The following is a 57,112-nucleotide window of genomic DNA, read 5'->3' as shown; positions in this document are numbered from 1 at the left end:
TCGGCAACACGTTGTAGACCGAACTGCCGGTGCCTTCACGCATGACCCGCTGCATGGCGCTCTGGATCAGGTAAATAGAAGCCGGATCGAAACGCTGCTGAATCTGGAACGGATAACGCTTGAGCGGCTCGCCTTCGGCCGTCAGTACGCTACGAATCCCACGCATCGGCGTATTAAACCCACCGTTGGCGAGTGTCTGGTACATGGTCGCCACTTCGATCGGGGTCATACCGCCCGCACCCAGCAGCATCGACGGGAATGCCGGGAACTCGCGACTCACACCCAGGCGAGCGAGAGTCTTCAAGACATTCGGCACGCCTACCGCCAACCCGAGACGTGCAGTCGACAGGTTGTAGGAATGCGCCAGGCCTTGATAAAGGAAAACCGTGCCATGGGAACGACGATCATAGTTCTGCGGTTTCCAGACCTGCCCGTCCGCGCCTTTCACCGAGAAGGATTCGTCCGACAGCCAACTGGTCAACGTGTACTGGCTCGGCTTCTCAAGGGCTGTCAGATAAACCGCCGGTTTGATCAACGAGCCGATCGGTCGCACAGCATCCAGCGCCCGGTTGAAGCCGGCGAAGCTCGCCTGACGACTGCCGATCATGGCCTGGACTTCACCGGTTTCCGGGTTGGTCACGACCATTGCCGCTTCAACATCATCGGAACCTTTGCGTCCGGACAAACGCTTGAACGTATCGTTGACCGACGCTTCCGCTTTCATTTGCAGAATCGGGTCGAAGCTGGTGAAAATCCGCAGGCCTTCTTCGGTCAAGTCTTCATCGCGATAGTCTTCGCGCAACTGACGTTTAACCAGGTCGAGAAAACCAGGGAACGAGCTGTCGGCCAACTTGCCGCGCGTCGTCACGCCCAGCGGCATTTTCTTCGCAGCCGCGACCTGCTCGGCGGTAGCGACGCCTTGTTGCTCAAGCACATCGAGCACCAGGTTGCGCCGCTCGAGCGCCCGCTCCGGGTTGCGACGCGGGTTGTAATAGGACGGCCCCTTGACCATGCCCACCAGCATGGCGACTTGATGCAGTTTCAACTCGGACAACGGCTGCCCGAAGAAGAACTGGCTGGCCAGACCGAAACCGTGCACCGCCCGCTGGCCATCCTGACCGACGAACACTTCATTGAGGTAAGCCTCAAGAATTTCCCGTTTGTCGTAATGCAGCTCCAGCAACATCGCCATCATGGCTTCGGTGAGTTTGCGGGTCAGGCTGCGTTCGCTGGTCAGGTAGAAATTCTTGACCAACTGTTGGGTCAGCGTACTACCGCCCTGGGTCATCTTGCCGCCAGAGGTGTTAACCCAGATGGCGCGGGCAATCGACTTGGGCGACACGCCCCAATGGCTATAGAAGTCCCGGTCTTCCACTGCGACCAGGGTTTCCAGCAGATACGGTGGCACCTGATCAATTTTGATCAGAATGCGGTCTTCGAGATTCTTCGGGTAAATCCCGCCGATCAGCAGTGGCTCCAGTCGAACCACAGACAGCTGCGAACCGTTGGTCGCCGACAGCTCAGCCACGTAGTCGCCGGAGAACCGCACGCGCACGGGCTGGGCTTTCTCCAGGCCTTCATAGAACTGGAAGCCACGGGTATTCAAGTCGACGGTGCTGCCGTTGACCGCCGCCGCGCCGGGGCCGTTGCTCACACTTTCGCGACGATAGCCCAAGGCATCGAGCTCGGTGAGGAAGTCATCCTTGCTCAGCTTCTGGCCGGTGAACAGCTCCAGAGGGCGCGCATACACCTTGGCCGGGATGGTCCAGCGCTTGCCGGAGAACTTCTCCTGGACGATGGCGTCGAGGTACACCGCGAATCCGGCGAGCACCACGAGGCCGACCAGACTGAGTTTAAGGGCCCAGCCCAGCCAGGGGCTCAGGCCTCTGGAAGGTGGTTTTTTAGGGGTGCGAGGGGATCGAGTACGAGTCATGGCGCCGGATTATACGCACTTTATTCATACTCAACAGGAGCCCGCCGAGGTTTGCGTCAGGCGGACTTGCGGCCATAATGACGGCCGTGAATTTTCCCAGACTCTGAAGGAATACCTGTGAGCCAGCCCCTGATCGCCGCCCTGCAAAACCCGGCCCTCTACCCGCATCCGGTAGACGGGTTCCAGGTCATCGAAACCCACATTTCCTGGGTCATTCTCACAGGCCGGTTTGCTTATAAAGTGAAGAAACCGGTTAATTTCGGCTTCCTCGACTTCACCAGTCTTGATGCTCGCGAGCATTTCTGTGGCGAAGAGCTGCGCCTGAACCAGCGCCTGACCAATGATTTGTATCTCGAAGTGTTGCCAATCACCGGCAGCGCTGAAGCCCCGCAACTGGGTGGCGCCGGCCCGGTCGTCGATTACGCGCTGAAAATGCGTCAATTCCCACAAAGCCAGTTGCTCAGCACGCTGCAGGCCAACGGCGAATTGACCACCGCGCACATCGACGAGATGGCCGTACAAATTGCTCAATTCCACCTCACCGCGCCAAAAGTGCCTGCGGAACACGAAGCCGGCACCCCGGACAGCGTGATGGCGCCAGTACGCCAGAACTTCGAACAAATCCGCCCGTTCCTCAGCGACAAGGCCGATCTGCTGCAACTTGATGCTTTGGAAGCCTGGGCCGAAAGCAGCTTCGAACGCCTCAAGCCGCTGTTTGCCCAGCGCAAGGCGGAAGGCTTTATCCGCGAATGCCACGGTGACATCCACCTGGGCAACGTCACCGTGATCGATGGCAAGGTCGTGATCTTCGACTGCATCGAGTTCAACGAACCGTTCCGCTTCACCGACGTCTATGCCGACACCGGTTTCCTGGCGATGGACCTTGAAGACCGCGGCCTGAAAAGCCTGGCCCGTCGCTTCATCAGCCAATACCTGGAGTTGACCGGCGATTACCAGGGCCTGGAACTGCTGAACTTCTATAAAGCCTATCGTGCGCTGGTTCGCGCCAAGGTCAGCCTGTTCAGCATGCCGGCCGAAGCCGACCCGGTGCAGCGCGCCACCACCTTGCGCCAGTACCGCAACTACGCCAACCTGGCGGAAAGCTACAGCACCATTCCTTCGCGTTTCATGGCCATCACCCACGGCGTTTCCGCTGTTGGCAAAAGTCATGTGGCCATGCGTCTGGTGGAAGCGTTGGGCGCGATTCGCCTGCGCTCCGATGTCGAACGCAAACGCCTGTTCGGCGAGCAAACCGTCGCGAACGATCCGCAGGCCGGCATTTATAGCGCCGACGCCAGCGCCGCGACCTACACCCGCCTGCATGAAATCGCCGCCGTGATCCTGCGTGCCGGCTTCCCGGTGGTGGTCGATGCCACTTACCTCAAGCGCGAACAGCGCGACGGCGCGGCAAAAATCGCCGAAGCCACCGGCGCGCCGTTCCTGATCCTTGATTGCGACGCGCCACAAGCCGTGATCGAAAGCTGGCTGGCCCTGCGTCAGGCAGACAAAAAGGATCCGTCCGACGCCAACCTGGCCGTTATCGCCGCTCAGCAAGCGAATCGTGAAGCCCTGACGCCAGAGGAAATTTTGTGCAGCAAGCGCGTTCAGACCAATGAAAGCGGAACCCTCGACACCGTCGTTGCGCAAATTCGCCAACGCCTGCCGGGCCTGTAAGAAGTATTTCAGCCGTGAAGCCTTCGACGGCTTCACGGCTGTCAAATAGTGGCACTATACTGGCGTCATAAAACCAACAGGTGATGTGACATGAGCCAGCCGAAACTTCTCGACACCCCGCTTTATGCCTTGCTGCACAAAGACGACATCACAGGTTTCAACAACGAACGTCCAAAAGACGGACCTATCGACATGGTCGGTGGTGACTTCCGAGGCCTGGACCTGCGTGAGCTGAATGCTGACGGCGTCGACTTTACCAATGCCTATTTCCGTTCTGCCGACTTGCGCGGTATCGACTTCACTCGTTCCAATCTTGAAGGGGCAAGCCTGGCCCACGCACAGATCTCCGGCGCCTACTTTCCGCCAGAACTGAGTGCCGACGAAATCCTGATGTCGATGAATTTCGGTACACGCCTGCGTTATCGCACCCGCTAACGTCGCATCGCTCTCCCTGACACGACGCGCTCCCACATTAGTTATTTGCGTTGCCTTCCTCTACTGCATTGCCTCTTAGAAGCATTTACTCCGAAACCGACCAAACAATCACGCTTTTCCTACTGATGGCTACACTTCTCAGAAGCTTGCCCACGCACCGTTCGCCCGTCGCAAGGAGGCTTGATGAATGATGAACTGCAGCACCTGAAGAATCTTGGCAAGACGTCGGCGCAGTGGCTGCATGCCGTGGGCATCCACAACGCCTCGGACTTGCGTCGCCTGGGGGCGGTGGATGCTTATCGGGCCGTGCGCACACGTGGGTTCCGGGCATCCAAAGTGTTGTTGTATGCGATCGAAGGCGCTTTGATGGACGTGCACTGGAACGACATTCCTGCCGAGCGCAAGGAAGCTTTGAATAAACAGCTGGAAGCTATCTCGTCACGCCACAAGAATTGAACGGGTATAGCCGTCATGTACTTACTTGGGGAACAACCGGCCTACGCCGACGCATTGATCAACCGATTGCAGAATATTCCCGCCCGACTGTTGGAGCATTTGTCGCCTTGCGGCCCGGCGCTGGAATTGGCAGCGGTCGACAACCTGACCGCCTTATTGCCCGGCAATCAACTGTTTGCGCTGAAAAGCGGCCTGCTGCATGGCTGTATCGACGAACGCCCACTGTTTTATCTGCATGAAGGTGATCTGGTCGGCTTGCGCCAAGACGCCGATTTGCCGCGCTGTCGCTTGTGCTCGGATAGCCCACTGGCACTGACGCCCTATCTGCGATCCGAAGTTTTCCAGCACATCTACGCCGACCCGGAACGCTCGGAGTTGTTCCTGCAATACCTGGCCGGCCAGACCGCGCTGTTGACTGACGCAATCGCTCGCCTCCAACAACCCGAGTTTCTCAGCACCAACGGCTTTCAGCGCGTGGCGCGAGGCGACCTGCTGGTCCATCAGGGCGATGAGGCCGATCATGTGTTCGTCATCATCGAAGGGCACGCCGAAGCCTTTGTCGACGGACATAAAGTCGGTGATGTCCCAAGAAACGAGATCTTCGGCGCCATGGCGGTGTTCACTGGCGAAAAGCGAAACGCCAGTGTGATCGCCAGCGAACCGAGCACCGTCATGCTGATTCCGAAAGACCAGTTTCTCAGCCTGACCCGAAGCAATCCGAAGATCGCCCACAGCCTGATCGAGAGCATGGCACAACGCATTGACCTGCTGAACAAGCAGATCATGCAGCTGAGTTCGCTCAAGCGAACACACTGAAACCCAATGAATACGGGGCTTTCCGGCAACCGGCAGGTGACTTTCAAATAAATGAAGAATCTGCGGTTGACTTGGTAATGAGAATCGCTATGATTATCACAACTGGTCGCGAGACTGGTCGATATTTGAAAAGCCCTTGGTTCGGACTCTCAGATATCTCCTCATCAGGCTAATCACGGTTATTTGACCCGGCTCTTGCCGGGTCTTTTTTTGCCTGTGGAAAAGTCTTTTGTCATTTGCCGAACTGCTTTCGCATCTCTGCACAGTAGTCCGGCGCCGGTGTGGCCGGGGTGTACCAGACGTAATCGGCCATCGCCTCCGTGACCTCATTGCCCTGCTGCGCCAGCATCAACACCGTGGGTGCTTCGGGCGCCCCCAGATCAAGTACGTGAATCGGCACACCCACATCCTTGCGCGCGTGATAAGCACCGGCAAACAGCAGCGACGGAGTCGGTGCCGCCAGCAGCCGCTCGGCCATGCGTCGATCGCGTTGTTGCTGCACCGCGAGCATCGCCGGCATTTGCGAGGCGGGCAGCAGGCCGCAATGGGAATCGCTGATCTGGGCCAGCAACTCAGCCTTGACCGGTGCGGCATTGGCGCGAGCGCCGCTCAATGTCGGCGGTCTGGTGTAGAAAGCACGCACCTCGACGGTGTCCAGATTGGCGGCCAGCAGTGGATACGGTTGGGACAGGGCGAAACGGACAACCGGGCCGTAGAGATTCCAGTCCCAGCCTGGCTCCCAGGCCAATGCACCGGACAGATCGGCGGGCAGCGTCGAGGTGTGGCGAACGTCATCGACGCGCAATTGTTGATCCGGCGTGAGCATTTCCAGCAGCAGACTGCCTTGCGGGCGCTGCTCTCCCAGCACCCGCAATAACCAGCGTTGCAGTTCATGGTGATCGCGATTGTCATCCTGCTCACCCACGATCAATCGCGAAGGCTTGGCCAGTCGCTGCACCAACTCCTGCGCCGTCAATGTCTGACCGCTGCGCACGTCGCGAATCTCGCCGACGACCGGTGGCGGCGTCGAAATATGCTGGCAAGCACTGAGCATCAGCACAGCCAGAATCAGCATGACGCGCATGCACTCACTCCCCTTCAAAACTCAGCGGGCGATGATCAGCGGATGCCCGCGCTCCGGGTGCTGTTGCACCAGCACTTCCAGCCCGAATACTGCCTTGAGCGGTTCCGGGCGCAACACCTGCTCGGGTGTGTCGAGCGCAACCGGGCGCCCGCCTTCAAGCAGTAACAGGCGATCACAATAGCGCGCCGCCAGGTTCAGATCATGCAGGATCACCAGCACCGCCGCGCCGCGATCAGCGAATTCGCGCACCGCTTGCAGGGTGGTGTGCTGGTGCAGCGGGTCGAGCATCGAGGTCGGCTCATCGAGCAACAGCGTTTGCCCCGCTTCGCCCGGCCAGAGCTGCGCCAGCACCCGCGCCAGATGCACCCGCTGCCGTTCGCCACCGGACAACGCCAGATAGCTGCGACCACTCAGATGCCCGGCATCGGCGGCCTGCAATGCGGCGGCGACGATTTCATCATCCCGGACCCGGCCGGTCTGATGCGGCAAGCGTCCCATGCCTACAACTTCTTCGACGCGAAAAGCGAAGTCCAGGGTCGAGACTTGCGGCAATACCGCCAGACGCTGGGCTCGCTGCGCACCGGTCCAGTCACGCAACTCGCGGTCATCGAGCCATACGCTGGCGTGATCAGCGTGCAACTCGCCGCACAAGGCACCCAGCAGCGTGCTTTTTCCCGCACCGTTAGGTCCCAGCACGCCGAGGACTTCCCCCGGTTTGAGTTCAAGCGTGACATCCATCAAGACGATCTTGCGGCCCCGGCGGATGTGCAGATTTTGCGTTCGCAACATCAGGCACGCCCTCGCAGCAGTAGATAAAGAAAGACCGGCGCACCGATCATCGCGGTGACGATTCCGATCGGCAGTTCCGCCGGCGCCAAGGCCAGTCGCGCGACCAGATCGGCGAACAACAGGAGACTGGCGCCCGCCAGCACCGACGCCGGCAGCAGCACCCGATGATCCGGACCGGCCAACAGACGCACCAGATGCGGCACCACCAGGCCGACAAAACCGATCATCCCCGCTGCCGCCACTGCCGCGCCGACGCCCAACGCCGTGCAAAACACCAGTTCGCGCTTGAGCTTTTCGACGTCGATGCCCAAGTGACCCGCCTCCGACTCTCCCAACAACAACGCATTCAAGGCCTTGGCCCGACGCGGTAACCACAGCGCCACGCCGGCACTGATCAACAGCAACGGCCAGAGTCGCGAATAACTGGCACCGTTCAGACTGCCCAGGTTCCAGAAGGTCAGCGTTCGCAGAGTCGTGTCATCTGCCAGGTAGGTAAACAGCCCCACCACCGAGCCGGCCAGCGCCGTCAATGCGAGACCCGCCAATAGCATGGTCGCGACATCGGTTTGCCCATTACGCCGACCCAGTCGATAGACCAATGCTGTCACACCGAGACCACCCAGAAACGCGCACAGCGATAACAGATACGGACCGAGGGATTCAGGAAGTCCACCGAACACCGAACCGCCGACAATCGCAATCGCCGCGCCTAATGCCGCCCCACCGGAAACGCCCACCAGCCCCGGATCGGCCAGCGGGTTGCGGAACAACCCCTGCATCGCCACGCCCGACAGCGCCAGCACACCGCCCACCGCCAACCCCAGCAAGGTACGCGGCAGGCGAATTTGTCCGAGGATCAGTTCGGCCTGCTCCAGCCCGTCAGGCCCAATGGGCAAGCCGATCATGCGTAGCGCCGCACGCAAGGTATCGAGCAACGGCAGGTTCACCGGCCCCAACGCCAATGACAGCCAGATCGCCAACAAACACAGGAGGCCCAGACCTATGAACAATACGCGGGGTTTTACCAGGATTGTCATTGGGCGGCAGTGCCGGGGTAGAAACCGTCGCTGATTTTTTTCAACGCATCGGGCAACCGCGGGCCGAGCCCGCCCACCAGCAGCGTCGGATCAAGCTCCATGACGCGCCCGTCCCTGGCGGCGCGGGTCGAGGACAGAATCGGGTTTTCCTTGAACAACGCCGCGCGCGCCGCTTCGCCGGTCAGTGCGCGGTCGGCAAACACCAGCACTTCAGGGTCCAGACTGATCAAGGATTCATTGGAAAAAGGTTTGTAACCGGTGTGTGTCGCCAGATTGTGCCCGCCGGCTCTCTGGATCAGCCAATCGGCAGCGGTGTCCTTCCCGGCGATGAGCGGCTTGCCGCCCGCGTGACCCAACAGCACTAACACGCCCGGTGATTGTTGCGTCAGTTGTGCCTTGGTGACCCGAACCTTTTGCTGATCGAGTTGCTGTTGATAAGCCTGGAACAATTGCGCAGCCCGGTCCTCAGCGCCGAGCAACTTGCCCAAATGCTGCAAGTTACCCTGCAACGTCGGCAGATTCGGCTGGGCCGAGAACAGTTCGACTTGCACGCCCGCCGTGCGAATCTGCGACAGCACCGGTGGCGGCCCCATTTCTTCGGTGCCGACCAGAATTTGCGGGCGTAAGCTCAGGATGCCTTCTGCCGACAGTTGCCGTTGATAGCCGATGCTGGGCAACGCCTTGAGGGATTCAGGATGCTGGCTGGTGGTATCGACACCCACGAGTTTCGATTCACCGCCCAGCGCACTGACCCACTCCGACAAGGCGCCACCGGCGCTGACCCAGCGTTGTGGCAACTCGGTCGCCGCGGCGTGGTGGCTGACGAAGAGTCCGACACACAGCGCGGCAACGCGGTTACTCAGGCGCATAAACAGCTTCCTTTAAAGTTTTCCCAGGCATTGAAGTGACAGGCCAAGTATCCTCGGCGTCCGGCACCTGCACCCGACGGGCAAGGTGGCCATTTGATAATTGTTTGCATTTGCACGTCAAGCTCGGACATATCCGGTCACGAGCTACCGGATTGAGGATAGACATGAAGTTTCTTTGCGCAGGCTCTGAGCTGGCCGAATCCGGCAGTCGCGGTTTCGACCTCGACGGCCAGAAGCTCTTTGCCGTGCGCCGGGCCGGTCAGGTCTACGTCTACATCAACCGCTGCCCGCACCGTGGCGTCGGGCTGGAATGGACACCCGACCAGTTTCTCGACCCCAGCAACAGCCTGATCCAGTGCGCCACTCACGGCGCATTGTTCTTGATCGAAGACGGCGAGTGCGTCGCCGGCCCATGCGCCGGGCAATCCCTGACCACCGTCGAAAGTCGCGAAGACGATCAAGGAATCTGGATCAGCCTTTAACCGCCGAGCACCACCTCCAGACGCCGGTCGACCACCATTTCCTCATGGGTCAACCGCACGCCGTAAGCCAACACCTCGACCCCGCACGCCACCGCTTCTCGCAAAGCGGCCGTGTAGGCCGAATCGATTTCCTCTGCAGGACGCACGGCATCGATGCCGGTGAGATTCACGCAATACAACTGCACCGCGCGAATCCCGTCCCGGGCCAGATGAGCCAATTCCCGTAAATGCTTGGCGCCACGCTGGGTGACCGCATCGGGAAACGCCGCGACTGCTGAGCCATCGAATCCCAGCGTGACGCTTTTGACTTCCACATACGCCGGCCCGCTCGGGTAATCGAGACGAAAGTCGATGCGGCTGCTTTCCTGACCGTAGGCCACTTCACGCTTCAGCTCGGTGAAGCCGTTGAGTTCGGTGATGACGCCAGCCCTGAGCGCTTCTTCGATCAAACCGTTCGCTCGGTCGGTGTTCACGCAAAACAGCCGGCCCTGAGGGGTTTCGCCGACTTCCCAGGTGCCCGGCAACTTGCGCTTGGGATCATTGGAGCGACTGAACCAGACCTGCCCGCCCTCAACCTGACAATTGAGCATCGAGCCGGTGTTCGGGCAGTGAATGGTCAACAACTCGCCGCGAACGGTTTCGATATCGGCGAGAAAACGCTTGTAACGTCGAATCAGGCGACCTTCTTCAAGGGGAGGATGAAAGCGCATCAGCCTTGCCAGCTCTTCAAGCCGCGAGCAATGCGCTCAACCGCTTCCTGCAGGCGCGGAAGACTTTGGGTGTAGGCAAACCGAACGTGATGGCCGGCCTGGTAACGCCCGAAGTCGAGCCCCGGCGTGATCGCCACATGCTCGGTTTCGAGGAAGTGTCGGCAGAACGCGAAGGCATCGCCGCCGAACTGGCTGATATCGGCGTACAAGTAGAACGCACCTTCCGGCTCCACGGCGATGCCGAAGCCCAACTCTCGCAAGGCGGGCAAGAGGAAATCGCGGCGACGGCCGAATTCGGCGCGACGCTCTTCCAGAATGGCGATGGTCGCGGGTTCGAAGCAGGCCAGCGCCGCGTGCTGGGCCATGCTCGGAGCACTGATGTAGAGGTTCTGCGCGAGCTTTTCCAGCTCACCGACCGCCGCTTCCGGCGCCACCAGCCAGCCGAGTCGCCAGCCGGTCATGCCGAAATATTTTGAAAAACTATTCAGCACGAAGGCGTTGTCATCGACTTCCAGCACGCTGGCGGCATCGGTGCCGTAGGTCAGGCCGTGATAGATCTCGTCCACCACCAGATGACCGTGGCGTGCCTTGATCGCGGTCGACAGCCCCGCCAGCTCGTCGCGGGTCAGGATGGTCCCGGTCGGGTTGGCCGGCGATGCCACCAGCGCGCCAACGCTGTCCTGATCCCAGTGACGGTCGATCAAGTCCGGTGTCAGCTGATAACGCACGTCCGGCCCCACAGGAACAAGCTGCGCCGCACCTTCCACCAACCGCAGGAAATGTCGGTTGCACGGGTAACCCGGGTCCGCCAGCAGCCAGTGTTTGCCCGGATCCACCAGCAAGGCGCTGGCCAGCAGCAACGCGCCGGAACCGCCGGGCGTGATGAGGATTCGCTGTGGGTCGATGCTCAAACCGTAACGTTGTTGATAGAAGTTTGAAATCGCCTCTCGCAGCTCGGGGATGCCGCGGGCGGCGGTATAACGGGTCTTCCCCGCCGTCAATGCGGCTTGGCCGGCCCGGATGATCGGCTCGGCGGTGGTGAAGTCCGGCTCGCCGATTTCCAGGTGGATCACGTCGTGGCCGGCGGCTTGCAGTTCATTGGCCCGCGCCAGCAGCGCCATGACATGGAACGGTTCGATCGCGCGACTGCGGGCACTGTAGGACTGAGCCATTAGCCTTCCTTCAACAGGGTAAAAAAACCGATTCTACCCAAGCGCAGGAACGAGCGAGAACCTAAAGCGGTCAGACGCGTTATGACCCTGGCCACAAACGACTCATGCGAGTGCGCAAGGTTTGACTAAAATCATTAATTGATCAGGTCTCCAGCACCACCAGACAAGGCTTTGCAATCATTTGCAAGCCCAGCGGGCCACTACCTCGACATCCAGGAGTAGCGCGGTCCGATTTGATCTGGTAAGTTCGCCCGCTTGCAGCCGCAGGGCCGGCAGGTGTCGGTGATGGAGCAATCCTGCGCAATGGATTACAAGAGTAGAGGCGGTCTATTTCATGTCCACCCAAGCAAAGCAGCAAAACCAGTCGATCAGCGGCTTCGAACCCTACAAAGAAGTTAAGGGCGAGGAGTACATGGGCAAACCCATGCGCGCTCACTTCACCAAGATCCTGAACAAGTGGAAACAGGACTTGATGCAGGAGGTCGACCGCACGGTTGATCACATGAAGGACGAAGCGGCCAACTTCCCTGACCCGGCAGACCGTGCCAGCCAGGAAGAAGAATTCAGCCTTGAATTGCGTGCCCGCGACCGTGAGCGCAAGTTGATCAAGAAGATCGACAAGACGCTGCAACTGATCGAAGACGAAGAATATGGCTGGTGCGAGTCCTGCGGCGTCGAAATCGGCGTCAAGCGACTGGAAGCCCGTCCTACCGCCGACATGTGCGTTGACTGCAAGACCCTGGCGGAAATCAAGGAAAAGCAAGTCGGCAAGTAATCTCGACTTGAACGAAGAACGGAGCGTGCGAACGCTCCGTTTTTGTTTCCGCAATTCCCCCCCGACACAAAACCTGTGGGAGCGGCGGTGCGACGATTCGACTTGCTCGCGAAGGGGCCGGCAGTTTCAACATTAGTGTTGGCTGACACACCGCTTTCGCGAGCAAGCCCGCTCCCACAGGGTGGCCGCCGCACGACCCGACAAAGTAGCATCGCCCTTATGACCGTCACCGCCACCCCCACCTACATCGGACGCTTCGCCCCCACGCCCAGCGGCCATCTGCATTTCGGTTCACTGGTCGCAGCGCTGGCCTCGTACCTCGACGCGCGCGCGGTGGGCGGTCGCTGGCTGATGCGCATGGAAGACCTCGATCCGCCACGGGAAGAACCCGGTGCGCAAGCGGCCATTCTCAAGGCACTGGAAAGCTACGGTTTCGAGTGGGACGGCGAAATGGTCCGACAGAGCGACCGGCACGATGCCTACGCCGAAGTGCTCAATCGCCTGTTCAACCACGGCCTGGCCTACGCCTGCACCTGTTCGCGAAAACAGCTTGAGCCCTGGCACGGCATTTATCCGGGCCTGTGCCGCAATGCCGGCCATGGCACTGAAGACGCCGCGATTCGCCTGCGCGTCCCCGAGCTGGAATACCACTTCATCGACCGGGTGCAAGGTGAGTACCGGCAACACCTGGGTCGTGATGTTGGCGATTTCGTCATCCGCCGCCGCGACGGGCTCTACGCCTATCAACTGGCCGTGGTGCTCGATGACGCCTGGCAGGGCATTACCGACATCGTCCGTGGCGCGGACTTGCTCGACTCCACGCCACGTCAGCTCTATCTGCAAGAACTGCTGGGTTTCTCGCAACCGCGTTACCTGCACATCCCGCTGATTACCCAGCCTGACGGCAACAAGCTTGGCAAAACCTACCGTTCTCCGCCGCTGACCGCAGATCAGGCCACGCCTTTGTTACTGCGTGCATTGCGCGCACTCGGGCAGAATCCGGGCGCCGAACTGGCGTATGCCACCCCACGTGAAGTGCTGAACTGGGGAATCGTCCACTGGGATGCACTCAAGATCCCGCGCACACTCAACCTGCCCGAAGCGCAACTACAGTGATCACACTTGCAGTGGCGCGCCCATCCGTTACCATCGCCGCACGTTTTCGGGCACGCGCATAAAAAAGAGAGGCCGGGATGTACATCTATCGCTTGGTCCTGCTCCTGGTAGTGGGGATTTATCTGTTCTCCCCGGCCATCATGGATTGGTGGATCGACGCCACTGGCGCCTGGTATCGCCCTTATCTGCTCTGGCTGATTCTGATCGTCGTGACCTTCATCCTGCAGAGCCAAAAAGATGCCGATGAGCTTTAGCCTGACCCAGATGATCCTGATCAGCGCCGCCTACCTGGCGGTACTGTTCGGCGTGGCCTGGATCAGCGAACGGGGCATGATCCCCCGGGCGATCATTCGCCACCCGCTGACGTACACCCTGTCGCTGGGTGTTTACGCCAGTGCTTGGGCGTTTTATGGCACCGTGGGTCTGGCCTATCAGTACGGCTATGGTTTTCTCTCCAGCTACCTCGGGGTTTCCGGCGCATTCCTGCTGGCGCCGGTGTTGCTGTACCCGATCCTGAAAATCACCCGCACGTATCAATTGTCGTCGCTGGCCGACCTGTTCGCGTTCCGTTTCCGCAGCACCTGGGCTGGCGCACTGACCACGATTTTCATGCTGATCGGCGTACTGCCGTTGCTGGCGTTGCAGATTCAGGCGGTGGCCGACTCCATCGGCATCCTCACCCGCGAGCCCGTGCAACATCGTGTAGCCCTGAGCTTCTGTGCCCTGATTACGTTGTTCACCATTTTCTTCGGCTCGCGCCACATCGCCACCCGCGAGAAACATGAAGGCCTGGTATTCGCGATTGCGTTTGAGTCGGTGATCAAGCTGATCGCGCTTGGCGGCGTTGGCCTCTATGCGTTGTATGGCGTATTCGACGGTCCGCAACATCTGGAACTGTGGCTGCTGCAAAACCAGACCGCCCTCGCCGCTTTGCACACGCCATTGCAAGAAGGCCCGTGGCGCACGCTGTTGCTGGTGTTCTTCGCGTCGGCGATCGTGATGCCGCACATGTATCACATGACGTTTACCGAAAACCTCAACCCGCGCTCGCTGGTCAGCGCGAGCTGGGGCTTGCCGCTGTTCCTGCTGCTGATGAGTCTGGCCGTACCGCTGATTCTCTGGGCCGGGCTGAAACTCGGCGCCACCACCAACCCGGAATACTTCACGCTGGGCATCGGCATTGCCGCCAACAGCAAGGCGTTGGCGCTACTGGCCTATGTCGGTGGATTATCGGCAGCCAGCGGGCTGATTATCGTCACCACCCTCGCACTGTCCGGGATGGCGCTGAACCACCTGGTGCTGCCGCTTTATCAGCCGCCAGCCGAAGGCAACATCTATCGCTGGCTGAAATGGACGCGCCGGGCGCTGATCGTCGCGATCATCATGGCCGGTTACGGTTTCTACTTGCTGCTGGGCACCGAACAGGACCTGGCCAACCTCGGCATCGTCGCGTTTGTGGCGACATTGCAGTTCCTGCCGGGTGTGCTGTCCGTTCTTTATTGGCCGACCGCCAACCGTCGCGGCTTCATCGCCGGTTTGCTGGCGGGGATTCTGGTGTGGCTGGTGACCATGCTGTTGCCGCTGGTCGGCAATCTGCAGGGGTTCTACATTCCGCTGCTGAACATGATCTACGTGCTGGACGACACCAGTTGGCACATGGCCGCGATCGCTTCGCTGGCCGCCAACGTGCTGATGTTCACCCTGATCTCGCTGTTTACCAACGCCAGTCCCGAAGAGGCCAGCGCCGCCGAAGCCTGCGCCGTGGACAACGTGCGCCGTCCGCAACGCCGCGAACTGCACGCCGCTTCGCCGCAGGAATTCGCCACGCAACTGGCCAAACCCTTGGGCGCCAAGGCTGCGCAGAAAGAAGTCGAACAAGCGCTACGCGATCTCTATCTGCCGTTTGACGAGCGCCGGCCTTATGCCTTGCGCCGTCTGCGTGACCGGATCGAAGCCAACCTCTCCGGCCTGATGGGGCCTAGCGTGGCGCAGGACATGGTTGAAACCTTCCTGCCTTACAAGGCCGGCGGCGAAAACTACGTCACCGAGGACATTCACTTCATCGAAAGCCGCCTCGAGGATTACCACTCGCGCCTGACCGGCCTGGCCGCTGAACTCGATGCCCTGCGCCGCTACCATCGCCAGACTCTGCAGGAATTGCCCATGGGCGTCTGCTCGCTGGCCAAGGATCAGGAAATCCTCATGTGGAACAAAGCCATGGAGGAGCTGACCGGGATTGCCGCGCAGCGCGTGGTCGGTTCGCGCCTGAGCACCATCGCCGATCCGTGGAAAGAACTGCTGCGAGGCTTCATCAATCTGCCGGACGAGCATTTGCACAAGCAGCATCTGGCCCTCGATGGTCAGACTCGCTGGCTGAACCTGCACAAAGCGGCGATCGACGAACCGCTCGCACCGGGCAACAGTGGCCTGGTATTGCTGGTGGAAGACCTGACCGAAACCCAGATGCTCGAAGACAAGCTGGTGCACTCCGAGCGCTTGGCCAGCATTGGTCGACTGGCCGCCGGCGTGGCCCATGAAATCGGCAACCCGATTACCGGCATCGCGTGTCTGGCGCAGAACCTGCGCGAAGAACGTGAAGACGATGGCGAGCTGAAGGAGATCAGCGGGCAGATCCTGGAGCAGACCAAACGCGTGTCGCGCATCGTTCAGTCGTTGATGAGTTTTGCCCATGCCGGCAGTCATCAGCACAGCGACGAGCCCGTCTGTCTGGCCGAAGTGGCCCAGGATGCCATCGGTTTGCTGGCCCTGAACCGGCGCAATTTCGAAGTGCAGTTCTACAACCTGTGCGACCCCGAGCACTGGGTCGAAGGCGATCCGCAGCGCCTTGCCCAGGTACTGATCAATCTGCTCTCAAACGCCCGTGACGCCTCGCCTCCCGGCAGCGCGGTGCGGGTCAAAAGCGAAGCCGGCGAACACACGGTCGACCTGATCGTGGAAGACGAAGGCAGCGGTATTCCGAAGAACATCATGGATAGATTGTTCGAACCTTTCTTCACCACCAAGGATCCTGGCGAAGGCACCGGTCTGGGCCTTGCACTGGTCTATTCCATCGTTGAAGAGCATTATGGACAAATCACCATCGACAGCCCGGCTGATGTTCAAAGCCAACGCGGCACCCGTATCCGGGTGACCTTGCCGCGTCATGTCGAAGCGACGTCCGCTGTGAACTGAGACCGTCGAGAGTATCGAATCAATGCCGCACATTTTGATCGTCGAAGACGAAACAATTATCCGCTCCGCCTTGCGCCGCCTGCTGGAACGTAACCAGTACCAGGTCAGCGAAGCCGGTTCAGTGCAGGAAGCACAAGAACGCTTCACCATTCCCACGTTCGACCTGATCGTCAGTGACCTGCGCCTGCCTGGCGCGCCGGGCACCGAGTTGATCAAACTCGGCCAGGGCACGCCGGTGCTGATCATGACCAGCTACGCCAGCCTGCGTTCGGCGGTCGACTCGATGAAGATGGGCGCGGTGGATTACATCGCCAAACCTTTCGACCACGACGAAATGCTGCAGGCCGTCGCGCGCATCCTGCGTGACCGGCAATCGGTGCAGGCCAGCGGTGAACCTGCCGTCGGCAAAGCCGCCAATGGCGCGGCGAAACCGGGTATCGACAACAGCAACGGCGAAATCGGCATCATCGGCTCCTGCCCGCCGATGCAGGATCTGTACAGCAAGATCCGCAAAGTCGCGCCGACCGATTCCAATGTCCTGATCCAGGGCGAATCCGGCACCGGCAAAGAACTGGTGGCCCGCGCTCTGCACAACCTGTCCAGACGCGCCAAGGCACCGATGATTTCGGTGAACTGCGCGGCGATTCCGGAAAGCCTGATCGAGTCCGAACTGTTCGGCCATGAAAAAGGTGCGTTCACTGGCGCCAGCGCCGGCCGTGCCGGTCTGGTGGAAGCGGCGGACGGCGGCACCTTGTTCCTCGACGAGATCGGCGAACTGCCGCTGGAAGCCCAGGCTCGCTTGCTGCGCGTGTTGCAGGAAGGCGAAATTCGCCGGGTGGGTTCGGTCCAGTCGCAGAAGGTCGATGTGCGTTTGATCGCCGCGACTCACCGGGACCTCAAGAGCCTGGCGAAGATCGGCCAGTTCCGTGAAGACTTGTATTACCGCCTCCACGTAATCGCCCTGAAACTGCCGGCCCTGCGCGAACGCGGTGCCGACGTCAACGAAATCGCCAATGCCTTCCTGGCGCGGCAGAGCGCGCGGGTCAACCGCACCGACCTGAAGTTCGCCCCGGACGCCGAGCAAGCGATTCGTCACTACTCCTGGCCGGGCAACGTGCGCGAACTGGAAAACGCAGTCGAGCGTGCAGTCATCCTGTGCGAAAGCCCGGAGATTTCCGCCGAGCTGCTCGGCATCGACATCGAGCTGAGCGACCTTCAAGACGACGAGTTCATCGGCCTGCCTCCGCAACAGGGCAACGGCGCCGGCAACAACAATCATGAGCCGACCGAGGACCTGTCACTGGAAGACTACTTCCAGCACTTCGTTCTCGAGCATCAGGACCACATGACCGAAACCGAGCTGGCACGCAAACTCGGGGTCAGCCGTAAATGCCTGTGGGAGCGCCGGCAGCGCCTGGGTATCCCGCGACGCAAGACCGGGGTGGCCAGCGAAAGCTGAACGTCACCTGTACGGTGCGCGGGTAACACATGACTTTATGAAAAAACTGTTACCTGATTTTTTGTACGTAACAGAAGCCGGGGCTTACGGTAACGAAGCCCCGGTTTTTTTTGGCCTCGAACAACCCCATCAGACGGCGAAACCCCTTGTTTTGCTGGGCATCGCAAAAGTTGGCACGCACCCTGCTATATGTTTGGTACAAGAACAATAACAAGCAATGCACAAGACAATAAAAATAAGACGAATCGACTCACGCACAATAAAAACAAGACGGCGAGAGGCGCAGCTAACTGATTCTTTTGGAGAGGCGTTGTATTTGGGGTTCGCCCCACGACCAGGCCGAGAACAACAAAAACTGTCTTGAGACAGAGCCTGAACTGGTTGGATCGCAAGATCACTGCAGCACAGCGACCAAAGCAATCCGTTTGCTCTTGGCTCCCGATTGGGAGGGTCATGAAGGAAAACTTCATGACGCGGGCACTCAACAAAAACAAGAAGCCCGAAACCAATAACAAAAATAGAACATGCAACTACTTCTTGGGGAGCTTCGGCTCCCCTTGTAGTTTCTGCGATTTGGATTGCTCGCTGTAGGCTGTAGGAGCGAGCTCGCTCGCGAAAAACGCAAGGACACCGCTGTGTACCTGGTTTGACGCGTTATCGTTAACGACCTTCGTCGGAACGCCGCCCGGAGCAAGCTCGCTCCTACAGTTTCCCGCCTACAGCTCAAATTTGCTGCGTCCTACACCATCCCCCGACTAAATGCTAGAATCCCCGCCCATCATGCGGTCATTCTTCGTTATGGCCGAACATTCCTTCATACAGTGCATCCCATGCTGAAGAAGCTGTTCCAGTCATTCCGTTCTCCCAAGCGTCATACGCAACACATCCGCAGCACGCCTGAAGTGCTTAACAGCGGCCAACATTCGCTGCAAAAGGCACAATTCAGCCGTTACGCGGTGAATATCGTCGAACGCCTGCAGAACGCCGGCTACCAGGCATATCTGGTCGGCGGTTGTGTGCGTGACATGATGCTCGGCATCACGCCAAAAGATTTCGACGTTGCCACCAGCGCCACCCCTGAACAGGTTCGCGCCGAATTCCGCAATGCGCGGATCATCGGTCGTCGTTTCAAACTGGTGCATATCCACTTTGGCCGCGAAATCATCGAAGTCGCGACGTTCCGCGCCAATCACCCGCAAAACGACGAAGAGGAAGACAGCAACCAGTCTTCCCGCAACGAGAGCGGGCGCATTCTGCGCGATAACGTTTACGGCACGCTGGAAGAAGACGCGCAACGTCGCGACTTCACCATCAATGCCTTGTATTACGATCCGGTCAGCGAACGCATTCTCGATTACGCCAACGGCGTCCACGACATTCGCAATCACCTGATCCGCCTGATTGGCGACCCGAAGCAACGCTACCAGGAAGACCCGGTGCGGATGCTGCGGGCCGTGCGTTTCGCCGCCAAGCTGAATTTCGGCATCGAAAAACACAGCGCCCTGCCGATCCGCGACCTGGCACCGATGCTGCGCGAGATCCCGTCGGCCCGGCTGTTCGAAGAAGTGCTCAAGCTGTTCCTCTCCGGCCATGCCGCGGACACTTTCGAGATGCTGGTCGACTTGCAGTTGTTCGATCCGCTGTTCCCGGCCAGTGCCGAGGCGCTGGAATACAACCCGACGTACACCCACACCCTCATCAGCGAAGCGCTGATCAACACCGACCTGCGAATCAAGCAGAACAAACCGGTGACCCCGGCATTCCTGTTTGCGGCCCTGCTCTGGCCTGCCCTGCCTGCCCGCGTGCTGCGCTTGCAGGAACGTGGCATGCCGCCGATCCCGGCGATGCAGGAAGCGGCGCACGAACTGATTGCCGAACAGTGCCAGCGGATCGCGATTCCAAAACGCTTCACCATGCCGATTCGCGAAATCTGGGACATGCAGGAACGTCTGCCGCGCCGCAGCGGCAAACGCGCCGACCTGTTGCTGGACAACCCGCGGTTCCGCGCCGGTTACGACTTCCTGCTGCTGCGCGAAAGCGCCGGCGAGCAGACCGATGGCCTGGGCGAATGGTGGACGGATTATCAGGACGCCAACGAAAGCGAACGTCGTGACATGATCCGCGACCTCAGCGGCAAGGACGACGGCGCCGGTGCGCCACGCAAACGTCGCCGCAGCGGTGGCGCCAAGCGCAAACGCGCGGCCGGTGCACCGAGCACCACGGGCGAGTAAGCATGGAACGCATCTACATCGGCATGGGCAGCAATCTGGCTGACCCCGCCGAACAACTGCGCAGCGCTGTCGATGCGCTGGCGCGATTGCCGCAGACCGAACTGGTCGGGGTTTCCGCGTTTTATCAGAGTGATTCGCTGCTGCCTGGCCAACCGCGTTACACCAACGCAGTTGCCGCCCTCGACAGCACGCTCCCGCCGCTGGACCTGCTCGATGCGTTGCAAGCCATCGAGAACGGACAGGGTCGTGAACGCCTTGAGCGTTGGGGGCCGCGCACGCTGGATCTCGACATCGTGTTGTTTGGCGATCGCTTGATCGACGAACCCCGTCTCAAAGTCCCTCATTACCATATGCAGGAACGCGCGTTCGTTCTGTACCCGCTGGCCGAGTTGGCGCCTGCGGATTTGCGTTTGGCGGATGGCCGTACCTTGGCCGAACTGCTCGCGGCCTGCCCGTTCGTCGGCCTGGAACGATTCACTACAAATTGATAAAACCCCCTGTGGGAGCGGGCTTGCTCGCGAATACATTGTGTCAGTCGACATAAATTTTGACTGATATACCGCATTCGCGAGCAAGTCGAATCGTCGCACCGCCGCTCCCACATTGGTTTTGTGTCGTGTACAAGATCTGCGGCTGCTGAATCGCATCAGTAACCCCGGTAACACCGTCGACGTAACAACGCGGTAACACACGCAATTGACTTCCCGAGTTCTCCTCACGACTATAGGCGTCCCGCTGCCGCCAACCCGGCGTTGAAGGGCGCAATCCAGGCCTTAAAAGCACGACAACAGACCGTGCGCCTGTATTTAACGAAGAATCACGCGCGTTACTCGCAGTAGTTTCCACAGCGCCTGAATGAGGATCTTTTCATGCCAGCCATCACCCTGACCACTCTGCAAGGTCTCAAGCAAAAAGGTGAAAAAATCACCATGCTGACCTGCTATGACGCGACCTTCGCCCACGCCTGCAATGAGGCTGGCGTCGAAGTGCTGCTGGTGGGCGACTCCCTCGGCATGGTTCTGCAAGGTCACGACAGCACCCTGCCGGTGACCACCGCCGAAATGGCTTACCACGTCGCGTCCGTCAAACGCGGTAACAGCGACGCGTTGATCCTCGCCGACCTGCCTTTCATGGCCTACGCCACAATCGAACAAACCATGAGCAACAGCGCCCTGTTGATGCAGGCCGGTGCGCACATGGTCAAGGTCGAAGGCGCACTTTGGCTGGCGGACTCGATCCGTCTGCTGGCCGAGCGCGGCATCCCGGTGTGTGCGCACATGGGGCTGACGCCGCAGTCGGTGAATATCCTCGGCGGTTACAAAGTCCAGGGACGCAATGAAAACCAGGCGCGGCAGATGCGTGCCGATGCGATCTCCCTCGAACAGGCGGGCGCGGCGATGCTGTTGCTCGAGTGCGTGCCGAGTGAGCTGGCCGAAGAAATCACCCAGGCCGTGAAGATCCCGGTGATCGGTATCGGCGCCGGCAGCGGCACCGACGGCCAGGTGCTGGTGCTGCACGACATGCTGGGCCTGTCGATCACAGGCCGGGTACCGAAGTTCGTGAAGAACTTCATGACCGGACAACAAAACATTCAAGCGGCACTTGGCGCTTATGTTTCCGAAGTCAAAGCAGTCACTTTCCCTGGTATCGAACACGGATTCTCTGCATGAACACCGTAAAAACCGTACGCGAACTGCGGGCCGCCGTGGCCCGCGCCCGCAGCGAAGGCAAGCGCATTGCTTTCGTGCCGACCATGGGCAACCTGCACAGCGGTCACATCGCACTGATTACCAAAGCCAGCCAACGGGCGGATTTCGTGGTCGCGAGCATTTTCGTCAATCCGCTGCAATTCGGCGCCGGCGAAGACCTCGACAAGTACCCGCGCACCCTCGCGGCCGACCAGGAAAAACTGCTCCAGGGCGGTTGCCACTTGCTGTTCGCGCCGACCGCTGAAGAAATGTACCCCGACGGCATGGCCGGCCAGACCCGCGTCAGCGTTCCGCAACTGTCCGAAGGCCTGTGCGGTGCCAGCCGTCCGGGGCACTTCGAAGGTGTGGCGACAGTGGTCAACAAACTCTTCAACATGGTTCAGCCGGATCTGGCGATCTTTGGCCAGAAAGACTTCCAGCAACTGGCGGTGATTCGCGCGCTGGTGCATGACCTGAACATGCCGATCCAGATCATCGGCGAACCGACGGTCCGCGCGGCCGATGGTCTGGCGCTGTCGTCGCGCAATGGGTTTCTCAGCGAAGAACAGCGGGCGGTTGCGCCAGTTGTTTATCGCACACTGTCGTCGATTGCCGAATCCATTAAACAAGGTGGTCGCGATTACCCGACGCTGATCGCGGCACAACAGCAGCAACTCGAAGCCGCAGGCTTACGCACCGATTACCTGGAAATCCGCCATGCGCTGACGTTGCGTCCTGCAACGGCGGAAGATCGGGACCTGGTGATTCTGGTGGCGGCGTTCCTCGGCACCACGCGGTTGATCGACAACCTGCACCTGAATCTCGACACAACGGTATAAACGACAAGCCCCGAAAAACAAACAGAATTAATAAACAGCAACGGCAAGATCAAAAGATCGCAGCCTGCGGCAGCTCCTACGCGCCTGTGGGCGCTGCCCGCCGTTCGATTCCGACCTGGGAAACACTCATGCACGCCATCATGCTCAAGGCCAAGCTGCATCGCGCCGAAGTCACCCACGCAGTTCTCGATTACGAAGGTTCCTGCGCCATCGACGGCGAATGGCTGGACCTGTCCGGCATCCGTGAATACGAACAGATCCAGATCTACAACGTCGACAACGGCGAACGTTTCACCACCTATGCGATTCGTGGCGAAGCAGGCTCGCGCATGATCTCGGTCAACGGCGCCGCGGCGCACAAGGCCAAGGTCGGCGACCGTGTGATCATCTGCGCTTACGCTCACTACAGCGAAGCCGAGCTGCTCAACTTCAAGCCGCGCATGCTCTACATGGCGCCGGGTAACGAGTTGAGCCACACCAGCAATGCCATTCCGGTTCAGGTTGCCTGACCGAACCTTCTCTTCCGTTTGTCGGACCGTTCCCTGCTTGATGTATAAAAAAGTACCGGGAACGGGTCAGACAAAGTCAAGACAGATCGCAGCGCGAGGTTTACTGTATTCGCCCTGTGCCATGAAATCGTGTCGACGCAGTTGACCGGACGCCCCCCCACAGTGCTCCGGGATTTTTAGTGTTCAACAGGCCGTTCAAGTAAAAAGGAAACCCGCAGCGATGGCGTACTACCGCACTCCTCACGACGTGACCGCTCTGCCCGCCTGGCAAGCGTTGAATGACCACCGCCAAGCCATGCAGGATTTCAGCATGCGCGAAGCCTTTAATGCCGACCCGCAGCGTTTTACTCAATTCACCCTCAGCAGCTGCGGCCTGTTTCTCGACTACTCGAAGAATCTGATCAACGCCGAGACCCGTGATCTGCTGGTGGGCCTGGCCAACGAAGTCGACCTTCAGGGCGCGATCAAAGCGCTGTTCGACGGCGAGATCGTCAACTCCTCAGAAGGTCGCCCGGCCCTGCACACCGCGCTGCGCCGTCCAGTGGGCGAAAAGCTGTCTGTGAATGGCGTCAACGTGATGCCTGAAGTACACAAGGTGTTGAACCAGATCACCGACCTCGTGGGCCGCATCCACGACGGTCTGTGGCGCGGTTACACCGAGAAGCCGATCACCGACGTGGTGAACATCGGCATCGGTGGCTCGTTCCTCGGCCCCGAGCTGGTGTCCGAAGCGCTGCTGTCCTACGCCCAGAAAGGCGTGCGTTGCCACTACCTGGCAAACATCGACGGCAGCGAGTTCCACGAGCTGACCATGAAGTTGCGCGCCGAGACCACGCTGTTCATCGTCTCGTCGAAATCCTTCAACACCCTCGAAACCCTGAAGAACGCCCAGGCCGCTCGCGCCTGGTACCTGGCTCAGGGCGGTTCGGAAGCCGAGCTGTACCGTCACTTCATCGCGGTCTCGAGCAACAACGCCGCCGCAGTGGCGTTCGGTATCCGCGAAGAAAACATCTTCCCGATGTGGGACTGGGTCGGTGGTCGTTACTCGCTGTGGTCGGCCATCGGCTTGCCGATTGCCCTGGCCATCGGCATGTCCAACTTCAAGGAACTGCTGTCCGGTGCCTACACCATGGACCAGCATTTCCAGAGCGCCCCCTTCGAACAGAACATGCCGGTGCTGCTGGCCTTGCTCGGCGTCTGGTATGGCAACTTCTGGGGCGCGCAAAGCCACGCGATCCTGCCGTACGACCACTACCTGCGTAACATCACCAAGCACTTGCAACAGTTGGACATGGAATCCAACGGCAAGAGCGTGCGTCAGGACGGCACGCCGGTGTCCACCGACACCGGCCCGGTGATCTGGGGTGGCGTGGGTTGCAACGGTCAGCACGCGTATCACCAGTTGCTGCACCAAGGCACCCAACTGATCCCGGCCGACTTCATTGTGCCGATCGTCAGCTTCAACCCGGTCTCCGATCACCACCAGTGGCTGTACGCCAACTGCCTGTCGCAAAGCCAGGCGCTGATGCTCGGCAAGACCCGCGCCGAGGCCGAAGCCGAACTGCGGGACAAGGGCATGGCCGAAGCGGACGTGCAGAAACTCGCACCGCACAAGGTGATCCCGGGCAACCGTCCGAGCAACACGCTGGTGGTCGAACGCATCAGCCCGCGTCGTCTCGGCGCACTGGTGGCGATGTACGAACACAAAGTCTTCGTGCAAAGCGTGGTCTGGGGCATCAACGCCTTCGACCAGTGGGGCGTGGAGCTGGGTAAAGAGCTGGGCAAAGGCGTCTACAACCGCCTGGTCGGCAGCGAAGAAACCCCGGCTGACGATGCATCCACCCAAGGGCTGATCAACTACTTCCGCGGGCGTCATCGCGGGTGATAGGCTGAAGGGGCGGTTTACTCGCCCCTTCAAATCGCTGCATCGACAGTTCCACGGCACCGGGTTTACTGCAAAATCGGTGGCGTGCGCTATCCCTGTAGGAGCTGCCGAAGGCTGCGATCTTTTGATCTTCTAAAAGCAAAATCAAAAGATCGCAGCCTTCGGCAGCTCCTACGAGGGTCGCGCTGCTCCCCTCTTGTCGCAAAACAAGAATAAGGAACCGTCATGTTCGATATCAGCACGTTCCCCAAAGCCGATGCCGTCCGCCGGGCCGCACAACTCAGTCAGGACGACTACAAGCGCCTGTATCGCCAATCCATCGAACACCCCAGCACGTTCTGGGCTGAACAGGCCACACGCTTCCTCGGCTGGAGCGCACCGTGGAATACCGTCCAGCGCTATAACCTGAAAACCGGTGAGGCCAGCTGGTTCGCCGGCGGAAAATTAAACGTCAGTTACAACTGCATCGACCGTCACCTGGAAAAACGTGGCGATCAGATCGCAATCATCTGGGAAGGCGACGACCCCGCCGAATCGGCCCAGATCTCCTACAAAAAACTGCATCACAACGTCTGCCGCCTGGCCAACGTGCTCAAAAGCCGTGGCGTGAAGAAAGGCGACCGCGTGTGCATCTACATGCCGATGATCCCCGAAGCCGCCTACGCGATGCTCGCCTGCACGCGAATCGGCGCGGTGCATTCGGTGGTGTTTGGCGGGTTCTCCCCCGATTCTGTGCGCGACCGCATCCTCGACGCCGACTGCCGCACCGTGATCACCGCCGATGAAGGCGTGCGCGGCGGCAAGTTCGTGCAGCTCAAGCAGAATGTCGACCAGGCGCTGCAAAGTTGCCCGAACGTCAGCACCGTGATCGTGGTCGAGCGCACCCAAGGCGAGGTCAACTGGGTCGAAGGCCGCGACCTCTGGTATCACCAGGCCTTGCGCGACGTCAGCGACGATTGCCCGCCCGAGCCGATGGACGCCGAAGACCCAATGTTCATCCTCTACACCTCCGGCAGCACGGGCAAACCCAAAGGCGTGCTGCACACCACCGGCGGTTATCTGCTGCAAGCGGCGATGACCTTCAAGTACGTGCTCGACTACCGCGACGAAGAAGTCTTCTGGTGCACCGCCGATGTCGGCTGGGTCACCGGCCACAGTTACATCGTCTACGGGCCGCTGGCCAATGGCGCGACCACGCTGATCTTCGAAGGCGTGCCGAGCTACCCGAGCAGCGCGCGCTTCTGGCAGGTCATCGACAAACACCACGTGAACATCTTCTACACCGCCCCCACCGCCCTGCGTTCGCTGATGCGCGAAGGCCCCGAACCGTTGAAGGAAACGTCCCGGGCGAGCCTCAGATTACTCGGCAGTGTCGGTGAGCCGATCAACCCGGAAGCGTGGGACTGGTATTTCAATGCCGTCGGCGAACAGCGCTGCCCGATCGTCGATACCTGGTGGCAGACCGAAACCGGCGGCATCATGCTCAGCCCGCTGGTCAGCGCGCAGCGGATCAAACCCGGCTGCGCCACGCAACCGATGTTCGGTGTGCAACCGGTGCTGCTCGATGAAGTGGGCAAGGAAATCAAAGGCGCCGGCAGCGGCGTGTTGGCGATCAAATCCAGCTGGCCGGCGCAAATCCGCAGTGTCTATGGCGACCCGCAGCGGATGGTCGACACTTACTTCAAACCCTATCCCGGTTACTACTTCACCGGCGACGGCGCCCGCCGCGATGAAGACGGCGATTACTGGATCACCGGGCGCATCGACGACGTGATCAACGTTTCCGGCCACCGCATCGGCACCGCCGAAGTCGAAAGCGCCCTGGTGCTGCACGACAGCATCGCCGAGGCCGCCGTGGTCGGTTACCCTCACGACGTCAAAGGTCAGGGCATCTATGCCTTCGTCACGCCCATGAACGGCACCGAACCCACCGACGAACTGAAGAAAGAACTGCTGGCCCACGTCAGCAAGGAAATCGGCAGCTTCGCCAAACCGGACCTGATCCAGTGGGCACCGGCCTTGCCGAAAACCCGTTCGGGCAAGATCATGCGGCGGATTCTGCGCAAGATCGCCTGCAACGAACTGGACAGTCTGGGCGACACTTCGACCCTGGCCGATCCGAGCGTGGTTCAGGACCTGGTCGATAAACGCCTGAACCAGTAACGCCTTGCCCCTGTAGGAGCGAGCTCGCGATGAACGCAAGCGCGCCGCGTTTATTCAGGAAACACGCGTTATCGTTAACGTCCATCGCGAGCAAGCTCGCTCCTACAGAATTACAGAGTTGCCATGGAATTCATCCGCAGCCGCATCGAAACCCAGGTCATGAGCCTCTCCGGTCTGTCCCTTGGCAAGCTCGACCTGGAAAACCCCAAAGGCGATCCTGGCCTGTTCGGACCCGATTCGGTGAGCTGGCAGGTTCACGGCGACTTCAGCAGCATGCTCATCGGCGGTATCAGCGCGCTGATGCTGCAAGCCCTGCACCCGTTGGCGCTGGCCGGGGTCTGGGACCATTCGAATTTCCGCGAGGACATGCTCGGTCGCTTGCGCCGCACCGGGCAGTTCATTTCCGGCACCACCTTCGGCTCGCGAAAAGATGCCGACTGGCTGATCGAGAAAGTCCGCACCATCCACCTGCAAGTGACCGGCACCGCGCCGGATGGCCGGCCCTACGCTGCCAGTGATCCCGATCTGCTGACGTGGGTGCACGTAGCCGAGGTCAGCAACTTCCTCGCGGCGCATTTGCGCTACCGCAATCCGCACTTGTCGGCGGCCGATCAGGACCGTTATTACGATGAAATCGCCGTGATCGCTGAACGCCTCGGTGCCCGTGAGGTGCCCCGTTCGCGGCAGGAAATGGCCGATTATCTTGAACGAGTCCGCCCGCAACTGTTGTGTGACGAACGCAGTCGCGAAGTCCTGCGCTTGTTGTTGAACGCGCCCTCCCCCAGCCGTTTGGCCAAGCCGTTCGGTGGATTGATGATGCAGGCCGGAATCGACCTGCTGCCGGACTGGGCCAGTGACCTGCTCGGTGTGCGGCAAAGTTCGCTGCAACGCACGCTGATCCGTGCCAGCGTCAACCGCAGTGCACCGATGCTGCGCTGGGCAGTGCGCAATGGCTCGGTGCATCGGGCCAAGCGGCGGATGGGGTTGCTGACCTGAACTCAGGCGAAATATCAAAAATCTGAATGTCGGCCATATGTGGCGAGGGAGCTTGCTCCCGCTCGAGTGCGAAGCGCTCGCAAAATTTTCGACAAGGGCAGAAATTGGGGGCCGCTTCGCAGCCCAGCGGGAGCAAGCTCCCTCGCCACAGTGTTAAACTCCCGCGCCAAATTCCCTCCCCTGCAAGGCGCCCAGCATGTCTTCCTTGAATCAGGCGCTGCGCGCCGCCCTCGAACATCGCCAGGACCTGCTTGCCGAACTGCATCAGCAAGGCACCGATTGCTATCGCTTGTTCCATGGCAGCCAGGAAGGCGCCGGTGGCCTGACCATCGACCGCTACGGCCCGCAGCTGTTGGTGCAGAGCTTTCACCAGTCGCTGGAGCGCGACGCCCTGCTGCAACTGCACGAGGCGATCAATCAACACCTGGGCTTCGAGACCTTGCTGGTCTACAACGACCGTTCCCGGGGCAACTCGCGCATCGACCGCGAAGACACTGTCTACCGCGCCGACGAAGCCGCCCTGCAAGATCTGGTCGGCCACGAATGGGGCCTTAACTACCGGGTCCGTGGCCGCCATGCCGGGCAGGACCCGCTGCTGTTCCTCGACCTGCGCAACACCCGCGGCTGGGTCAAGGAACACAGCCAGAACAAAAGCGTGCTGAACCTGTTTGCCTACACCTGTGGCGTCGGCCTGAGCGCTGCGGCCGGTGGCGCGAGCGAGGTGTGCAATCTGGACTTCGCCGAGGGCAATCTGGCGGTCGGCCGTGAAAACGGTCTGCTCAATCCGCAGTTGCCGACCATGCAGTTCATCCAGTCCGATTATTTCCCGGCCATCCGCCAACTCGCCGGCCTGCCCATCAGCCAGCGCCGTGGGCAGAAACTGCCGAGCTATCAACGCCTGGAACAACGTCAATACGACCTGGTTTTACTGGACCCACCGGCCTGGGCCAAGAGCGCTTTCGGCACCGTCGACCTGCTGCGCGACTACCAGAGCCTGCTCAAACCCGCGCTGCTGACCACCGCCGACAATGGCGTGCTGATCTGCTGCAACAACCTGGCAAAAGTCAGCATGGACGACTGGCGCGAGCAGGTTTTGCGCTGTGCGGAAAAAGCCGGGCGGCCGGTGCGCGAGTGGACAGTGATGAAACCGGGCGGCGATTTCCCGTCCATGGATCAACAGCCACCGCTGAAAACCCTGATCCTGCAGCTCTGAAAATCAACGGCAAAATCAGATATATCCTATAACGCTGGGTGACTTCGGAACCGGATTCGCGTGCCATACTCCAACGCACTCCGATTCAGACAGATGAAGCCGCACATGCCCAAAGGATTGATCCGCGCTATCGGCGCCTTGTTGACTGCTCTGGCTCTCTACAGCCTGCTGGGGTTTCTGATTCTGCCGGGCATCGCAATGCGGGTGGTCAACCAACAGTTGGCCAACTACGCCACGACGCCCGCCACTGTTCAGCGAATCGAACTTAACCCCTTCAGCCTTGAAGTCACCCTGTGGGGCCTGATCATCGGCGAGCCGGGCAAGGAACAGGTCGGCTTCGAACGTCTGTACGCCAATCTGCAAATCGACAGTCTCTGGACCAAAGCGCTGCACCTGTCTGATATCGAGCTGGACAAACCCAAGACCGAAATCCTCTTCGGCAAGGACGGCAAACTCAATTTGCTCGGCCTGTTCAAATTGCCGGCGAGCGAGCCGACGCCGGCGGACCCGAACGCCAAACCGTTTCCGCTTCGCGTAGAGCGGATCAAACTGGCCGACGGTTATGTGCACTTCCGGGACGCTCGCCCGAGCGAGCCCATCGAGTTTCTCTACGACAAACTCGATTTCGAGCTGAACAACCTCAGCACGCTGCCAGAAGACAACGCCGACATGACGTTGGTCGCGGTCGGCCCGGGGGGTGGGCAAATCGACTGGACCGGTAACTTCAGCCTGATCCCGATCGCCTCCGAAGGTAAGCTGAAAGTCACCGACGGCCAGATGAAAGTCTGGTGGCCATACGTGCGTGACGCGCTGCCGCTGGTGCTGGAAAACGGCGTGCTGAACCTGAGCACCGACTACAAACTCAACCTCTCCAAGGAAACCGAACTGCTGCTGAGCAACGTCGCGGTCAGTGTCGCGCCCTTCGCCATCAACGCCCCGGACGGTCGCCCACTGGCGAAACTCGCGCGACTGGATGTCACCGACACCACGGTGGATCTGGCCAAACAACAAGTGGTGGTGGGCAAGATCCGCAGCAGTAAACTGGAAACCTGGGCGGCGCTTGAAGCTGACGGCCAACTCGACTGGCAGAAGCTGTTCGCCAGCCAACCGTCGAAAGCTGCCACCAAGGCCAAAGCCGAACCGGTCAGCACGCCAGCGGCAGCCGACTCCCCAAAGGCTGAACCGGCGCCGCCGAGCAAACCTTGGCAAGTGCTGTTGAAAGATGTGCAGTTGCGCGATTACCAAGTGCACCTGGCTGATCGAAAAGCGCAACCCGCCGTGACGCTGGACCTGAGCCCGCTGAACCTGGACCTGCAGAATTTCGACAGCCTCAATGGCTCGCCTTTTACCCTCAAGCTCGACACCGGCGTAGGCAAGCAAGGCAAGATCAGCGCCGATGGCGAGGTCAATCTGGCCCCGGTCAGCGCCAGACTCAACGTGCAAACCAAAGACATCGACCTGCGGGTTGCCCAGTCCTACATCAACCCGTTCATTCGCCTCGAACTGCGCAGCGGCATGCTCGGCAGCGACCTGGCGGTCAACCTGAAAAGCACCGAGCCGTTGGCACTCAGCGTGACAGGACGCGCGCAGATCGATCAGCTGCACACCCTCGACACCCTAAAAACCCGCGACTTCCTCAAGGGGCAACAGGTGGTGGTCGAGGGCCTGAATTATCAGCACGGCGACAGCCTGTCGATCGACAAGGTCAACCTGTTCAAGCCCTATGTGCGCTTCATGATCAACGATGACCGCACCACCAACGTCGATGACCTGCTGATCCCGCAACCGCCCGACTCCGGTGCCAAAACCGTTGCAGCCAAACCGGCCGGCAAGGACAAACCGCTGGGGATCCACATTGGCGGGATTGCCATCAATGACGGCTCGGCCAACTTTGCCGACTTCAGTTTGACCCCGAACTTCGCCACCGCCGTGCAACAGCTCAACGGCCAGATCGGCCCCATCGACAGTGGCCAGGCGAAACCGGCGATCGTAGACGTCAAGGGCAAGGTCGATCGTTATGCGCCGGTGACCATCAAGGGCTCGGTCAACCCGTTCGACCCGATGGCCAGCCTCGACATCACCACCAGCTTCAAGCGGGTCGAACTGACCACGCTGACGCCCTACTCCGGCAAGTTCGCCGGCTACCGTATCCGCAAGGGCCGGCTCAATCTTGACCTGCATTACCTGATCACCAAAGGCCAGCTCAAGGCTGAAAACAAAGTGGTGGTCGAGCAATTACAGCTCGGTGAAAAAGTCGATAGCCCGGACGCCACCAGTCTGCCGCTGAAGCTGGCCATCGCCCTGCTCAAGGACGTTGACGGCAAGATTTCCATCGAACTGCCCGTGACCGGCGACCTGAATAATCCACAGTTCAGCGTCATGCCGATTATCTGGCAGACCCTGCGCAACCTGATCGTCAAGGCCGCCGCCTCGCCGTTCAAAATGATCGGCGGGCTGGTCAGTGGCGCAGGCTCGGAAGACCTGGGCACTGTGTCGTTTGCACCGGGTTCCAGCGACCTGAGCAAAGAGGCCGAAGGTTCGTTGGTCAAGCTGTCCCAGGCCCTCAAGGAACGTCCGGCCCTGCGCCTGGAAATCGAAGGCACCGCTGCCGCCAGCAGTGATGGCCCGCTGATCGCCGAGCAACGCCTGGAACGGGAATACCAGTACAACTACTACAAAATGCTCCAGCGTCGCGGCGACAAGGTGCCGGCGCAGGCCTCGTTGCTGCAAGTGCCGGACGGCGAGAAAGGTCCGCTGCTGGAAGGCATCTACCGCATCCGCCTGAAAACCCAGCCGCCCGCCGAATGGAAAGACCTGGGCAAGGAAGAACGCACCGCGAAAATGCGCGCGGACGTGATCAAGTTCTGGAGCTCCAGCGACGTGCTGTTGCGCCAACTGGGCCAGGACCGCGCCAGCAGCATCAAGGACTATCTGGTCGACAAGGGTCAGTTGGCCGATGACCGCGTGTATTTCATCGACGCCAGCCTCGGCGAAGCGGAAAGTGACGGTAAGGTGGTGACACCACTGCATCTGGACGCCGAATGATGATCAGACAATTGCTGTTCGGCCTGACACTGGCCATGGCGGCCGGTCAGGCCTTGGCCGCCGATACCCTGCGCTGCGGCAGTCAGTTGGTCAGCGTCGGGGACAGGTCCAGCGAGGTGCTGCAGAAATGCGGTGAACCGGTCAGCCGCGATCTGTTGGGCTACAAGCGCAGCGCCAATCGGCGCGAAGAGTTCCAGGTCGAGGAATGGACCTACGGGCCTAACGGCGGGATGTATCAGTACCTGCGGTTTGAAGGGAATCGCCTGAGGCAGATCACCAGCAAACGCGGTAATTGAACCCAAAAGATCGCAGCCTTCGGCAGCTCCTACAGGGGAATGTGGATACCTGTAGGAGCTGCCGGAGGCTGCGATCTTTTTTTGCGCCCAGAATAGAACTGGCCCCGACACGAATGTCGGGGCCTGTAATGGCCACATCCTTATGGCCGTCGCATGAACTCTCAAGTGGCGGCAGACGTATGACTCGGCTCGTCTACCGCGTCTTCTCCCGGTTCAGGCGAGAAGTCTTGCCTTACTCGGCTTTCAGGCCGTCAGCGGAGACCGCTTTGACGCCTTTGATGTTTTTGGCGATTTTCACCGCAACTTCTTTCTGCGATGCAGTCACGGCAGTGGTGGACGACAGGGAAACAACGCCTTTGTTGGTTTCAACCTTGATGTCGGTACCAGGAATGCCTTTTTCGGTAACCAGGTCAGCTTTGACTTTGGTGGTGATCCAGGTGTCAGAGGTAGCTTCTTTGGCTTCTGTCATTTCACCGGCGGCCAGCACCATTGGCGCCTGGGTAGCCTGGGTGGTTTGAGCAAATGCAGCGTTGGCCATGGTCAGGGTCAGCGCGGTAGCAGTAGCGGCAGCGATAGCGAACTTCTTCATACGAGTAACTCCTGTTTTTTCATAAAGTCTGCTGCGTGTCTTGTCAGCAGGGTTACTCGGTATGTTGCGAACGATATGCCAACTTTGGGCAAGGTAATAATCCCTTATTAATCAATATCTTATGTAAATTGTAATTTTTCGGAATCATGCAAATTGCATGACTTTGAATTTATGTACATGCAAGTTGCGGGTTTTGGCGTGGGCCTAAGGCCATGAATTCCCGAAGTTTTCTACGTCTCATTAAGCATCGCGACAAACTTGACGTTTTTCCAAAAAAAAAAATGCCCCGATCTTCCGATAGGGGCACTTTTTACTTGGAACTCTGCGTCATTAAGTTGCAGAGGCGGTGCAACCAGGCGGTGCGTAATCGGCAGTGACACCGGTCGCGCATGACCAGCCCGTAGCGCTGCGGCTAAGCGTAATAGTTTTACCTGCCACAGGTGCGGGTGCCTTCTGCAGTGTGCAGACAATGGTGCCCGCGCCGGAGGAAACCGTACCGGTTACAGCGATTGCACAGTTCTGAGTAGTTGTACCGGCGCCTACCAGTGTAGTGGGTTCGGCAGTGCCGGCATTCATCAGGTCTTCAAACGAAACCTTCAACGCCGCAATCTCCGCCAGCCCCGCTGCCACTTTCGCCCGGGCCTGATACTTCGAATAAGCCGGCAATGCAAACGTCGCCAGAATCCCGATGATCGCTACCACGACCAGCAGTTCGATAAGGGTAAAACCTTTCTGAGTATTCATAGACTAGCTCCATGCATGAGTCGAAATCTCATGATCTGAACTAGCCACAGCACAGCCCGTGCCAAGCCTTCACCCCCGCGTTTTCAGGGGATAAAAACAACGCAGAGCCCTTTCCTGACCCCAGTATCCGCACTATCTGACACTTTTTGTCACCTCAACAGCGCTGGTTTGGTTCCACCGGTTGACTAGGCTATAAGTCATGAACTGTCTGCGTCCGGTATCCCTATGAATGACATCGCCCTTAGCGGTCTGGCCAAGCAATTGGTGCTGGCCGAACTGCTCACTGACCAAAGCGCGCAACAGGCGTATCAGCAAGCCCAACGCCAAAAACTCACACTGGTCAGTTATCTGGTGCAGAACAAACTGGTGAATAGCCGCCAGGTTGCGGAGATTGCCTCGGACCATTTCGGCATGGCGCTGCTGGACCTCCACTGCCTGGACAAAGAGTCCCAACCCAAAGAACTGGTCAGCGAAAAACTGATTCGCCAGCACCACGCCCTGCCCCTCTGGCGGCGCGGCAACAAATTGTTCGTCGGGGTTTCCGACCCGACCAATCAGCAGGTCACCAGCGATATCCAGTTCAGTACCGGGCTGAACACCGAAGCCATTCTGGTGGAGGACGACAAGCTCAGCGACGCCATCGAGAGATTCTTCGACAGCCACAGCACCGGCCTGGAAGACATGGCCGATGTCGACCTCGATGGTGTCGACATCGAGTCGATCGATGACCACAACCAGGACGCCATCGCCGGACAGGATGCCGACGACGCGCCTGTGGTGCGCTTTGTCCACAAGATGTTGCTCGACGCGATCAAGAGCGGCTCATCCGACCTGCATTTCGAACCCTACGAAAAAACCTACCGCGTGCGGATGCGCACCGACGGCATGCTGCGGGAAGTCGCCAAGCCACCGATTCAGCTATCCGGCCGCATCGCCGCACGCCTGAAAGTCATGGCCAGCCTCGACATCTCCGAGCGGCGCAAACCGCAGGACGGGCGGATCAAGATGCGCCTGTCCAAGAGCAAGTCCATCGACTTCCGGGTCAATACCCTGCCGACCCTGTGGGGCGAGAAAGTGGTGATCCGGATCCTCGACCCGTCCAGCGCACAAATGGGCATCGACGCCCTCGGCTATGAGCAGAGCCAGAAAGATTTGTACATGGCCGCGCTGAAGCAGCCGCAAGGGATGATTCTCGTGACCGGCCCCACCGGTTCGGGCAAAACCGTGTCGCTTTACACCGGGCTGAATATTCTCAACACCGTGGACATCAACATCTCCACCGCCGAAGACCCGGTGGAGATCAACATGGAAGGCATCAACCAGGTCAACGTCAATCCCAAGCAGGGACTGGGTTTTGCCCAGGCGCTGCGCTCGTTCCTCAGGCAGGACCCGGACGTGATCATGGTCGGCGAGATCCGCGACCTGGAAACCGCCGAAATTGCCATCAAGGCCGCCCAGACCGGGCACCTGGTGCTGTCGACCCTGCACACCAACAGCGCGGCGGAAACCCTGACCCGCCTGCAAAACATGGGCATTCAGGGGTTCAACATCGCGACGTCGGTCAGTCTGATCATCGCCCAGCGCCTGGCGCGCAAACTGTGCAACCAGTGCAAGAAACCCATCGATATTCCCCGCGAGGCATTGATCAAGGAAGGCTTCCCCGAGGAACGCATTGGCTCGTTCACGATCTATGAGCCGGTCGGTTGCGATCAGTGCAACGTTGGCTACAAGGGGCGCGTGGGGATTTATGAAGTGGTGAAGAACACGGCAGACCTGCAACGGCTGATCATGGCCGAAGGCAATTCGCTGGAAATCGATATCCAGATGCGCAAGGACGGCTTCAACGACCTGCGTACTTCCGGGCTCATCAAGGCCATGCAAGGCATCACCAGCCTTGAAGAAATCAACCGGGTTACCAAGGACTGAACATGGCGGTCAAAGCAGCAAAAATCAGTGTGTACGCCTGGGAAGGCACCGATAAAAAAGGCACGAAAATGACCGGCGAACTCACCGGTCAGAACCCGGCGCTGATCAAGGCGCAATTGCGCAAGCAAGGCATCAACCCCGGCAAGGTGCGCAAGAAATCCGCCTCGATTCTCAGCTTCGGCCAACGCATCAAGGCTCATGACATTGCCCTGTTCACCCGGCAGATGGCGACCATGATGAAAGCCGGTGTGCCACTGTTGCAGTCGTTCGACATCATCGGCGAAGGCTTCGAAAACCCGGCCATGCGCAAACTGGTGGACGAAGTGAAACAGGAGGTCGCGGCGGGTAACAGCTTCGCTGCGGCCCTGCGCAAAAAGCCCCAGTATTTCGACGAGCTCTATTGCAACCTGGTGGATGCCGGCGAACAGGCCGGCGCGCTGGACACCCTGTTGGAGCGCGTCGCGACCTACAAGGAAAAGAGCGAAAGCCTCAAGGCCAAAATCAAGAAAGCCATGACTTATCCACTGGCCGTGGTGTTCGTCGCGATCATCGTCACCGGGATTCTGCTGGTCAAGGTGGTGCCGCAGTTTGAGTCGGTGTTTAAAGGGTTTGGTGCCCAACTGCCAGCGTTCACGGTGATGGTCATCGGCCTGTCGCAGTTCATGCAGGATTGGTGGTGGTTGATGCTTGGCGTGCTGATCGCGGCGATATTCGGTGTGCGCCACGCCTTCAAGACATCGCAAGGCTTTCGGGACTGGACGGACACCTGGCTGCTGAAACTGCCGTTGGTTGGCGCGTTGATGTACAAGTCCGCCGTAGCCCGTTACGCCCGTACACTGTCGACCACCTTCGCCGCTGGCGTCCCGCTGGTCGAGGCGCTGGACTCAGTGGCGGGCGCGACCGGCAACATCGTGTTCAAGCGTGCGGTGCTGCGCATCAAGCAGGATGTGTCGACGGGGATGCAGCTGAACTTCTCCATGCGCACCTCCGGTGTCTTTCCGAACATGGCGATCCAGATGACGGCCATTGGCGAAGAGTCCGGCGCACTGGATGACATGCTCGACAAGGTCGCCAGTTTCTATGAGGCCGAGGTCGACAACATGGTCGATAACCTCACCAGTCTGATGGAGCCGTTCATCATGGTGGTGCTGGGGGTTATCGTCGGCGGCCTGGTGGTTGCGATGTACCTGCCCATTTTCCAACTCGGCTCAGCGATCTGATATGCCCTTGAACGAAATCCTGACCCTGTACCCGCTGGTGTTTGTCGTCATTGCGCTGGTGATCGGCTTGCTGGTCGGCAGCTTCCTCAACGTGGTGATCTGGCGCCTGCCGAAAATGCTCGCGCGCGAGTGGCGACTGCAGGCCTATGAAATTCTCGGTTTGCCTGGCGAAACACCGCTTCCGACCTACAACCTGATGCTGCCCCACTCCCAGTGCCCGCACTGTGGGCACCGGATCCGCGCCTGGGAAAATATCCCGGTGCTCAGTTATGTGTTTTTACGTGGACGATGCTCAAGCTGCGCAACGCCCATCAGCAAACGCTACCCGTTGACCGAACTGGCCTGCGGCCTGCTGTCGGCGTTCATCGCCTGGCATTTCGGTTTCGGGTGGCAGTCCGTGATGGCGTTGGTGCTGAGTTGGGGCCTGTTGTCCATGAGCCTGATCGACGCCGAGCATCAACTGTTGCCGGATGTACTGGTGCTGCCGCTGCTGTGGCTGGGACTGATCGTCAACAGCTTCGAGTTGTTCGTGCCGTTGACTGAGGCACTGTGGGGCGCAATTTCTGGCTACATGGCGCTGTGGTCGGTGTTCTGGCTGTTCAAGCTGATCACCGGCAAGGACGGCATCGGTCACGGCGATTTCAAGCTGTTGGCCATGCTGGGCGCCTGGGGTGGCTGGCAGATTTTGCCGCTGACCCTTCTCTTGTCGTCCCTGGTCGGTGCCGTTATCGGCGTGATTTTGCTGAGCCTGCGCAACGCGAAAACCTCGACGCCGATCCCCTTCGGTCCCTATCTGGCGATTGCCGGCTGGATTGCGTTGCTCTGGGGTGGTCAAATAACCGGCTTCTATTGGCAGTTTGTCGGTTTGAAATGAATACCCCTGTGGAAAAACCCTGGATTCTCGGCCTGACCGGCGGCATCGGCAGCGGCAAAAGCGCGGCCGCCCAGCACTTCATCGACCTGGGCGTGCACGTGGTCGATGCCGATCATGCGGCGCGCTGGGTAGTGGAACCGGGCCGCCCGGCGCTGGCGCAGATCGCCGAACATTTCGGCCCCGGCGTATTGCAGGCCGACGGTCAACTGGATCGTGCGGCGTTGCGCAAACTGATCTTCGAAGTGCCGGATGAACGCCGCTGGCTGGAAGCCTTGCTGCATCCGCTGATCGCCGAAGAAATCGCCCATCATCTGGCGCTGGCAAAATCACCTTACGCGATTCTGGTTTCGCCGCTGCTGATCGAGTCCGGCCAGTACGCCATGACCCAGCGAGTGCTGGTGATCGATGCGCCCGAACAGCTACAGATCGAACGCACCCTGCAGCGTGACCAGACCAGCGAACAGCAGGTTCAGGCGATCCTCAAGGCGCAATCCAGCCGCCAGGATCGCGTGAGCCATGCCAACGAGGTGGTGGTCAACGACCGCGACCTCGCCTGGCTGCACAGCGAGGTCGAACGCCTGCATCACTATTACCTAACTTTGCGTGGAGGCCAGTCATGAGCCAGATTCCAACCGTCAATTGCCCAACCTGCGGTGCTCCTGTCGAATGGGTCGCCAGCAACGTCAACCGGCCGTTCTGTTCGGATCGTTGCAAACTGATCGACCTGGGCGCATGGGCATCGGAAGAGCACAAGATTCCAGTGGCCCCGGATGCCGAGGACGAATTGTTCAGCGGCGATTTCGACCCGCGTCACTGATCCCGATCGTCAGGGGCGTGACTTGTACCAGAAATCGACCAGGTGGCCAGGCCCTGACGCCTCCTTCAGGATCTTGACACGCCCCCTACCAGCATGCTAGCGAGTGCTATACTTCTTTCGAATTGCATGAAGTGTGCAACGTTCCCACGGCAACAATAGCGATGGCTAATCTCAGTTAACGGCTGCTGACAAAGGAGGTCTACAGCAAACACGAGATGGGAGGTGCGGCATGAACCGACACTATTACATCAGTGACAATCTCGACGATCTTGAAGCCGTTGAAAATGAACTGGAAGCCAACGGCATCGATACCGAACAAATTCATGTGCTCAGTGAAAAAGTGGCTGACGTTGAAGAACATCATCTCCACGAGGTTAACTCGTTGATGAAACAAGATGTCGTTCACTCTGGCGAGATTGGTGCAGTGGTTGGTGTGCCACTCGCGGCGCTGGTGCTGGGCGGCGCCTATTGGATGGGCTGGACCGAATCCGCTGCAGGCTGGGTGCCTTTTATCTTCCTTGCCGTTGTTATATTGGGCTTCTCCATCTGGGAAGGCGGCTTGTTTGGTATCCAGGTGCCGAACGCTCACTTCCGCAATTTCAAACAGATGGTAGATATGGGCAAACATGTCTTCTTCGTGGATGTTGAGCCGAGTCAGGAATCAGCATTGGAACGGGTAATCCAACATCATCCAAAGCTGACGATCGCCGGCACAGGAACGGCAGCCCCCCACTGGACAGTAGCCTGGCTGCACAGATGGCATCAGTTCAAGCGAACGATATAAAGCCATTTATTACGGGGTAGCCCCGGAGGCTCAAGGCCATCCGGAAGTTACCTATTGGCCGAAGAAAATGACCCGGCTGAGGAACACATAGTCCGCCTCGGTGGCCATCAGTCCGACGAGCACCAGTAAACACAACGGCGGAACCAATATGGCGTAGACCATGGCCAACCGTTCCCAGGCCATATGCATGAAGATGGAGACAATCAAACCTGCCTTCAGCAACATGAAAGTGATAATCAGGGTCCACCTGAGGTAGCCGTGAAAGTGGAAATAGTCGACAAGATACGACAGCGTGCTGAGGACGAATAACAGCCCCCAGATTTTAAGGTACAAACTGATTGGATGTTGCTGACCTTGAGCATGCGCCATCATCAGTGCTCCTCTACCACAAATAGAAGAAAGCAAAAATAAACACCCACACCAAATCCACGAAGTGCCAGTAAAGCCCGGCTATCTCGACGTTCTGATAGTTTCCGGAGCGCTCATAATCTCCCCGCATTACTTTCATCGCCACAATGCTGAGGTAGATGGCACCGATTGACACATGCAGTCCGTGGAAACCGGTAATCATGAAAAAGCTGGCACCAAATTGCGCCGCCCCCATGGGGTTCCCCCAAGGACGCACCCCTTCTGCGATGAGCTTGCTCCATTCAAATGCCTGCATGCCGACGAAGGTCACACCCAAGGCAGCGGTCGCCAGCATCAGGGCAGTGGTTTTCGCGCGATCACGGCGATAGGCGAAATTGACTGCCATGGCCATCGTGCCGCTGCTACTGATCAGCACAAAGGTCATGATGGCGATCAGAATAAGCGGGATTTCTCTACCGCCGATCGTCAATGCAAACACTTCACTGGGGTTCGGCCAGAGGTCGGTGATGGTCATGCGTACCGACATGTAGCCGGTTAAAAAACAGGTGAATATGAAAGTATCGCTGAGCAGGAATATCCACATCATCGCCTTGCCCCAGGGGACCTGCTTGAAAGCGTCTTTATCCGAGGACCAGTCGCTGGCAATGCCCTCCCATCCCGGTGCAGGCGGCGAGCCTGGTGGATTGGATGCGCCGGACTCGCTGGGGGCTTGTGGATGCGATGCCATGGCTTTTCACCTCAGGCCGCAGAATCTGGCGATGGCTTCATAGGTTTGCGGCGTGCTGGTCAGCAGCGCGAATAGCACGAACCAAAGACCCAGCAAGTAATGCCAATAGATGGCACAGAGCTCTACGCTGGCGCTGAGTTGCGGCAACGGCACGCGATGCAGGAATTTAGCGACGATTATGCTCCAGGCTATCAGCCCGCCCAGCAGGTGGAGCCCATGCAGGCCGGTCAACAGGTAGAAGAAACTGTTGGCCGGATTGCTGGCGACAAAGTAGCCCCAGGCGACAAACTGCTGCCAGACCCAGAGTTGCCCCACCAGAAAGGCAATGGCAAATACGCCCCCCAATGCAAAACCAATGACCGTTGCGCCCAGTCGAGCCTGTCGGGCGGCCATGCGCGACCACTGCAGTGCGATGCAACTGAACACTAGAAAAGACGAATTCAGCCAGAGTTGCCATGGATTGGCCAGCGGCGCCAAGGGCTCTGTCAGGGGCAGCCAGTCGGCCATTTGTGAGCGGGCGATAAAGGCGATCAGGAAGAGAAAGAATAACGAGCTCACCACGGCCAGAAACAAGCGCAGGCCTGTTTTGGCGATTTGGTTTCTATTGGCACCCTCGGCGGACTGAATACCTTCAGGATCGCGATTCCAACTGCCACCGGGGTCAGCGCCATCGGCGTTTCTTAATAGCAGTCTGTTCATGTTTTAACGTCCGCTATCCTGGTTCCGGCACTGAGTTGCCGCAGTTGCTCCAACTCCTCGGCGGAGACCGTTTGCGGAACGAAATCCTGTTCAATCCCCGGCACACTGTAGTCATAGGCCCAGCGATGCACGACCGGCAGCTTCTCTCCCCAGTTACCGTGTATCGGCGGAGTGTTCGGCGTTTGCCATTCCAGACTGGCCGCGCCCCAGGGATTACTGCCCGCGGGTTTGCCTTTGAAAACACTCCAGGCCAGGTTGAACAGGAACAGCAGCTGGGAAACGCCGACGATCAATGCGACCACCGTAATGAAGGCATTCAACTCTTGCGCCGACTGCGGAATGAATGCGTAGTTTTCATAGGCGTAGTAGCGGCGTGGCATGCCCTGGAAACCCAGATAGTGCATGGGGAAGAAGATGGTGTAGGTGCCCAGAAAGGTAATCCAGAAATGCAACTTGCCGAGGGTGTCGTTCAACATGCGCCCGGTAACTTTCGGGAACCAATGATAAATGCCGCCGAACACCACCAGTACCGGTGCGACACCCATGACCATATGAAAATGGGCGACGACAAAGTAGGTGTCCGAGAGCGGAATATCCACAATCACATTGCCGAGAAACAATCCGGTCAGACCGCCCACGAGGAAGGTGACGATAAAGGCCAGGGCAAACAGCATCGGCACGGTCAGATGGATGTCGCCCCGCCACAGGGTCAGGACCCAGTTGTAGACTTTCAGAGCGGTCGGCACCGCGATGATCAAGGTGGTGACGGCGAAGAAAAAGCCAAAGTACGGGTTCATCCCGCTGACATACATATGGTGCGCCCAGACCACAAAGCTGAGTACGCCAATCGCAATAATGGCCCACACCATCATTCGGTAGCCGAAGATATTTTTACGTGCATGCGTGCTGATCAGGTCGGAGACCAGACCGAACGCGGGGAGAGCAACGATATAGACTTCCGGGTGGCCGAAGAACCAGAACAGATGCTGGAACAATATGGGGCTGCCACCTTGGTGATCGAGCTGCTGCCCCAGCGAGATCATCGCCGGCATAAAGAAACTGGTGCCCAACAGCTTGTCGAACAGCATCATGACCGCACTGACAAACAACGCAGGGAAAGCCAGCAAGGCCATGATCGAGGCCATGAAGATGCCCCATACGGAAAGCGGCATGCGAAACAATGTCATGCCGTGCGTACGCGCCTGCAACACCGTGGTGACGTAGTTCAACCCGCCCATGGTGGTTGCGACAATAAAAATCGCCAGAGAGACGAGCATCAATACGATGCCCCACTCAGTCCCCGGTGTCCCCTGAGTAATGGACTGTGGCGGATAGAGCGTCCAGCCCGAACCGGTGGGGCCGCCAGGGACAAAAAAACCGGCGAGCAACACCAGTACCGCTAGCAGATAGGTCCAGTAACTCAGCATGTTGACGTAGGGGAAGACCATGTCGCGGGCGCCCACCATCAACGGGATCAGATAGTTGCCGAAGCCACCGAGAAACAAGGCCGTCAGCAAGTAAATGACCATGATCATGCCGTGCATGGTCATTGCCTGATAGTAAGCACTGGCGTCCATGAACGCCAAACTGCCGGGAAAGCCTATCTGCATGCGCATCAAGCCGGACAACACCACGGCGATAAGACCCACGAACAGAGCCGTCAAGGAATATTGAATGGCTATGACCTTGTGGTCCTGACTCCAGATGTATTTGGTCAAGAAACTTTTGGGTTCATGCAGTGCTTCTGTTTCGGCTTGCTCCGCATAGGCCATCACGTCATCCTCCTGTCGAAGTTTCAGTGCATTCCTGGCTGCTTTACGGCTACTTTCCTGTCTCCGCCTTGCTCGAATCAGCATCGGCATTCGCTTTGGATTTGATAAAAGCGATCAGCGCGTCCAATTCCTTATCGCTCGGCGTCAAGGCCGGCATGAGGGCTGCATAGCCCTTGACGATTTTGGCACCGGGATTAAGAACCGATTCCTTTAAATAGCCCTCATCGGCCTTGATGCTCGTACCGTCGGCAAGGGTTACTGTCGTGCCATACAGGCCCTGCCAGGTGGGGCCGACGCCCTTGTTGCCATCGACACTGTGGCAGGCCAGACAACCGAGCGACTGGGCCAGCTGTTGTCCCTGCGCCACCAAGTCTTCACCTGAACCCGACGCTCCGCCGGCAGGAACTTCATTGTCTTGCGGTGCACCGCTCAGTGATTTGATCAAGGCGACGAGTGCACCCAGTTCATCGTCATTGAGAGTATAGGCCACCATGACCGGCGGGTAGCCTTGTACCAGGCGGGCCTGCGGAGCGAGGATCGACTCTTTCAGGTAGGCCTCATCGACCTGCACGCTGGTGCCATCGGCAAGCTGTTCAGTGCGACCGTACAATCCCTTCCATCCCGGGCCGAGACTGGTACTGCCATCCTGGCTATGGCAGGCACCGCAGCCGTATTTTTCGGCCAACTGGCGGCCTTTTTCCAGCACGCTGTCCCGACTGGGCCTGGCAGCTGTCGTTAATGTCTGCGCAAAAGTCGGTTGGCTGTTCAGCCATTGATCGAAGGCGCCCTGCTCTTCCACGATCATCTGGCCGCGCATGTTGTAATGACCTACGCCACAAAATTCAGCGCAAAGGACTTCATACTTCCCGGTTTTAGTCGGTGTAAACCAAAAGTACGACACCATCCCTGGCACCATATCCATCTTGCTGCGAATTTGCGGTACATAGAAATTGTGCAACACGTCTTTAGAACGCAGTAAAACTTTTACCGGTCGATCCAGCGGAAGTCTGACTTCATTATTTTTTACAAGCACATCGTCCTGCCCGGCAGGGTCCTTGGGATCAATGCCGAAGGGGTTTACGGAATCAACTAACTTGATTTCCGACTTGCCCAGCTTTCCGTCTTTGCCGGGAAAACGAAAGGCCCACTGCCACTGCTGGGCGACCACTTCAAGTTCATAAGCATCTTTCGGCACCCGGATGAAATCATTGTAAACAACCAGACCTGGCGCCAACATCGCGGCAATACCGATCGAGGTAACTACAATCAACCAGAATTCCAACTTTTTACTTTCTGGCTGGTAGTGCGCCCTGGCACCCTCCTTGTGACGATAACGCATCACGGCTACCGCCATAAATACCGTGATAGCGATGAAAAATATTCCGCTAATGATCAGGGTGATGAACAGCGTGGTGTCTATCGATCCCCAGTTGGAAGCTGCCGGTGTTGCATGCCAAGGCGCAAGTATATGGAAGAGCACTGATGCAATAACGATTAGTATCAAGATAATTGCTATTGCCATTTTCTCTCCATCCTATTCCTGTTGCTCATTGGTTATGCAAAAGCATCGCCACTGACGCCCAGGCAGGGCAGACAAGTACCACCCGTGGTGGCAAAGTCAGTAAAAAGTATAGTGCCATCGGGTTGTGCCGTGAGGTCGGCAAGCGAGACCCGGTTGCCAGCTATACTCAATTTCAGATTACGGACGGCAGAGATCGGCCTGAAGCGGCCCCAAAAGACGAACCCTGCCTAAGTGATGGCATTGAGAAGAGACAAGAGCCACAGAATCCAGCAGTCCACGACGGAGGCATCGTCATGAGTAACCTGACGATCGAAGGCTGGTGCAAAACCAGCCCCGACCAAAAGTCCACCCCAATAGGTGAAGTCCATCTTTACGTCGATGGCCCTCTCCATCTGAGTCTGGAGCAAGCTGAAGAACGCCTGCAGACGACCCATGAGCGTGAAGCCATGGTCGATGTCGACATGAGCACCTTGGAGTTGATCTTGCCAGAGGGATACGGCCCCTTGTCCGACTGCCAGATGCGCGTCTATTTGCACCACGAGCGTGGTCAGTTCCATTTGGTCGGGCACCGAGCGAGCGATGGCAGCTTGATCTATACCAACGCGGTTTTGATTGATCAGCTGCTTGATTGAAACTCTGGAAACAGAGGATGGGATCGTCAGTATTTGGCGGATTTGAAAGGGATCAAGACTTGGGATCGTCGTCCTTCCAGGGCGCCGACAGATAGCGCGTGCGGTTGAAGGTTTCCAGCCATTCCGGGGAGAACACCACCAACGCGCTGACCACCATGCCGTTGATGAACGCCTCTGGAAAAATGATCAGCCACAGGTAACCGACAAAATCTTCCAGCCAATAGGGCATGGCGAACAGCTCGTCGAACCACAGCAACCAGAGCGCCAGCAGCAGGCACAGCAGTGCCGACAGCGCCGCTGCAAAGAAACCGGAAACGAAGATATACACGAAGGGATTACGCGGCTGCGCTCGCTCCACCAGGATTGCGCAGCATTCGGTGACCAGCACGGGCAGCAGAATCAACAATGCACCGTTTACCCCCATTGCGACCATGTCCTGACGGCCGAGCAGCACAAGTCCGGTTTGTGCGACCAGTCCGCCGACGATCGCCAGCGGCCAGTCCAGCAGCAGGGTCACTGCGGTCATGCCGATGAAGTGATAGGACACGCCGGTGTCGAAATCCCGGCGTACCAGCCACAGCATGAACAGCGCGAACACCGTGCCGAACAACAGGTGCTGGCGGCGGCTATCGGTAAACAACTCGACCCAGGGCACACGGCAGATCGCCCATAAAATCACTGGCACATAAATCAACCAGCCGACTATCAACGACTGCGGTGACAGCAACTCTGCGCCGATCATGGGCGCGCCTTCTCCAGCGCCTCACGCAACTGCGCGGCAGTGGCGTATTCGTGCTGCTCAACCAATTGGCCGTCCTGGAGCTGCAGCCACAGCACATTATCCACAGAACCGGGATAACGCGGCACGACACGACCATCACGATCGAGCATCACGCGGTAGGAATAATCGCGCATGGCCGGCACGGCGAACATTTTTGCGATCAGCGCTGGCATGCGCTGAATGTCGGCGACAAATACAACGTGCCGGGCCTCCAGATAACCCTTGGGTTGGTCTTGAAGTGCAGCTTTGACCAGTTTGGCGGCGTCCATGCTGCGCGCCACCAGCAATGTTCGAGTCTGGTTGTCGAGGCTGTAAGCCTGATCGAATTGGTCAAGCAAGGTCCAGGGGGCCAAGCGCTCACCTGCTTCCAGCGCCTGTGCGCAGAGCGGCAGAAGACTCAACAACAACACGGGCCAATATTTCACGTTCCACTCCTCGTTTGTACGCCGGCACATAATGGCCATCAGTCTACACCGCCCTTTCCGGGTGCCCAGATACGCTGTTTACTGTTCAACACTTTCTGCTTGTCGCATTTGAACGCTAAGCTTGGGCCTATGGATGACTCAGATTATTTACGCCTGCTGACCATTGCGGCCGAGCAGGCCAACGCATTCCTCTCCAATGCCCGCAAATGGGAGCGTGAGCGTTGGGTGTGCCAGCGCCTGCTGCAAGGCCTGAACATTCCTTACCGCGTCGACGAATTCGCCCCCGCCGGGGAGCCGCCGGACGTTTTGTTTCGCGATGCGAATTTCGAAGTGTTTTTCGTGCTCGACGAGGGCCGGCGCCTCAATGATGAGTGGCGCGATGAGCTGCAGCGGCGGCGCAGTGCCTTTTCCCTGAGTTCGCTGGTGCGCCGTGAGGCCAAGCCCAAACGCATTCCGGCCAATGAATTCCTGCTGAGACTGGCGCCGACCTTGCGCAAAAAAGCCCACAACTACAAAGAACGCGGCATGGATTTGGGTGAGCTGGACATCATCGCCTTCGCCAGCCTCAAGCGCGAAGTGCTCGACCTCAACAGCCATTTCCCGCCGCCCACCGAATACTTGCGTCAGGGCTGGCGCTCGCTGTCGCTGGTCGGTCCGACGTTCGCCCGTGTGCTGTTTGCCCATCCGGATGCACCGGACTTTCTGCGCAGCAACCTGGGGCGCAGCATCCTCTTCGACGTCGGAATCAGCCTGTGAGCCCGTTGCAGGAATTGATTGCCGAAGTGCCGCAACAGGGTCGCGTCCGCTGGATCGGCGTGCGGCCAGAGCCTCACGTGCCAATGATCGAACTGGAAGCGGTGGAAGCACGGCTTGAGGCCGGCTTGACCGGTGATCGCGCCCGCCCCGGCGTACGCAATGCACGGCAAGTGACGTTGATTCAATGGGAGCATCTGGCGGTGATCAGTTCGCTGATGGGGCGTGCGGAAGACAAGCCAGTCTTGCCTGATGATTTACGACGCAACCTCGTTATCAGCGGTATAAACCTGTTCAGCCTCAAGGGCCGACGCTTCAGGATCGGCCAGGCCATTTTCGAAACCACGGGTTGGTGCCAGCCCTGCGCGCGTCTGCAACGCAACCTCGGCCCGGGGACCTTTCAGGCCGTTCGCGGACATGGTGGAATCACCGCCCGAGTGTTACAAAGTGGGATCATTCGCCTGGACGATACGGTCAGTGTCGAACCCATTCCGGCCAGCGGCTATGCTCCGTTCAACGCAAGCTAAAACTCGCCTGTAGCTTCTACACATTCAGCAACGTCTACCCCTGACGAGGCACGATATGACCAGCCGCCTGAACCCCGACGACCAGAAGCATGTCGAAGAGTACCTGCACCTGTCCCAGCACCGAGTCGAGCGCCGGCCTTTCCGGCCGTGGATGCTCCTGGTGGTGGTGCTGGCAGTGACCATTGGTCTGGGCCTGTTGAGCCGACTTATCAGTTACCTGACGCTATGAGCTGCTTCGCGCTCGCTCGGGTAATTGCACCGATTTCTTTTAGCCTTGCGAGATATCCCCATGACTCATCGTATTGTCATCGTTGGCGGCGGCGCCGGCGGTCTGGAGTTGGCTACCCGTCTGGGTAAGACTCTGGGCAAGCGCGGCACGGCCAGTGTCATGCTGGTCGACGCGAACCTGACCCACATCTGGAAACCGCTGTTGCACGAAGTGGCGGCCGGGTCTTTGAACTCTTCCGAAGACGAACTCAACTATGTCGCCCAGGCGAAATGGAACCATTTCGAGTTTCAGCTGGGGCGCATGAGCGGGCTTGATCGCGCGCAGAAGAAAATCCAGCTGGCCGCCACGTACGACGAAGCCGGCCTGGAATTGGTGCCGGCGCGTGAAGTGCCATACGACTCGCTGGTGATCGCCGTCGGCAGCACCACCAACGATTTCGGCACCCAGGGCGCGGCGCAGCATTGCCTGTTCCTCGACACCCGCAAACAGGCCGAGCGTTTCCACCAGCAACTGCTCAACCATTATTTGCGCGCTCACGCCGGGCAAACGGATGCGGTGCAGCAGATCAGTGTGGCGATCGTCGGCGCCGGTGCCACGGGTGTCGAGCTGGCCGCCGAACTGCACAACGCCGCGCATGAGCTGGCGGCTTATGGTCTGGACCGGATCAAACCGGAGAACATGCACATCACCCTGATCGAAGCCGGTCCACGGGTGCTACCAGCGTTGCCGGAACGGATCGGCGGCCCTGTGCATAAAACCCTGGAGAAACTCGGGGTCAACGTCATGACCAATGCGGCGGTCAGCGAAGTGACCGCCGACAGCCTGATCACCGCCGATGGCAAAGTGATCAACGCCAGCCTCAAGGTCTGGGCCGCCGGCATTCGTGCGCCGGGTTTCCTCAAGGACATCGACGGCCTGGAAACCAACCGGATCAACCAGCTGCAAGTGCTGCCGACCCTGCAAACCACCCGCGACGAAAATATCTTCGCCTTCGGTGACTGCGCGGCCTGTCCGCAGCCAGGCACCGATCGCAATGTGCCGCCGCGCGCCCAGGCTGCGCATCAACAGGCGTCATTGCTGGCCAAATCGTTGAAGCTGCGGATCGAAGGCAAGCCGTTGCCTGTGTACAAATACACCGACTACGGCTCGCTGATTTCGCTGTCACGTTTTTCGGCTGTGGGTAACTTGATGGGCAACCTGACCGGCAGCGTGATGCTCGAGGGCTGGCTGGCGCGGATGTTTTATGTGTCGCTGTACCGCATGCACCAGATGGCGCTGTATGGCGCGTTCCGCACGGCGATGTTGATGTTGGGCAGCAAGATCGGACGCGGGACCGAGCCGCGCCTCAAGCTGCACTAACGCGGTCTAGTGTGGGAGCAAGCCCGCTCCCACATTTGATCTCCACTGGTTTGGAGATCTGTGTCTCACTGTATCTCCCCCCCGATTTCGCCCCTTCGCTTACAAACTCTCCCCTTGCGCGACACAGTAGCGATACACCCCGACCGTTAAATGGCCACATCCGAGCAAGGCACCCCGCCAGCTACGGTTATCGCCGCACTTACGTGGCGTCCTTTATCGAACGGTTGTGTCGTGCAACCCAGGAGATTTGAAATGTCCCGTACCACCAAAAACACTATCGGTTTGCTCGGCGCTGTACTCGCTGGCGGCATGATGTTGACCGGCTCGGTTTTCGCTTCGCAGCCTCTGACCCAAGGCTACCTGCTGGCCTCGGCCGAACAGGTGGTGAAAACCCCTGAAGGCAAATGTGGCGAAGGCAAGTGTGGTGATGCGTCGATGGCAAAAACCGACACCGACGGTGACGGCAAGGTGTCCCGCGCTGAATTCCAGAAAGTCGCGCCGAAGTCCAATTTCGACAAGATCGACACCAACCACGACGGCTTCATCGACGAGCAAGAGGCTTACGACAACGTGAAAGCCAACTTCGAAGCCAACGGCAAGAAAATGCCAAAAGGCCTGTTCGAGCACCTGAAAGACCAAGACGGCGCCTAAGCCTGCAAAAACAAAGCCGCGCTTTTCCATCGAAAAGCGCGGCTTTTTTTGTCTGGCGGATTTATACCCGAAAGCGTTGCACCATGCCCTGCAAAGCATTGGCCAGCTTCGACAGCTCGTTATCGGCTAGTTGTATGATGCCTTGAAGGGATTCGACGTTCTCAAAGGCAAAAAAAATCCCCGTATCTTTCGATACGAGGATTTTTAATATGGTCGGGGTAAGGGGATTCGAACTCCTGACATCCTGCTCCCAAAGCAGGCGCGCTACCGGACTGCGCTATACCCCGGTAAAAAAAAGGCGACCTTCACAAGTCGCCCTCTTCGATCAGTGCTTTTGGCCTCTGATCTTAAGATCTGATCCCAGCGTTAACTGGTTTCAAAAATGGTGGGTCGTGTGGGATTCGAACCTACGACCAATTGGTTAAAAGCCAACTGCTCTACCAACTGAGCTAACGACCCAAAAATGGTCGGGGTAAGGGGATTCGAACTCCTGACATCCTGCTCCCAAAGCAGGCGCGCTACCGGACTGCGCTATACCCCGGTTTGAAATTGGCTCCGTGACCAGGACTCGAACCTGGGACCCAATGATTAACAGTCATTTGCTCTACCGACTGAGCTATCACGGAACTACGTATTTCAATTTACAACTGTGAAGCTTGCTTCACCTCTTCGACCCGTTCGCATCGCTGCGTTCGTGTGTCTGAGGCGCGCTATTCTACAATCTTAAGCACCTCTGTCAACCCCCTAAATTGCATTCAAGTTAATGATTTGCAACTTATTTCAGATTTCTGCTTGGGGAGCAGAAACCCTTCCGGGTGACTTACTGCGGGGCGCACTTTACAAGCCTTTTCCTTTCAGTTCAACAACCTGACGAAAAAAAGGCCTCGCAATGCGAGGCCTGCTGTTCAGTTATGGATTGTGTAGGAGCGAGCTCGCTCGCGAAACGCTCAATGACACCGCGTTTTTCCAGAAACTACGCGTTATCGTTAACGACCATCGCGAGCAAGCTCGCTCCTACAACAGTGGATCAGACGAAGACGATTTCGTCGTTTTCCACGACACCCTTGGCGGTATCGCCAGGCATGAAGCGACCCGACAGAATCAGCTGCGCCAGCGGGTTTTCGATCCAGCGCTGGATCGCTCGTTTGAGTGGCCGTGCGCCGTACACCGGGTCGTAACCCACCGCAATCAGCTTGTCCATGGCCTCAGGGCTGAGTTCCAGCTTCAGTTCCCGCTCGGTCAGGCGACTGCGCAGACGACCCAACTGGATCTCGGTAATGCCCGCGATCTGATCCCGAGCCAATGGCTCGAAGATCACCACTTCGTCGACCCGGTTAATGAACTCCGGCCGGAAGTGCGTGGATATCGCATCCATCACCGCCGCGCGCTGAGCTTCACGATCACCGACCAGTTCCTGGATCTGTACCGAGCCCAGGTTGGACGTCATGACGATCACGGTGTTCTTGAAATCCACCGTACGGCCATGGCTGTCGGTCAGGCGGCCATCTTCCAGCACTTGCAGCAAGATGTTGAAGACGTCCGGGTGGGCCTTCTCGACCTCATCCAGCAGGATCACCGAATAAGGCTTGCGACGCACCGCCTCGGTCAGGTAACCGCCCTCCTCATAACCTACGTAGCCTGGTGGCGCGCCGATCAGTCGAGCCACGGAGTGTTTCTCCATGAACTCGGACATGTCGATCCGCACCATCGCCTCTTCGGTATCAAAGAGGAATTCGGCCAATGCCTTGCACAGCTCGGTTTTACCGACACCGGTCGGGCCGAGGAACATGAACGAACCGCTTGGACGATTCGGGTCGGACAATCCGGCTCGCGAACGCCGCACCGCGTTGGAAACAGCGATCACCGCTTCGTCCTGGCCGATCACACGTTGGTGCAACAGGCTTTCCATTCTCATCAGCTTGTCGCGCTCGCCTTCGAGCATTTTCGACACGGGGATGCCGGTCCACTTCGACACGACTTCAGCAATCTCTTCTTCGGTCACCTTGCTGCGCAGCAACTGGTTTTCGCTTTTGCCGTGCTGGTCAACCATTTGCAGGCTGCGCTCCAGGTCCGGGATCACCCCGTATTGCAGCTCGGCCATGCGGTTCAGGTCGCCTTTACGGCGCGCAGCTTCCAGTTCCTGGCGGGACTGTTCGATTTTCTGCTGGATCTGCGCAGAACCCTGGACTTCGGCTTTTTCCGAGTTCCAGATTTCTTCGAGGTCCGAATACTCGCGCTCGAGACGAACGATTTCTTCCTGGAGTTTTTCCAGGCGTTTGATCGCCGCTTCGTCGCTTTCTTTCTTCAGCGCCTGGGATTCCACCTTCAGCTGAATCAGACGACGCTCAAGACGGTCCAGCACTTCCGGCTTGGAATCGATCTCCATGCGGATGCGGCTGGCGGCTTCGTCGATCAGGTCGATGGCCTTGTCCGGCAACTGACGATCAGTAATGTAGCGATGACTGAGCTTGGCGGCAGCGATGATCGCGCCGTCGGTGATCGCCACTTTGTGGTGAACTTCATAACGCTCTTTCAGGCCACGCAGGATCGCGATGGTGTCTTCTTCGCTCGGCTCATCCACCAACACTTTCTGGAAGCGTCGCTCGAGCGCCGCGTCCTTCTCTATATATTGGCGGTACTCGTTGAGCGTGGTCGCGCCGACGCAGTGCAGCTCGCCGCGAGCCAACGCAGGCTTGAGCATGTTGCCGGCATCCATCGAGCCTTCGCCCTTACCGGCGCCGACCATGGTGTGCAGTTCGTCGATGAACAGAATGATCTGCCCTTCCTGCTTCGACAGTTCGTTGAGCAGGGATTTCAGGCGCTCTTCGAACTCGCCTCGATACTTGGCACCGGCAATCAGCGCACCCATGTCCAGGGACAACAGGCGCTTGCCTTTCAAGCCATCCGGCACTTCGCCGTTGATGATGCGCTGGGCCAGGCCTTCGGCGATGGCGGTTTTACCCACGCCAGGTTCACCGATCAGCACCGGGTTGTTTTTAGTGCGGCGTTGCAGCACCTGAATCGTCCGGCGAATTTCGTCATCACGGCCGATCACCGGATCGAGCTTGCCGTCTTCGGCGCGCTTGGTCAGGTCGACGGTGTATTTATCCAGCGCCTGACGCGACTCTTCGTGGTTGGCGTCATTGACCGCCTCGCCACCGCGCAGGTTGTTGATCGCGTTTTCCAGGGCTTTCTTGCTCACACCCTGGCCGAGCAACAATTTGCCGAGTTTGCTGTTCTCGTCCATGGCGGCGAGCAACACCAGCTCACTGGAAATGAACTGGTCGCCTTTCTGCTGAGCCAGACGATCGGCCTGGTTGAGCAGACGCGCCAAGTCCTGCGACATGTTGACGTCGCCGGTCGGATTCTGGATTTTCGGTAATTGGTCGAGCTCTTTGGTCAGCTCTTTACGCAGGCTGTTGACGTCGAAACCGACCTGCATCAGCAGGGGTTTGATCGAACCACCCTGTTGCTCAAGCATGGCCTGCATCAAGTGCGCCGGCTCAATGCCGGGATGGTCAAGGCCGACGGCCAGCGATTGAGCGTCGGATAGAGCTAACTGCAATTTGCTGGTTAAACGGTCTATACGCATGGGTCACCTTCCTTTTTGAGCAGGCCGGACCTATAAAACATCCTGAATGAAGAAACCTGCCAGATACCGCTATAGATGTGGTCGATTCTGGGAGTTTCAAGCGTCGTGACGCTGATGCAGATCAGGGGAGTCTAGCGTGTGCCCTGTCTCACGAAGACGTTCCTCTTTTGACGAGTGGCTGTTGTCGTCAGACAAGGCGCCGCGACGAGTCATAGCTCGCTATGGCGAGGAGCGGCAACGCAGCATGACGGCAACAGACGCCGTCAAAAAGGAACAGGCTTCATGAGACAGGGCACTATAACCAGACAAGGGAGGCGAACCGACCGGTTCTCGGGCTGCGACGGTAAGAAAAGAAGCGTGGATCGGTCACGGTGCAGAAACCGCCACCGTAAACAGCGGTGACACCGCGAGCGGCCAGCCGTAAGCGCGCCAACTCATAAATGTCGGCCATGAACTTGCCGACGTTCTGACTCGGTGTGAAGGCTTTAGCGGCTTCAGGCAGTTGCTCGACGAAGGTTTCGCGCACTTCCGGGCCGACTTCAAAGGCTTGCGGGCCGATCGCCGGACCGAGCCAGACCAGTACGTCTTCCGGTGGCACGGCCAGCGCGTCGAGCGTCGCTTCGAGCACACCCGCCGCCAGCCCGCGCCAACCGGCATGAGCCGCTGCGACGCGAGTGCCGGCACGGTCGCAGAACAACGCAGGCAGGCAATCCGCCGTCATCGCCGCGCAGGCAATACCGGGCGTTGCCGTCCAACTGGCGTCGGCGGTGGCCACAAGACTTGGGTCCGCATGAGCCACGACAATGCCGTGCACCTGCTTCAACCAGGCCGGCTGAATAGAGAAATGATCGGTGAGGCGACGGCGGTTTTCGGCAACAGCGTCGGGGCTGTCGTCGACGTGATCGCCGAGGTTGAGGCTGTCGAACGGCGCCAGACTGACGCCGCCCGCACGGGTGGTCACGCAGGCTTTCACCCCGGCAGGCGCAGGCCAGTCGGGAATCAGCCAGTCACTCATCCGATGAACGCCTCGCGGTCTTGCTTGAGCAACGTCAGCAACCAGACGAAGTCGTCCGGCAGTGGCGATTCCCAGCTCATGCGTTTACCGGTGGTCGGGTGATCCAGCTCCAGGAATCGCGCATGCAGGGCCTGACGCGGGAACGTCTTCAAGGAATCGACCATGGTCTGGCTGGCGGCTGGCGGGATACGGAAACGACCGCCGTAGGCAGGATCTCCGACCAACGGGTAGTTGATGTGCGCCATGTGCACCCGAATCTGGTGGGTACGACCGGTTTCCAACTTCACCCGCACGTGAGTGTGGGAGCGGAAACGCTCGAGCACGCGGTAATGACTGACGGCTTGCTTGCCACCTTCCATCACGGCCATGCGCTGGCGTTGCTGGCCGTGACGACCGATCGGCGCGTTGATCTTGCCGCCGGCGGTCACCACGCCAATCACGATGCATTCGTAGATGCGGCTGACGCTGCGGCTCTGCAACTGTGTAACCAGCTGCGTCTGCGCCTGAATGGTCTTGGCCACCACCATCAGACCGGTGGTGTCCTTGTCCAGGCGATGCACGATACCGGCGCGGGGCACATTGATAATGTCCGGCACGTGGTGCAGCAAGGCGTTGAGCAAGGTGCCGTCAGCGTGACCGGCAGCCGGGTGCACCACCAGGCCCGCAGGCTTGTTGATCACGAGGATGTCGTCATCTTCATAGACGATGTCCAGCTCGATGTCCTGAGCGATCCATTCGCCCTGAGCTTCCTGCTCGGCAGTCAGCTCAAGAATGGCGCCACCGTGAACGATGTCTCGCGGGCGGATTACCGCCCCATCCACAGTCAGGCGGCCGTCTTTGATCCAGGCGGAAAGGCGCGAGCGCGAGTGCTCAGCGAATAATTGTGCGGCGACTTGATCGAGGCGTTGGCCGCCCAATTCGGACGGCACCTCTGCGCGAAGTTCAATTTTATCGGACATGCTCGGACTAGGCGTCGGCACAGCCTTTGGTTTCGGCTGCGCGCTTGTGGTTAAATACGGCGTCTTTTGCCCCGAGGCTATTCAACGGGGCGCTCATCATAACAGGACGGCCCCGCCCAAGACAGCGGCCGTCATAGGGACGCAAGCCGCCATGCAAGTGAAACACCTGCTGCTGATCGCCATCCTCGCATTGACCGCTGCTTGCTCATCGAAGGAAGTCGTAGACGAAAACCTGAGCGAAGTCGAGCTGTACCAGCAGGCTCAGCACGATCTGGACAACAATAGCTACACCGCCGCCACAGCCAAGCTGAAGGCGCTGGAGTCGCGTTATCCGTTCGGCCGCTACGCCGATCAGGCTCAACTCGAGCTCATCTACGCCAACTACAAGAACACCGAGCCAGAGGCTGCGAAGTCTGCCGCCGAGCGTTTCATTCGTTTGCACCCACAGCATCCGAACGTGGATTACGCCTACTACCTCAAGGGTCTGACGTCTTTCGACCAGGACGTCGGCCTGCTGTCGCGTTTCCTGCCGCTGGACTTGACCAAGCGTGACCCGGGCGCTGCCCGCGACTCCTACAACGAGTTCGCCCAGCTGACCAGCCGCTTCCCGAACAGCCGCTACTCGCCGGACGCCAAGCAGCGCATGATTTACCTGCGCAACCTGCTGGCGGCCTACGAGATTCACGTTGCCGACTACTACTTGACCCGTCAGGCCTACGTCGCGGCCGCGAACCGTGGTCGTTATGTGGTGGAAAACTTCCAGGAAACCCCATCGGTGGGTGACGGCCTGGCGATAATGACCGAAGCCTACCAGCGTCTGCACCTTGACGACCTGGCGGCCACCAGCCTCGAAACCCTGAAGCTCAACTACCCGAACCACCCAACCCTGGTGGACGGTCAGTTCGTGCCGTCGGTGGCTGAAGCCGACAACCGTTCGTGGCTGAGCAAGGCCACCCTGGGCCTGATCGAATCCCGTCCACCGCTGCCGCCGGGCGAAACCCGCGCCAACCAGGACGTACAGAAGCAATTCCAGGACGCCAAAGACGCGATTCCGAACGATCTCAAGCCTAAAGATGGAAATGGCGACGTGATCGAAGAAGAGGAACACGAGTCCGAAGCCAACAACAGCGACCGCTCGTGGTTCAGCTACATGACCTTCGGCGTGTTCGACTGATATACGTGGCCCCTGTAGGAGCAGCCGGTCGACGCTCGATTGCTCGCGAAAAACGTCCAGACGACGCGTTCATTCAGACAGCACGCGTTATCGTTGACGTCCTTCGCG

The 57,112-nt window shown here is 59.0% G+C and carries 53 protein-coding genes and 4 tRNA genes (1 of these 57 only partly in view); 34 read left to right on the top strand and 23 right to left on the bottom strand.

The annotated features are described in order from the left end of the window. On the bottom strand, positions 1-1,933 hold the 5' portion of the coding sequence (gene mrcB, locus ACYZTL_RS20110; RefSeq protein WP_461953223.1) for a penicillin-binding protein 1B. 392 nt of this gene lie to the left of the window's left edge; only the first 1,933 of its 2,325 coding nucleotides appear in the window; its start codon is at positions 1,931-1,933; its stop codon lies beyond the left edge, outside the window. 117 nt (positions 1,934-2,050) lie between these two features. On the opposite strand from mrcB, the gene ACYZTL_RS20105 reads away from it, so the two are divergent. From ACYZTL_RS20105 to ACYZTL_RS20090, 4 genes are all read left to right on the top strand, one after another. Beyond that, entirely contained in the window at positions 2,051-3,607 is a 1,557-nt protein-coding gene (locus tag ACYZTL_RS20105; protein WP_461953222.1) for a bifunctional aminoglycoside phosphotransferase/ATP-binding protein, read from the top strand. A gap of 90 nt (positions 3,608-3,697) precedes the next feature. Next, positions 3,698-4,042 carry a pentapeptide repeat-containing protein gene (locus ACYZTL_RS20100; protein ID WP_461953221.1) on the top strand — a complete coding sequence of 115 codons (345 nt, stop codon included), beginning with the start codon at positions 3,698-3,700 and terminating at the stop codon, positions 4,040-4,042. 183 nt (positions 4,043-4,225) lie between these two features. Then, on the top strand, positions 4,226-4,498 hold the full coding sequence (locus ACYZTL_RS20095) for a TfoX/Sxy family protein (protein ID WP_461953220.1): 273 nt from the start codon (positions 4,226-4,228) through the stop codon (positions 4,496-4,498). 15 nt (positions 4,499-4,513) lie between these two features. Further along, entirely contained in the window at positions 4,514-5,314 is an 801-nt protein-coding gene (locus ACYZTL_RS20090; protein WP_461953219.1) for a Crp/Fnr family transcriptional regulator, read from the top strand. A 232-nt stretch (positions 5,315-5,546) separates the two neighbouring features. On the opposite strand, the gene ACYZTL_RS20085 is transcribed toward ACYZTL_RS20090, so the two are convergent. The 4 genes from ACYZTL_RS20085 to ACYZTL_RS20070 are packed head-to-tail and all read right to left on the bottom strand — an operon-like array spanning position 5,547 to position 9,093. Beyond that, positions 5,547-6,398, bottom strand: a complete 852-nt coding sequence (locus ACYZTL_RS20085) for a ChaN family lipoprotein (RefSeq protein ID WP_461953218.1) — start codon at positions 6,396-6,398, stop codon at positions 5,547-5,549. 21 nt (positions 6,399-6,419) lie between these two features. Continuing rightward, positions 6,420-7,187 carry a heme ABC transporter ATP-binding protein gene (locus tag ACYZTL_RS20080; protein ID WP_461953217.1) on the bottom strand — a complete coding sequence of 256 codons (768 nt, stop codon included), beginning with the start codon at positions 7,185-7,187 and terminating at the stop codon, positions 6,420-6,422. Continuing rightward, positions 7,187-8,170, bottom strand: a complete 984-nt coding sequence (locus tag ACYZTL_RS20075) for a FecCD family ABC transporter permease (RefSeq protein WP_461954342.1) — start codon at positions 8,168-8,170, stop codon at positions 7,187-7,189. The genes ACYZTL_RS20080 and ACYZTL_RS20075 overlap by 1 nt, the downstream gene beginning before the upstream one ends. Positions 8,171-8,220: 50 nt before the next feature. Further along, positions 8,221-9,093, bottom strand: a complete 873-nt coding sequence (locus ACYZTL_RS20070) for a heme/hemin ABC transporter substrate-binding protein (protein ID WP_461953216.1) — start codon at positions 9,091-9,093, stop codon at positions 8,221-8,223. Positions 9,094-9,257: 164 nt separating this feature from the next. Between ACYZTL_RS20070 and ACYZTL_RS20065 the strand changes: the two genes are divergently transcribed. Beyond that, positions 9,258-9,575, top strand: a complete 318-nt coding sequence (locus ACYZTL_RS20065; RefSeq protein WP_461953215.1) for a Rieske (2Fe-2S) protein — start codon at positions 9,258-9,260, stop codon at positions 9,573-9,575. Here ACYZTL_RS20065 and sfsA read toward each other — a convergent pair. Both sfsA and ACYZTL_RS20055 read right to left on the bottom strand, forming a co-directional pair. Beyond that, positions 9,572-10,285, bottom strand: coding sequence for a DNA/RNA nuclease SfsA (gene sfsA, locus ACYZTL_RS20060; RefSeq protein WP_461953214.1), 714 nt, complete (start codon positions 10,283-10,285; stop codon positions 9,572-9,574). The two genes, ACYZTL_RS20065 and sfsA, sit on opposite strands and share 4 nt — an antisense overlap. Further along, the gene (locus tag ACYZTL_RS20055; RefSeq protein WP_461953213.1) at positions 10,285-11,457 is read right to left on the bottom strand and encodes a pyridoxal phosphate-dependent aminotransferase; all 1,173 of its coding nucleotides are present in this window, start codon (positions 11,455-11,457) and stop codon (positions 10,285-10,287) included. The genes sfsA and ACYZTL_RS20055 overlap by 1 nt, the downstream gene beginning before the upstream one ends. A 334-nt stretch (positions 11,458-11,791) precedes the next feature. Between ACYZTL_RS20055 and dksA the strand changes: the two genes are divergently transcribed. The 16 genes from dksA to ACYZTL_RS19975 all read left to right on the top strand — a co-directional run bounded on the left by dksA (position 11,792) and on the right by ACYZTL_RS19975 (position 32,864). Then, positions 11,792-12,232, top strand: coding sequence for an RNA polymerase-binding protein DksA (dksA, locus tag ACYZTL_RS20050; protein WP_090179905.1), 441 nt, complete (start codon positions 11,792-11,794; stop codon positions 12,230-12,232). A gap of 219 nt (positions 12,233-12,451) precedes the next feature. Then, positions 12,452-13,348, top strand: coding sequence for a tRNA glutamyl-Q(34) synthetase GluQRS (gene gluQRS / locus ACYZTL_RS20045; protein WP_461953212.1), 897 nt, complete (start codon positions 12,452-12,454; stop codon positions 13,346-13,348). Between the two features lie 77 nt (positions 13,349-13,425). Beyond that, positions 13,426-13,602: a hypothetical protein gene (locus ACYZTL_RS20040; protein WP_003176118.1), complete on the top strand. Its 177-nt coding sequence runs from the start codon at positions 13,426-13,428 to the stop codon at positions 13,600-13,602. After that, the gene (locus tag ACYZTL_RS20035) at positions 13,586-16,540 is read left to right on the top strand and encodes a sensor histidine kinase (protein ID WP_461953211.1); all 2,955 of its coding nucleotides are present in this window, start codon (positions 13,586-13,588) and stop codon (positions 16,538-16,540) included. The genes ACYZTL_RS20040 and ACYZTL_RS20035 overlap by 17 nt, the downstream gene beginning before the upstream one ends. A gap of 22 nt (positions 16,541-16,562) precedes the next feature. Further along, positions 16,563-17,999: a sigma-54-dependent transcriptional regulator gene (locus tag ACYZTL_RS20030; RefSeq protein WP_461953210.1), complete on the top strand. Its 1,437-nt coding sequence runs from the start codon at positions 16,563-16,565 to the stop codon at positions 17,997-17,999. An 830-nt stretch (positions 18,000-18,829) separates the two neighbouring features. Continuing rightward, the gene (locus tag ACYZTL_RS20025) at positions 18,830-20,230 is read left to right on the top strand and encodes a polynucleotide adenylyltransferase PcnB (protein WP_461953209.1); all 1,401 of its coding nucleotides are present in this window, start codon (positions 18,830-18,832) and stop codon (positions 20,228-20,230) included. Between the two features lie 2 nt (positions 20,231-20,232). Further along, entirely contained in the window at positions 20,233-20,718 is a 486-nt protein-coding gene (gene folK / locus ACYZTL_RS20020; RefSeq protein WP_461953208.1) for a 2-amino-4-hydroxy-6-hydroxymethyldihydropteridine diphosphokinase, read from the top strand. Between the two features lie 381 nt (positions 20,719-21,099). Beyond that, on the top strand, positions 21,100-21,900 hold the full coding sequence (gene panB / locus ACYZTL_RS20015; RefSeq protein ID WP_461953207.1) for a 3-methyl-2-oxobutanoate hydroxymethyltransferase: 801 nt from the start codon (positions 21,100-21,102) through the stop codon (positions 21,898-21,900). Beyond that, positions 21,897-22,757 (top strand): pantoate--beta-alanine ligase, encoded by an 861-nt coding sequence (gene panC, locus ACYZTL_RS20010; RefSeq protein WP_461953206.1) that lies wholly within the window; start codon positions 21,897-21,899, stop codon positions 22,755-22,757. The genes panB and panC overlap by 4 nt, the downstream gene beginning before the upstream one ends. A 128-nt stretch (positions 22,758-22,885) precedes the next feature. After that, positions 22,886-23,266 carry an aspartate 1-decarboxylase gene (gene panD, locus ACYZTL_RS20005; RefSeq protein ID WP_084323050.1) on the top strand — a complete coding sequence of 127 codons (381 nt, stop codon included), beginning with the start codon at positions 22,886-22,888 and terminating at the stop codon, positions 23,264-23,266. A gap of 220 nt (positions 23,267-23,486) precedes the next feature. After that, the gene (gene pgi / locus ACYZTL_RS20000) at positions 23,487-25,151 is read left to right on the top strand and encodes a glucose-6-phosphate isomerase (protein WP_461953205.1); all 1,665 of its coding nucleotides are present in this window, start codon (positions 23,487-23,489) and stop codon (positions 25,149-25,151) included. Between the two features lie 225 nt (positions 25,152-25,376). Next, positions 25,377-27,314: an acetate--CoA ligase gene (gene acs, locus ACYZTL_RS19995; protein ID WP_461953204.1), complete on the top strand. Its 1,938-nt coding sequence runs from the start codon at positions 25,377-25,379 to the stop codon at positions 27,312-27,314. Positions 27,315-27,437: 123 nt separating this feature from the next. Then, the gene (locus ACYZTL_RS19990) at positions 27,438-28,310 is read left to right on the top strand and encodes an oxygenase MpaB family protein (RefSeq protein ID WP_461953203.1); all 873 of its coding nucleotides are present in this window, start codon (positions 27,438-27,440) and stop codon (positions 28,308-28,310) included. Positions 28,311-28,506: 196 nt separating this feature from the next. Continuing rightward, positions 28,507-29,523 carry a class I SAM-dependent rRNA methyltransferase gene (locus ACYZTL_RS19985; RefSeq protein ID WP_461953202.1) on the top strand — a complete coding sequence of 339 codons (1,017 nt, stop codon included), beginning with the start codon at positions 28,507-28,509 and terminating at the stop codon, positions 29,521-29,523. Positions 29,524-29,616: 93 nt separating this feature from the next. Next, complete coding sequence (locus ACYZTL_RS19980; RefSeq protein ID WP_461953201.1) at positions 29,617-32,568, top strand: DUF748 domain-containing protein; 2,952 nt, start codon at positions 29,617-29,619, stop codon at positions 32,566-32,568. Beyond that, the gene (locus ACYZTL_RS19975; RefSeq protein WP_461954341.1) at positions 32,568-32,864 is read left to right on the top strand and encodes a DUF2845 domain-containing protein; all 297 of its coding nucleotides are present in this window, start codon (positions 32,568-32,570) and stop codon (positions 32,862-32,864) included. Before ACYZTL_RS19980 ends, ACYZTL_RS19975 begins: the two co-directional genes overlap by 1 nt. Before the next feature lie 232 nt (positions 32,865-33,096). Here the strand turns inward: ACYZTL_RS19975 and ACYZTL_RS19970 are convergent, their stop codons facing one another. After that, positions 33,097-33,453: a BON domain-containing protein gene (locus ACYZTL_RS19970; protein WP_461953200.1), complete on the bottom strand. Its 357-nt coding sequence runs from the start codon at positions 33,451-33,453 to the stop codon at positions 33,097-33,099. Between the two features lie 330 nt (positions 33,454-33,783). Continuing rightward, positions 33,784-34,197: a pilin gene (locus tag ACYZTL_RS19965; RefSeq protein WP_461953199.1), complete on the bottom strand. Its 414-nt coding sequence runs from the start codon at positions 34,195-34,197 to the stop codon at positions 33,784-33,786. A 225-nt stretch (positions 34,198-34,422) separates the two neighbouring features. Between ACYZTL_RS19965 and pilB the strand changes: the two genes are divergently transcribed. The 6 genes from pilB (at position 34,423) to ACYZTL_RS19935 (ending at position 39,818) form a co-directional block, all read left to right on the top strand. Further along, entirely contained in the window at positions 34,423-36,123 is a 1,701-nt protein-coding gene (gene pilB / locus ACYZTL_RS19960) for a type IV-A pilus assembly ATPase PilB (protein WP_461953198.1), read from the top strand. A 2-nt stretch (positions 36,124-36,125) separates the two neighbouring features. Next, complete coding sequence (locus ACYZTL_RS19955) at positions 36,126-37,343, top strand: type II secretion system F family protein (RefSeq protein ID WP_461953197.1); 1,218 nt, start codon at positions 36,126-36,128, stop codon at positions 37,341-37,343. A gap of 1 nt (position 37,344) precedes the next feature. Further along, positions 37,345-38,217 (top strand): prepilin peptidase, encoded by an 873-nt coding sequence (locus ACYZTL_RS19950; RefSeq protein ID WP_461953196.1) that lies wholly within the window; start codon positions 37,345-37,347, stop codon positions 38,215-38,217. Beyond that, positions 38,214-38,837 carry a dephospho-CoA kinase gene (coaE, locus tag ACYZTL_RS19945; RefSeq protein ID WP_461953195.1) on the top strand — a complete coding sequence of 208 codons (624 nt, stop codon included), beginning with the start codon at positions 38,214-38,216 and terminating at the stop codon, positions 38,835-38,837. Before ACYZTL_RS19950 ends, coaE begins: the two co-directional genes overlap by 4 nt. Beyond that, on the top strand, positions 38,834-39,034 hold the full coding sequence (gene yacG / locus ACYZTL_RS19940) for a DNA gyrase inhibitor YacG (protein ID WP_461953194.1): 201 nt from the start codon (positions 38,834-38,836) through the stop codon (positions 39,032-39,034). The genes coaE and yacG overlap by 4 nt, the downstream gene beginning before the upstream one ends. A gap of 229 nt (positions 39,035-39,263) precedes the next feature. Continuing rightward, positions 39,264-39,818 carry a magnesium transporter gene (locus tag ACYZTL_RS19935; protein WP_461953193.1) on the top strand — a complete coding sequence of 185 codons (555 nt, stop codon included), beginning with the start codon at positions 39,264-39,266 and terminating at the stop codon, positions 39,816-39,818. 51 nt (positions 39,819-39,869) lie between these two features. Here the strand turns inward: ACYZTL_RS19935 and ACYZTL_RS19930 are convergent, their stop codons facing one another. The 5 genes from ACYZTL_RS19930 to ACYZTL_RS19910 are packed head-to-tail and all read right to left on the bottom strand — an operon-like array spanning position 39,870 to position 44,907. Continuing rightward, the gene (locus ACYZTL_RS19930; RefSeq protein ID WP_461954340.1) at positions 39,870-40,187 is read right to left on the bottom strand and encodes a cytochrome C oxidase subunit IV family protein; all 318 of its coding nucleotides are present in this window, start codon (positions 40,185-40,187) and stop codon (positions 39,870-39,872) included. 13 nt (positions 40,188-40,200) lie between these two features. Beyond that, positions 40,201-40,914 carry a heme-copper oxidase subunit III family protein gene (locus tag ACYZTL_RS19925; protein ID WP_461953192.1) on the bottom strand — a complete coding sequence of 238 codons (714 nt, stop codon included), beginning with the start codon at positions 40,912-40,914 and terminating at the stop codon, positions 40,201-40,203. A 6-nt stretch (positions 40,915-40,920) separates the two neighbouring features. Then, entirely contained in the window at positions 40,921-41,613 is a 693-nt protein-coding gene (locus tag ACYZTL_RS19920) for a cytochrome c oxidase subunit 3 (RefSeq protein WP_461953191.1), read from the bottom strand. Further along, the gene (gene ctaD / locus ACYZTL_RS19915; protein ID WP_461954339.1) at positions 41,610-43,385 is read right to left on the bottom strand and encodes a cytochrome c oxidase subunit I; all 1,776 of its coding nucleotides are present in this window, start codon (positions 43,383-43,385) and stop codon (positions 41,610-41,612) included. The genes ACYZTL_RS19920 and ctaD overlap by 4 nt, the downstream gene beginning before the upstream one ends. A gap of 49 nt (positions 43,386-43,434) precedes the next feature. Further along, entirely contained in the window at positions 43,435-44,907 is a 1,473-nt protein-coding gene (locus tag ACYZTL_RS19910; RefSeq protein WP_461953190.1) for a c-type cytochrome, read from the bottom strand. Between the two features lie 293 nt (positions 44,908-45,200). Between ACYZTL_RS19910 and ACYZTL_RS19905 the strand changes: the two genes are divergently transcribed. After that, complete coding sequence (locus ACYZTL_RS19905; protein ID WP_461953189.1) at positions 45,201-45,539, top strand: hypothetical protein; 339 nt, start codon at positions 45,201-45,203, stop codon at positions 45,537-45,539. A gap of 52 nt (positions 45,540-45,591) precedes the next feature. Here the strand turns inward: ACYZTL_RS19905 and ACYZTL_RS19900 are convergent, their stop codons facing one another. Beyond that, positions 45,592-46,281 (bottom strand): energy-coupling factor ABC transporter permease, encoded by a 690-nt coding sequence (locus ACYZTL_RS19900; RefSeq protein WP_461953188.1) that lies wholly within the window; start codon positions 46,279-46,281, stop codon positions 45,592-45,594. Next, on the bottom strand, positions 46,278-46,745 hold the full coding sequence (locus ACYZTL_RS19895; RefSeq protein ID WP_461953187.1) for an FAD/FMN-containing dehydrogenase: 468 nt from the start codon (positions 46,743-46,745) through the stop codon (positions 46,278-46,280). The genes ACYZTL_RS19900 and ACYZTL_RS19895 overlap by 4 nt, the downstream gene beginning before the upstream one ends. Positions 46,746-46,874: 129 nt before the next feature. On the opposite strand from ACYZTL_RS19895, the gene ACYZTL_RS19890 reads away from it, so the two are divergent. The 5 genes from ACYZTL_RS19890 to ACYZTL_RS19870 all read left to right on the top strand — a co-directional run bounded on the left by ACYZTL_RS19890 (position 46,875) and on the right by ACYZTL_RS19870 (position 50,264). Further along, complete coding sequence (locus ACYZTL_RS19890; RefSeq protein ID WP_461953186.1) at positions 46,875-47,501, top strand: DUF1780 domain-containing protein; 627 nt, start codon at positions 46,875-46,877, stop codon at positions 47,499-47,501. After that, complete coding sequence (locus tag ACYZTL_RS19885) at positions 47,498-48,025, top strand: MOSC domain-containing protein (protein ID WP_461953185.1); 528 nt, start codon at positions 47,498-47,500, stop codon at positions 48,023-48,025. The genes ACYZTL_RS19890 and ACYZTL_RS19885 overlap by 4 nt, the downstream gene beginning before the upstream one ends. Before the next feature lie 55 nt (positions 48,026-48,080). Continuing rightward, a complete protein-coding gene (locus tag ACYZTL_RS19880; RefSeq protein WP_032830895.1) occupies positions 48,081-48,254 on the top strand; it encodes a DUF3094 domain-containing protein in 174 nt (57 codons plus the stop codon). Between the two features lie 60 nt (positions 48,255-48,314). Further along, complete coding sequence (locus ACYZTL_RS19875; protein ID WP_461953184.1) at positions 48,315-49,613, top strand: NAD(P)/FAD-dependent oxidoreductase; 1,299 nt, start codon at positions 48,315-48,317, stop codon at positions 49,611-49,613. Positions 49,614-49,865: 252 nt separating this feature from the next. Then, on the top strand, positions 49,866-50,264 hold the full coding sequence (locus tag ACYZTL_RS19870) for an HvfA family oxazolone/thioamide-modified RiPP metallophore (protein ID WP_461953183.1): 399 nt from the start codon (positions 49,866-49,868) through the stop codon (positions 50,262-50,264). A 210-nt stretch (positions 50,265-50,474) separates the two neighbouring features. Here ACYZTL_RS19870 and ACYZTL_RS19865 read toward each other — a convergent pair. The 7 genes from ACYZTL_RS19865 to rluD form a co-directional block, all read right to left on the bottom strand. Further along, positions 50,475-50,551, bottom strand: a tRNA-Pro gene (locus ACYZTL_RS19865). A 96-nt stretch (positions 50,552-50,647) separates the two neighbouring features. After that, positions 50,648-50,723: transfer RNA gene (locus ACYZTL_RS19860), tRNA-Lys, on the bottom strand. 5 nt (positions 50,724-50,728) lie between these two features. Next, a tRNA-Pro gene (locus tag ACYZTL_RS19855) sits at positions 50,729-50,805 on the bottom strand. Between the two features lie 9 nt (positions 50,806-50,814). Next, positions 50,815-50,890 (bottom strand) — tRNA-Asn (locus ACYZTL_RS19850). Between the two features lie 401 nt (positions 50,891-51,291). Further along, positions 51,292-53,856, bottom strand: a complete 2,565-nt coding sequence (gene clpB, locus ACYZTL_RS19845) for an ATP-dependent chaperone ClpB (protein WP_461953182.1) — start codon at positions 53,854-53,856, stop codon at positions 51,292-51,294. A 295-nt stretch (positions 53,857-54,151) separates the two neighbouring features. Next, the gene (gene pgeF, locus ACYZTL_RS19840) at positions 54,152-54,871 is read right to left on the bottom strand and encodes a peptidoglycan editing factor PgeF (protein ID WP_461953181.1); all 720 of its coding nucleotides are present in this window, start codon (positions 54,869-54,871) and stop codon (positions 54,152-54,154) included. Next, a complete protein-coding gene (gene rluD / locus ACYZTL_RS19835) occupies positions 54,868-55,830 on the bottom strand; it encodes a 23S rRNA pseudouridine(1911/1915/1917) synthase RluD (RefSeq protein WP_008028788.1) in 963 nt (320 codons plus the stop codon). The genes pgeF and rluD overlap by 4 nt, the downstream gene beginning before the upstream one ends. 151 nt (positions 55,831-55,981) lie before the next feature. Here rluD and ACYZTL_RS19830 point away from each other — a divergent pair, with 151 nt between their 5' ends. Then, a complete protein-coding gene (locus ACYZTL_RS19830) occupies positions 55,982-57,004 on the top strand; it encodes an outer membrane protein assembly factor BamD (protein WP_461953180.1) in 1,023 nt (340 codons plus the stop codon). Positions 57,005-57,112 lie beyond the last annotated feature (108 nt).

The organism is Pseudomonas sp. LB3P81 (genome assembly GCF_054897965.1).
The sequence above is the reverse complement of the archived record's forward strand: the minus strand, read 5'-3'. Positions and strand labels throughout refer to the sequence as shown.

Coding starts and splice junctions, on each gene's coding strand:
- pgi (WP_461953205.1), top strand. CDS start 23,487: ATGGCGTACTACCGCACTCCTCACGACGTGACCGCTCTGCCCGCCTGG.
- ACYZTL_RS19900 (WP_461953188.1), bottom strand. CDS start 46,281: ATGATCGGCGCAGAGTTGCTGTCACCGCAGTCGTTGATAGTCGGCTGG.
- ctaD (WP_461954339.1), bottom strand. CDS start 43,385: ATGGCCTATGCGGAGCAAGCCGAAACAGAAGCACTGCATGAACCCAAA.
- ACYZTL_RS20040 (WP_003176118.1), top strand. CDS start 13,426: ATGTACATCTATCGCTTGGTCCTGCTCCTGGTAGTGGGGATTTATCTG.
- sfsA (WP_461953214.1), bottom strand. CDS start 10,285: ATGCGCTTTCATCCTCCCCTTGAAGAAGGTCGCCTGATTCGACGTTAC.
- ACYZTL_RS20085 (WP_461953218.1), bottom strand. CDS start 6,398: ATGCGCGTCATGCTGATTCTGGCTGTGCTGATGCTCAGTGCTTGCCAG.
- dksA (WP_090179905.1), top strand. CDS start 11,792: ATGTCCACCCAAGCAAAGCAGCAAAACCAGTCGATCAGCGGCTTCGAA.
- pgeF (WP_461953181.1), bottom strand. CDS start 54,871: ATGAGTGACTGGCTGATTCCCGACTGGCCTGCGCCTGCCGGGGTGAAA.
- acs (WP_461953204.1), top strand. CDS start 25,377: ATGTTCGATATCAGCACGTTCCCCAAAGCCGATGCCGTCCGCCGGGCC.
- ACYZTL_RS20030 (WP_461953210.1), top strand. CDS start 16,563: ATGCCGCACATTTTGATCGTCGAAGACGAAACAATTATCCGCTCCGCC.
- ACYZTL_RS20035 (WP_461953211.1), top strand. CDS start 13,586: ATGCCGATGAGCTTTAGCCTGACCCAGATGATCCTGATCAGCGCCGCC.
- pilB (WP_461953198.1), top strand. CDS start 34,423: ATGAATGACATCGCCCTTAGCGGTCTGGCCAAGCAATTGGTGCTGGCC.
- ACYZTL_RS19970 (WP_461953200.1), bottom strand. CDS start 33,453: ATGAAGAAGTTCGCTATCGCTGCCGCTACTGCTACCGCGCTGACCCTG.
- ACYZTL_RS19830 (WP_461953180.1), top strand. CDS start 55,982: ATGCAAGTGAAACACCTGCTGCTGATCGCCATCCTCGCATTGACCGCT.
- ACYZTL_RS19890 (WP_461953186.1), top strand. CDS start 46,875: ATGGATGACTCAGATTATTTACGCCTGCTGACCATTGCGGCCGAGCAG.
- panC (WP_461953206.1), top strand. CDS start 21,897: ATGAACACCGTAAAAACCGTACGCGAACTGCGGGCCGCCGTGGCCCGC.
- panB (WP_461953207.1), top strand. CDS start 21,100: ATGCCAGCCATCACCCTGACCACTCTGCAAGGTCTCAAGCAAAAAGGT.
- folK (WP_461953208.1), top strand. CDS start 20,233: ATGGAACGCATCTACATCGGCATGGGCAGCAATCTGGCTGACCCCGCC.
- ACYZTL_RS19975 (WP_461954341.1), top strand. CDS start 32,568: ATGATCAGACAATTGCTGTTCGGCCTGACACTGGCCATGGCGGCCGGT.
- ACYZTL_RS20065 (WP_461953215.1), top strand. CDS start 9,258: ATGAAGTTTCTTTGCGCAGGCTCTGAGCTGGCCGAATCCGGCAGTCGC.
- ACYZTL_RS19910 (WP_461953190.1), bottom strand. CDS start 44,907: ATGGCAATAGCAATTATCTTGATACTAATCGTTATTGCATCAGTGCTC.
- gluQRS (WP_461953212.1), top strand. CDS start 12,452: ATGACCGTCACCGCCACCCCCACCTACATCGGACGCTTCGCCCCCACG.
- ACYZTL_RS19935 (WP_461953193.1), top strand. CDS start 39,264: ATGAACCGACACTATTACATCAGTGACAATCTCGACGATCTTGAAGCC.
- ACYZTL_RS19875 (WP_461953184.1), top strand. CDS start 48,315: ATGACTCATCGTATTGTCATCGTTGGCGGCGGCGCCGGCGGTCTGGAG.
- rluD (WP_008028788.1), bottom strand. CDS start 55,830: ATGTCCGATAAAATTGAACTTCGCGCAGAGGTGCCGTCCGAATTGGGC.
- ACYZTL_RS19870 (WP_461953183.1), top strand. CDS start 49,866: ATGTCCCGTACCACCAAAAACACTATCGGTTTGCTCGGCGCTGTACTC.
- ACYZTL_RS19925 (WP_461953192.1), bottom strand. CDS start 40,914: ATGGCATCGCATCCACAAGCCCCCAGCGAGTCCGGCGCATCCAATCCA.
- ACYZTL_RS20095 (WP_461953220.1), top strand. CDS start 4,226: ATGAATGATGAACTGCAGCACCTGAAGAATCTTGGCAAGACGTCGGCG.
- coaE (WP_461953195.1), top strand. CDS start 38,214: ATGAATACCCCTGTGGAAAAACCCTGGATTCTCGGCCTGACCGGCGGC.
- ACYZTL_RS20090 (WP_461953219.1), top strand. CDS start 4,514: ATGTACTTACTTGGGGAACAACCGGCCTACGCCGACGCATTGATCAAC.
- ACYZTL_RS20055 (WP_461953213.1), bottom strand. CDS start 11,457: ATGGCTCAGTCCTACAGTGCCCGCAGTCGCGCGATCGAACCGTTCCAT.
- ACYZTL_RS19985 (WP_461953202.1), top strand. CDS start 28,507: ATGTCTTCCTTGAATCAGGCGCTGCGCGCCGCCCTCGAACATCGCCAG.
- clpB (WP_461953182.1), bottom strand. CDS start 53,856: ATGCGTATAGACCGTTTAACCAGCAAATTGCAGTTAGCTCTATCCGAC.
- ACYZTL_RS19980 (WP_461953201.1), top strand. CDS start 29,617: ATGAAGCCGCACATGCCCAAAGGATTGATCCGCGCTATCGGCGCCTTG.
- panD (WP_084323050.1), top strand. CDS start 22,886: ATGCACGCCATCATGCTCAAGGCCAAGCTGCATCGCGCCGAAGTCACC.
- ACYZTL_RS19880 (WP_032830895.1), top strand. CDS start 48,081: ATGACCAGCCGCCTGAACCCCGACGACCAGAAGCATGTCGAAGAGTAC.
- ACYZTL_RS19955 (WP_461953197.1), top strand. CDS start 36,126: ATGGCGGTCAAAGCAGCAAAAATCAGTGTGTACGCCTGGGAAGGCACC.
- ACYZTL_RS19965 (WP_461953199.1), bottom strand. CDS start 34,197: ATGAATACTCAGAAAGGTTTTACCCTTATCGAACTGCTGGTCGTGGTA.
- ACYZTL_RS19930 (WP_461954340.1), bottom strand. CDS start 40,187: ATGGCGCATGCTCAAGGTCAGCAACATCCAATCAGTTTGTACCTTAAA.
- ACYZTL_RS19990 (WP_461953203.1), top strand. CDS start 27,438: ATGGAATTCATCCGCAGCCGCATCGAAACCCAGGTCATGAGCCTCTCC.
- ACYZTL_RS19920 (WP_461953191.1), bottom strand. CDS start 41,613: ATGAACAGACTGCTATTAAGAAACGCCGATGGCGCTGACCCCGGTGGC.
- ACYZTL_RS19905 (WP_461953189.1), top strand. CDS start 45,201: ATGAGTAACCTGACGATCGAAGGCTGGTGCAAAACCAGCCCCGACCAA.
- ACYZTL_RS20080 (WP_461953217.1), bottom strand. CDS start 7,187: ATGTTGCGAACGCAAAATCTGCACATCCGCCGGGGCCGCAAGATCGTC.
- ACYZTL_RS20070 (WP_461953216.1), bottom strand. CDS start 9,093: ATGCGCCTGAGTAACCGCGTTGCCGCGCTGTGTGTCGGACTCTTCGTC.
- ACYZTL_RS19950 (WP_461953196.1), top strand. CDS start 37,345: ATGCCCTTGAACGAAATCCTGACCCTGTACCCGCTGGTGTTTGTCGTC.
- ACYZTL_RS20025 (WP_461953209.1), top strand. CDS start 18,830: ATGCTGAAGAAGCTGTTCCAGTCATTCCGTTCTCCCAAGCGTCATACG.
- ACYZTL_RS20100 (WP_461953221.1), top strand. CDS start 3,698: ATGAGCCAGCCGAAACTTCTCGACACCCCGCTTTATGCCTTGCTGCAC.
- yacG (WP_461953194.1), top strand. CDS start 38,834: ATGAGCCAGATTCCAACCGTCAATTGCCCAACCTGCGGTGCTCCTGTC.